We start from the raw sequence: 55,976 nt of genomic DNA on the forward strand, positions 1-55,976 counted from the left end.
TTTAGACCAAACAAAAATCGCGCCCCGTTGAAGCGTCGAATGAATACCTCATACAGCGCGATCGTGGCAATGATCGAAGCTGTGCTGATGATCAAGAACTTTGTCATCACATCTGCATTCCAGCGCACGACGTAAAATGCGATCGTCACTAAAACGGTTTGATGTAGCAAATACACCGGATAAGCTGCCTCGTTTGCATAAGAGAGCAGCTTACTGTTAACGTTCAAAAATTTTCGTCCCAATCCTAGCACCATCAATACCCAGAACCAGCTATTGCAGCCTCGAAAGCATTGATACAGGACATAGTTCACCGAGTAGGCGCGATCGGGAATGAGATCACTTTGCCATAGACCGAGAAACAATGCCATGCAGAGAATTGCTAATCCTGACGCGATTCCTAAATGTTTGTCGATCGCATCACCGAATCGAGCATCTGAGCAAATCAAATAGCCATAGATAAAGTACAGCAAATACAAACAGACATTTGCCCAGTCGTCATATAGGTTTTGAAACCCGATCCAATGCGGTCGTAAACTACCTTCGATCGCAGCTAAAGGCAATGCCATCAGCAGAATAACACCGGGTTTTTCAATCCAATTGGCGAATGTCGATCGTAGTAGTGCATCGGGTCTTCGCAAATGCAGCAATAGCGGTAGTGCAATCAATGAAAACGTCAACAGATAGACCAGAAACCAAAGATGTCCCCATTCAAAGTTGCCATAGGGACGAATTCCATTGAAGAACTCTGGATAGAATCGCCAGTACGACTGTTTGTAGGTGGACTGATCGAGCAGTCGCAAATACACTTGAGGCGGAATCAGCACCAGCGTTCCAAACACAAATGGAATGAGGAGTCGCTGACAGCGTTCTTGAACATACTGCTTCGCAGAGCGATAAGACAGTGCGAACCAAGTCCCTGCACCAGAGATCAGGAAAAATAGCGGCATGTGCCACTGATGCACAAATAGCACAAAACCATTCATCACCGGACTCGATCGAGCATTTTGAATGTAAAACTCGCCTAAGTCCCCTCGATAGAACACGGCAGCCGCATGAAAATAGATCAGTAATACAACTGCCAGCACTCTCAGCCAATCAAAGTCATAACGACGCGACTGAGTGAATTGATTATCTTCGGTTGCTTGCATAGAATTACAACGCTCTAATACCAAATCGCTCCTTGAGCATTACAGATCTTCAAGCCCCCTAAATCCCCCACGAGTGGGGGACTTTGATGGTAAAAGTTTCTCAGAGACAAGGAACTGTTTTAGGTTTCAAAGTCCCCCAGAATGGGGGATTTAGGGGGCGAAGGATTTGTAGCATTAACAAACTGATTTGGCATAACCTTCCTCAGTTTAATCAGGAACCTGAGTTTGCTCGATCGACATTTTCGTGGCGGTTGCAATCATTAATTCCCAAGCTAGACCGATCCGAAATCGAGTCGCACGTTGAATTTGAAAGCCTGTTTCATTCAGAAGATGGTGAAATTCAGCCTGGGTGTAACAGTGTTCATGAGCAGAATCGAACCGCTTCAGAACAAAATCGTAGATGCGGCAAAGCCAATCATCTTTACACCAATCAAGAATAATCAATTCACCGTCTGGTTTAAGAACTCGTTTCATTTCGAGCAGCGCAGCAGACGGATTCTCAAAGTAGTGAAAAGCACTGGCAGAGATGACCGTATCAAAAGTACGATCGCTAAAAGGTAATGCCGTAACCGAAGCAATGTGAAACGAAACATTCGGATAATCACGGCACTTCTCTTCGGCAATTTCCAGCATTTTCTCAGACAAATCAATACCTGTGATCTGTTGAGTCGGATGCTCCAGAAGTACTAAGCGCTCAAAGGTTCCAGTTCCACAAGCAACATCTAGCACCGTACGAGTTGAGTCAAGCTGCGCCCAGTCTTTGAGAAACGACAAGGATTTAGAAATATAACGACTCCAAACGCGATCGTAGATCCTCGCCATTCGGTTATATTGTTGACGCACATTCGTTTCCATAAACCCAGTTAAATTCGTGAACGATCGCCTTGTTATTTTTACTCGTTATCCAGAACCGGGCAAGGCAAAGACGCGACTGATTCCGGCTTTGGGCGATGTAGCCGCCGCAGAGTTACACCGTCAGATGACTGAGCGGACGCTGACACAAGTTCGATTGTTACAGCAAAGCTATCCGGTGAGTGTTGAAGTCTGGTTTGCGGGCGGCGATCGCGATCAGATGCAAACCTGGTTAGGAGCAGATTTATACTATCAACCTCAGCCCGAAGGCGATTTAGGCGATCGTATGTCGCAAGCGTTCCAAGTTGGATTCGATCGAGGTGTCAAAGCAACGGTGATCATTGGTACTGATTGTCCAGAGTTAGAAACTCGATTGCTTACACAGGCGTTTGAGAACTTACAGCAAACTGATCTTGTGTTAGGTCCTGCAACGGATGGTGGTTATTATCTGATTGGACTGCGAAGATTTGAGTCTGGTTTATTTCGCTCGATCGCGTGGAGTACCGATCGCGTCTTTGAGCAAACAGTAGAAATCGCGACCCAGGTGAATTTATCGATCGCTTGTTTACCGATGCTGACTGATATCGATCGACCCGAAGATTTATCGGTTTGGCATCAAGTTAAAACATCCTATTAAATTGAGGTTCATGGCTAACTAGAAACGATAAGCTAGAGCAGAAACGGTAAAGGACTTGAAGATGAATATCGAGCAGAACCGTCAACGGAATCACACCGCAACATTGTATGGACGATCGCGCTTAGCCAACCCACAACAACAGCAGGCAACTTTAGCGGCGATCGATTGGTCACAAACTCCGCAGCAAGGTGATTTCGCTCAAACTTTAGTGGCTCATCAATGGCAACGTTTTCAACCGAGCAAGCTAGAGATTTTTCAAATCAATCTTGGCAAGCTTTGCAATATGACGTGTAGCCATTGTCACGTCGATGCAGGTCCCACACGCACCACTGAGAATATGGATCGATCGACGATCGATGCCTGTTTGCAAGCATTGGATCAAACCGAAGCGCATACCGTCGATCTCACGGGTGGTGCGCCTGAACTGAACCCGAATTTTCGCTATCTCGTGGATCAATGTGTTGCACGCGGTAAGCATGTGATCGATCGCTGTAATTTGACGGTGCTATTGTTGCCCCGAATGCAGGATTTGCCGGAATGGTTGGGCGATCGCGGTGTTGAAATTGTGTGTTCACTACCGCATTATCAGCAGCAAGGCACCGATACTCAGCGTGGCGATGGGACGTTTGAGAAGTCGATCGAAGCGTTGCAGCGATTAAATGCGGTTGGCTATGGAAAGGGCGATCCACAACGCCAATTAGTACTGGTGACGAATCCCTTGGAAACTTGCCTTGCCAAAATGAATCCCTGCATCGAAAAAGAATGGAAATCAGGGCTAGAGAAAAACTATGGCATTACCTTCGATCGCTTAATTGCCCTAAACAATATGCCGATCGCTCGGTTTCTCGAATGGTTAGAAACATCGAATAGCTTACAGGCGTATATGGAACGGCTTGTGAATGCCTTTAATCCGGGGACGATTTCAGGCTTGATGTGCCGTAACACACTGTCAATCTCTTGGGATGGTCGCATTTTTGACTGTGATTTTAATCAGATGTTGGACTTAGAGGCGCAACCGTCAGACGGTCAGCGACCCCACATCCGTGATTTTAATCTGGCGCAACTGGCTCAGCGTGAGATTGTAACGGGTCATCATTGTTTTGGCTGTACGGCTGGTGCTGGAAGTTCTTGTAGTGGCGCGATCGTGTAATTCTATGACTCGCTCAATTTTCGATGAACCTGCGGTTCAACCTTTCGACGAATACAATCAGGCATTACTCGCTCAGGTGCATCCTCCCGATTGGGTCAATCCTGAACCTGCTCCGCTCTATGACCTCGTTGTCATCGGGGCAGGTACGGCTGGTTTGGTCGTAGCGGCTGGAGCGGCTGGATTAAACCTAGGATTAAAAATTGCCTTAATCGAGAAAAGCCTGATGGGGGGCGATTGTCTGACGCTCGGCTGTGTGCCTTCTAAGACGGTGATTCAATCCTCACGAGTCGCGGCGACTATCCGAGATGCTGCAAGGTTTGGCATTCGTCCACCGGAATCGGTAGAGGTTGATTTTGCCGCAGTGATGCAGCGAATGCGGCGAGTTCGTGCCGAGATTAGCCCGCATGATTCAGCCAAAGAATTCAGTCAATTGGGCATTGATGTGTTTCTGGGTCGGGCAGCGTTTCTCGATCAGCGAACCGTTGAGGTAAATGATCGTCGTTTGCGTTTTAAGAAAGCAGCGATTACGACCGGGGCGCGGGCTGCTTATCCGGACATTCCTGGGCTGGTAGAAGCTGGATTTCTCACGCATGAAACGGTGTTTTCACTTGTCGATCGACCCAATCGTTTAGCGGTGATCGGCGGGGGTCCGATCGGGTGTGAATTTGCTCAAGCCTTTGGGCGGTTGGGGAGTGAAGTGACGCTGATTCATAAAAATGCTCATTTGCTCGATCGAGAAGATGCCGATGCCGCACAAATCGTTCAAGAGCGCTTTTCACAAGAAGGAATTAACCTGGTTCTCAGTAGCGCAGTGAAACGAATCGAGCAGACAGATGCAGGTAAGGTGATTTACTACGAGCAGCAAGGCGTAATTCAAACCGTAGTAGTCGATGAGATTTTAATCGGTGCAGGACGATCGCCGAACGTGGAAGGGCTGAATTTAGAAGCAGTGGGAGTTGAGTACAATGCTTCTGGCGTAATCGTTGATGATTATCTTCAAACGACGAACTCTCGTATCTATGCGGCGGGCGATATTTGTCTCAAGTGGAAATTCACTCATGCGGCTGATGCTGCGGCTCGGATTGTGATTCGGAATGCTTTGTTTGCTCCATTTGGAATCGGGCGTAGCAAATTCAATACGCTTGTGATGCCTTGGGCGACTTATACTGATCCCGAAATTGCTCATGTGGGACTCTATGAAACGGAGGCTCAAGCGAGAGGAATCAATACAGAGACGATTCATATTCCGTTTTCGGATGTCGATCGAGCCTTAACCGATGGCGAAACAGACGGCTTTGTGAAAATTCTGCTAAAACGCGGCTCAGATCAGATCCTCGGAGCGACGATCGTTGCCAATCATGCAGGCGATTTGATCAGCGAAATTACACTCGCGATGGTGACAAAACAGGGACTAAAAGCACTATCTCAGGTGATTCATCCCTACCCGACTCAGGCAGGAGCAATTAAACAAGCAGCAGACGAGCACTATCGTAAAACCTTTCTCAATCCCACTCTGCAATTTCTGTTAAAGCTTGTAGCAAAACTTTCGTGACTCAGCGAATATCCTCATAAAATTTCTTGAGGTAGTCCGCAGAGACACCAACTCCCCATAAAACACCGATGTACAGGTAGATTGCCGTTGCTTTCCAGGCTCCCCAATGCGCCACACGACGATCGGAAGATTGCACCACTCGATTGACCTGTCGAAGTCGCCCTTTTTGCACTAGGCGCAAGCACAAATCACAGTCTTCCATGATCGGAAGTGTCTCGTCGAAGCCACCACACTCCCAAAAATCACTCCGCCGACAAAACATGACTTGATCCCCGAATAAGAGGCGTAATCCTCGAAAGAACAAATGTGGTCTAAACAGCAAAGGTGCATAGTAAGTTTTGAGGTAGTTATGCAGCGAAATTCCCCAGCGAGTGGTTTGGCTTCCAGCCATTAGGGAAACAAAGCCGCCACCCGCAACGCTTGGATCAGCTAGAACGCGATCGATAATCGCAACTAAATCATCGGGCACACTCGTATCGGCATGGAGAAAACAAACCACATCCCCGATCGCTGATTTTGCCCCGTGATTCATCTGAACTGAGCGCCCACGTCGATCGCAAATTAGCACCTGCATTCCTGCTGCTTGTGCAAGAGTGACAGTTTGATCTTGACTGCCGCCATCGACGATCAGCACTTCGACGGGTGGCGGATCAAGGAGTGCAAGTTGCCGCAGTGTGCGTTCGATGTGATTGGCTTCGTTTAAGGTGGGAATGACGATCGAGACTTGCAGCATTTTCCCTAAAATAGCAGGCTAGTTGAGCGAAAAGCGCGTTAAGCAATCAATCGCTCTAAGGTTTGAAGCAGTGCCTGTTCATTATAAGGCTTCGGGAAATAAGCTTCGGCTCCAAGCTGCGTCGCTAGTTGTCGATGTTTATCTCCGCTGCGAGAGGTTAACATGGTCACCGGAATATGATTTAACTTGCGATTGGCTTTGAGCTTGGTTAACAATCCGAATCCATCGAGTCGCGGCATTTCGATGTCACAAACGATCGCTTGTACAGCAAGTCCGGCTTCGAGTTGTTCGATCGCGTCTTGACCATCTTTGGCTTGTTCCACCTGATAGCCCGATTTCGAGAGCGTCAAGGCGAGAAAACGTCGCACATTGATCGAATCATCAACGACGAGAATACTTGGAATCGTCGGTAGTGAAACGCTCGTTGCTGCACTGAGCAATGCAGGAAGAGAAGGCTGAACTCTGGGCGGACTAGTAACCTCATGCAGAAATTCTGGCACGTTCACCAATGGAACAACTCGCCCATCTCCTAAAATTGTACACCCGTTGTAGCCCGTAGGGAGTGGGAGAAAGCTACTCATCGATCGTGCGGTCACTTCTTGATCCGTCCAACAGCGATCGACTTGTAGTGCAGTCAGTTGCAAGCCTTGTCTGATGAGGATAACGCTATCTGATTCCAACATCGGCGGCGTTTCATAGCTATGTCTTGTTCGGATGCAGTTGAAGTGCAGTTTATGTTGCAATCGAATCAGTGAAACGGGCTGACCTTGATAGTCGATCGCTTCTCCGACTCCGGTTGGAATCACGTTTTCTGGCTTGAATAGAATCACTTCTGCGATCGCTTCACTCGGAATTGCTAATAGCACTCCATTGCTTTCCGCTAACACAACTCGCACCGTTGAAAGAGTCGCAGGAACAGATAAGGTAAACGTGGTTCCAACTCCAACTTGAGTGTTGATTGTAATTTCACCCCGGATTTGCTGGAGATGGGTGCGAACCACATCCATTCCGACTCCGCGACCTGAGAGATCAGACACTCGATCGCTGGTACTAAATCCGGGTTCAAAGATCAGCGATAACAGTTCGGCTTCACTCGCAGAAGCTAACAATGCAGGATCAAGTCCAATTTCGGCAGCCCGATCGCGGATTTTGTCGATCGCGATTCCTGCTCCATCATCTTGAATGGTAATCACCGTTCGATTTCCTTGCTGCATGGCTCTTAGTTCGATCAAGCCTTCAGCAGGTTTACCTCGCTCCATGCGAGTTTGGAAATCTTCAATGCCGTGATCAAACGCATTCCGAAGCAGATGAAGTAATGGATCTTGAAGGGTTTCTAGAATATTACGATCGAGCAATACCGCTTCGCCTTCAATGTGCAATCGCACCGATTTACCGTAGTCACTGCACCATTCTTGTAAAGCACGCGGAAAGCGATCGACCAGTTCGGCAAACGGGCGCATTCTCAATCGAGTAAAGCCTGATTGCAGTTGTTTTGAGGTCTTATTAACGTTTCTTGCACTTTGATCCGTGTCGTCGAGGCTAATACCTAGATCATCAGTGACTTCTTGCAGTTGCACAATCGTTTCAATCACCTGCTGTGAAAGCGAATGTAGGTCAGTGTAGCGATCCATCTCTAGAATATCGAATTCACTCGATGAAGAGAGGACACTGGTAATCGATCGACCACTCATCGCGGGTTGTGGCGTTGCAACTCGATCGTAAATGGTTCTTAGCTTATAGTTCACTTGCTGCAAGATTTGGAGCCGCTGAGCGAGTTGGCGAGTTAGACCGCGAATTCGTCTGAGATTGAGGTCTAAACCATTGCGATCGATGGTCAATTCGCCAAACAAATCTTGAATCCGATTGAGTTGACGCACCGAAACCCGTACGGTTGTGTTTGAGTCTTCTGTAATTTCATCGGTTGCCGTGATTGTTTGTACAACCTGAGCGGAAACGGTTTGAGTCACTCCGATCGGATCAATCTCTGTCGGAACTTGGTCAAGCTGTCCTGTGAGAATCAATGCTTGAGTGCGTCGCCAAGTCTTTAGCGCAGTACGAGTGACATCAGCAATCAAATGCTGAGGTGAAGTCAGTAAAGATTGTTCGATCGAATCACAAAGCTGAGTGAAATCTTGCAGTTGCAGCATTTCGCCCAGTCCGCCTAGTTCTTGAGCAAGTAAGATCGCTTCTGCTTTTAATCCAGATTGATTGGAAGTGGCGAGTAATTCTTCAAGCCGCTGGAGGCTCTCTTCCACCTCGGTTTCAAACAATAATGGGACAAGATCTTGATGATTGTCGATCGACAATACGGATGCTGCTGTTTCTGCTTGCGGTTCACCGAGCCGCGATCGTAGTTCTGCAAAAGTTGGTTCAACTTCTTTGCTGATCCAAGTTGGATTAATCGGTTCACCGTAGCGCTCAAAGCCGATGATTTGATAGAGACAGTTTACACAAAGCAGCAAGAGGTGATTCGTTTCGGAGTCGATCGCGATCGACTCACGCATCTTTAGCACTTTCAGCGCATCTTCTAATTGATGAGCTAACTCGCTGAGGAGCTTAAAGCCCATCATTGCGGCTCCACCTTTGAGCGAGTGTGCAACTCGTAGAGCCGCATTGATCGTGGGTGAGTTGAGTCCTTGAGAAAGTTCTACGATCGCAGTTTCTAGGCTAGCGATGTATTCTTGCGCTTCGTCTAGAAATTGCCGACGAATTTCTAGTTCCTTTTCGTTTGACATAGACTGTGAGAAAAGAGTAGAGGATAGAAGAGACTGTTTAGACTAATTCAACGCACGACGAAATTTTTCGCTCCGTTTCTGGGTGTTTCGCCCCCTAAATCCCCCATTCTGGGGGACTTTGAAGTAGAAGCGTTTCTCAAATCGAATCATTTTTCCAGGCTCCAAGTCCCCCACACGTGGGGGATTTAGGGGGCAGAAGCCGCAAACAACGAAGCGAAAAGATCTATCGAATTCACCCTAATTCACCTTGAAGGTTCCAACCGATTGTTGAAGTTCTTGAGCAATATCCACGGTTTGACGCAGCGAGTTTGAAACCTCGATCGACGAATCCGAAGTTCGTTCTGCAATCTCAGCAATGTTCTGCATTAAGGTTGTAATCGTGTGCGAAGTTTCCACCTGTGACACGGTTGCGATCGAGATGGATTGCACGAGTTGATCAATTTGATGAGACACAGCAACAATCTGCTCTAAGCTTTGTTTCGCATTCTTGACAAACCTTGTCCCTTCCACGACTTGTGTGGTTCCTTCTTCCATCGCCTCAACCACATCGCTCGTTTCGCGCTGAATGTCTGCCACTAACTGTTCAATTTCGTGAGTTGCATCTGCTGCACGAGCCGCTAATGCTGCGACCTCTTCAGCGATCGCGGCAAATCCTTGACTCTCATCTCCCGCCCGCGCCGCTTCAATTCCCGCATTGATTGCAAGCAAATTCGTCTGTACGGTGATTTGATTAATCAAAGACACCGCTTTAGAAATCTGCTGCGAAGATTCTCCCAATCGTTTGACCTTCTTCGCAGTATCTCCGATCGTGTGTCGCAGTCCTAAAATCTGCTGAACGGTTAGATCCATTGCCATCCCGCCACTTTCAGCGGTCATCGAAGCACTACGGCTGACTTCTGCGGCTTTTTGAGCACTTTCGGCAACTTTCTCAATCGATTGCATCATGTGTTGCACAGAATCGAGTGTGGCAGAAGTTTCTTTAGCTTGCTTTAAAGCATCTTGAGCCAGATCCCGTACGGCGTATTCATGCTGACCCAGTGAAGAATTGACTTGTAAGGAAGCTTGCTTGACTTGACCGACTAAATGCTGGAGATTTTCCACGATCGAGTTAAAGAAATCAGCCACCGTTCCAATCTCGCCTGGAGTCACATCGGCTCGAACGGTCAAATCTCCCATTGCTGCCCGTTCAACGTGACGTAATAGTTGCAGCAGTTGAGATTGTAAGGCATCTTGAGTGCGTTGACGCTCTTCCGCTAAAGCCTGAATGCTCGTCACTTGCTGACGTTGCTCGGTGAGCTTCACTTGCTCTAGCGCATTACCGAGATGAACTGCAATCTGAGTAAATAAATTAATTTCCCAAGATTCCCAATAGTGCGAACCAGTACAATGATGACCCACCAGCAACCCAATCAGCTTGCCTTCGACGACCATCGGTGCAACAATGTTCGCCTTTACCTGAAAGGCTTCAAGTTGTCCCCGGTAGCAAGAATCAAGATCTGCATCTTCGACGTTTGAAATCGTTTGCACATGCCCATTGCGGTACTTCTCAACATAGCGCTCTGAGAAGCAAGGATCATAAATGTTGGTTCCCAGTGCGGCTTGAAACTCTAAACCAACTGACTCTGCCACAATTCGACCCTTCCAGGTTTCATCGAACAGATAGACGATCGCTCGATCGACATCAATCAGCTTCCGAACTTCATTCACACCCGACTGCATGATCAAGTTCGCATCGAGCGTTTTACGAATGTTGAATGTTGCTTCGTTCAATCGCTGTAAGTTTTGCGAGGTTTGGGTTTGCTCAGAAATTAGCTTCTGAAGCTGTCCCGCCATGTAGTTGATGTTGCTACCCAACAGTGTAATTTCATCATCTCCAACGATTCGCAGTCGGGTATCAAGCTGTCCTTGCCCGATTCGTTGAACCGCTTTTGCAACAGAGACAATTCGCCGAGTCAAGCGATTTGCTAATAATGTGGCTAACCAAGCGACTAACGCGGCTGCAATGATGGTACTCGCTCCTAATAGAAGCAACAAGGTTCTTCTAGCTCGAAAAGCGTTTTGGGTATTGTTGCCTAACATTAATTGCCAGTTGAGATCAGGCAGATTGTCTAACTTTGTCCAAGGGCTGTAAGTGAAAATAAACTGATCGCGTCCTTCATTGAGCGATCGCGTATTGACTTGTGCCGTAGACTTCATCTGAGGAAATTCAGGGAACAAGACTGGCGCTTCTTGATTCAATCGCTCTGGTCGAGAACTGAGAATTACACGATTGGTTGCTGGATCAATGATGCTATACTCACGCCCAATCAAGGTGTAGGTTACAAGCTGTTCAGAAAGCTTTTCCAGCGGCAATGTCGCTCGAATCACCGCGATCGTTCTTCCGTTTTGAGTGTCACGAACCGGAGCCGTGAGATAAATCTGAGAACTTTTGCTGTCTGCGGTGACGCTCGATTGACTGAATGCAGCTCGATTCGCTCGGATTGCTTCTTTGAAATATTCCTGACTCGATTGGTTCGGATCGGGTCGATCGCCCGATTGCAGAATTGCATTCCCTTCCAAGTCGAATACTGCAATATTACTGTATTGAGCATACGATTGAGTAATGCGATCGAGTGCTTCATTTCGCTCTGCTAAAACTCCTGGATTCCGAATCGTTGCTTCAGTCAGCATCGGAAAGTTTGCCAAGGCTTGAATATCTGCGTATCGCTGCGCCATATAGCGACTGATCAAATCACTCAAGCGGGTTGCTGCTAACTGTTGTGCGCCTGTGACTTGCTGTGTGATCGCTTGATTGGCGAAAAAGTAGCTGGTAAGTCCCATGACAGCGATCGGAACTGTACTGAGAACTATCGCAAAAATGGCTGTTTTTTGGCGTAAAGTCATGCGATCGAGCCAGTTTTGAACAGGTTTAGGAGCAGAACGAACGGGATCACTAGCACGATAGGCAGGCGGTGTGATAAACCGCTTGGAGTTGGGAGAGAGTTGGTCAATCATGAGTCAGCGAGTATCTTGGGGGAACGTGAACAATTAGAACAATTCATTGTGCTGAAAGCTTGGAGACTGCACGATCGCTTCTGCATCAAGCACAAACATTACTTCTTGTTTTTTCAGCACACAGCCGCTGAGATAGTGTGAAAATCGTCCAGTAGCATGACTCAGAGACGGCTGAATCTCTTCGGATGAAAGCCAAGTCGAGCCATGAATCTGATGCACTGCGATCGCGAAAGCAGTCGAACCGACTCGCAGAATGATGAAATCCTGTTCGGCTAAATGCGCATTGATGCTACCGACCTCTAGCAACTGTGCAAGATCGATCGACCACATCACTTGTGCCTGTCGGTGCATCAATCCCAGTACATACGGCGGCATCTCTGGCATCGGAGTGAGATGTTGCAGCGATCGAGAAATGGCTTCTCGCACATAGTTCATCGGCACCACGACCGGAATTTTTGCGCCGAGATCGAATTTGAGATACACCTGACCCAAACTTCTAGGAATCGAGGATCGCACAGCGATCGCGGAACTTTTCATGTTTAACCTCCCACAGATTGAACCGCTCGAATCAATTGGTCACGAGTAAACGGTTTTGTCATATACAAATCTGCGCCCTGTTTCATGCCCCATAGTCGATCGATGTCTTGGTTCTTCGAGGTACAAATAATGATCGGAACATCTTCTGTAATGGGATGCCGTTTAAGAGCGCGACAAAGTGCAAATCCGCTCATTCCGGGCATCACCACATCAGTCACAACCACATCGGGCTTATGTTCCGCGACTTTATCGAGTGCTTCTTTTGCACTCACTGCTTCAATCACCACATAGCCGCCTTCCTGTAGATAATGGCTAAGCAGTTCTCTTTCTGAAGCAGTATCTTCGACAATCAAAACAGTATTGATTAACATTGAGTTCAACCTAGTTCAGAGCGTTCAAATCGCATGAATGGGAATGTATTTCGCGATCGTGTCGAGCAGTTCTGTGCGCGTAAATGGCTTGGTCAAATAGCCAGATGCGCCAACCAGTTTGGCTCTTGCTCGATCGATAAATCCGGTGTGACCCGTGACCATGATCACGGGAGTTGCTCGAAATCTCGGATGCCGTCGCAACATTGCACAAAGCTCATACCCATCGAGATTCGGCATTCCAACATCGAGCAAAATCACATCGGGGTTGTGTCTCATCACTTGCATTAACGCTTTCAGTGGATCAGCAATCATCACCACATTAAATTGCTCATCTAAATGAGTTTGAATTGCTTGCAAAATCGAGGGGCTATCATCAATGCAAACAATTTTGTACGATCGTGGCTCTACTGCAATCAACGTTTCAACAGGTCGCTCGATCACGGCGGTCTGGCTGCCAAACTGCATTTGACGAGTGCTCGATCGTGCAGGCTGATGGTTCCTTGCTAGTAGTGGTAAAAGCTCCATCCGGCACAGTTCTGGATAAGGATCGAACTTAGCGCGTTCAATCACTTCCGACTGTCCTTCATAGAGCATCAGAAATCCATTCAGAACTTCCTGAGCCACTTCTTTGATCAACTGTTGTGCTTGATCGATCGTGAGATACTGCTGCTCGACTAATCGCAGAATCGCTTGGTAATCGGGGCTAATCCGGCTCTGCGGCGGTTTACGATCGAACAATGATCGAATCTGCGATCGCATCGCGCCACCCAGATTTGGAACTCGCTGGCTCAATCTGCCGAGATGTCGATCGAGTCGCTCAAAAGGAGACAGCGAACTGGTCGCAAAGGTGAGTTCTCCTTCGCTGAAGTAGATTGACCAATCTGCAAGGTTCGTTTCAACTTGAAGGCATCCCGTTAATCGTTGATGCACTAATCGAAGCAGTAAACGATGCGGATGCAGGCTCGGATAGGATTTCACCATAGCGCTCCGTAAGGGTGGATCGGTTTCGCCCAGATCCGCCAAAACTTGGGACGTGCACAAGTTTTTCAATTGATAACTGGGCAGTGAGGTAGTGCAGCCCGTTAAACTCCCTGAGATGCGGACAGCCGCTATTGATCGCACTGATTCTGAACGGTAGGACAATCGATAGATGCTGATTCACACGGTCTGAGTTATTTGTAGCTTACTGGTATTTACGGAGAAAGACAAGCTTCTTAAGAGAATCTTGAAGATAATACCGAGAGGTGAAAAATTTAGATTTTTTGAGAGTGTAACTTCTGCGACTCAGATATCATCGGAATTTCAAAGCTTTATCAGCGAAATCAGGACTGAAGAGATTAAATTTGATACTAGAATTTTAAGTTTTTCTCTCGGCAATTACGCGGAGAATACCATCCGTAGATTCACGGTACTGGATTACTAGAACTTCATGAAGCACGCAAATTTAAAAAATAAAGGGTGCGTTTTGGCAAGTAACGCACCCTCGATTGTTGTTATTGACTTCGCCCAAATAACTAAATGCCCAGCCGCTGATAAACCTGATCTAAGTTCTTGAGGTGAACTTGTGGATCAAAACATTCATCGAGTTCAGCAGGCGACATTGTTTCAGTCACACGCGGATCGTCGCTCAAAAGCTTGCGGAAGTTGCCATCATCTTTGTTCCAAGCTTGATGGGCACAAGATTGCACGATCGCATAAGCATCTTCACGGCTCAATCCTTTCTGCACTAATGCCAGCATCACTCGCTGACTGAACACGACTCCGCCGTAAACGTTCATGTTCCGCGCCATGTTTTCGGGATAAACCAGCAGATTTCTCACTAAATCTGTTGTTTCAACCAACATAAAGTGAGTGAGAATGCAGGCATCAGGCAGTGCAACTCGTTCTACAGAACTATGAGAAATATCCCGCTCATGCCAAAGTGCGACGTTTTCTAAAGCTGCAACTGCATATCCTCTCAGTAAACGTGCCATTCCGGTCAGCCGCTCCGATCGAATCGGATTTCGCTTGTGGGGCATTGCTGACGATCCTTTCTGTCCTTTTGAAAAGAACTCCTCGACTTCTAAAACATCGGTTTTTTGCAAATTGCGGATCTCAACAGCGAATCGCTCGATCGAGGCTCCCAACAGCGCCAACCCATTCATAAAATCCGCATGTCGATCGCGAGAAATCACCTGAGTCGATGCTGTATCCGGTTCCAATCCCAAATGCTGACAGGTCAATGCTTCGATGCGTGGATCAATATTCGCATAAGTTCCCACGGCTCCAGAAATTTGACCGACCGCGATCGATTTTCTCAACGCACAAAGTCGATCGCGATGTCGCAGCATTTCTGCTAACCAGCCTGCAAGCTTAAATCCGAATGTAATCGGCTCCGCATGAATGCCATGCGATCGACCAATCATTACTGTATTGCGATGTTGTTGCGCCTGATATCGAATCGCCTGGATCAACGCTTCCACCTGCGTCATGATCACGTCTAAGCTGGCGACCATTTGGAGTGCAAGCGCGGTATCTAACACATCGGAGCTGGTCATCCCTAAGTGAATGTAGCGTCCCGCATCACCCACATGTTCATTGACATTCGTTAGAAATGCAATCACATCATGACGAACTTGTGCTTCGATTTCCAGAATCCGACTGACCTCAAATTTGGCTTTCGATTTAATTTCTTCGACCGCTTCAGCCGGAATATAACCTAGCTCGGCTTGTGCTTCACACACTGCAATTTCAACATCGAGCCAGGTTTTAAATTTGTAGTGATCCGTCCACAAATCGCCCATCTCAGGCAGGGTGTAACGCTCAATCAAGGTAGGTTGCTCAAATTCAACCGTCACATTGTAGCGCCTCGTGCTGACGCTTTATCGATCGATCTTTAAGAGGATGTTTGGAAATCGATCGTTGATTGCAGCACTCGCCCCGGAATGAAATTCGGGGCGGGAGTACAACGCAGCGAAGGAACTATCATACTGTGTTCAAACCTTGCCTAAGCTCGTCCGGTACAAGAAAGCCCCTCAACGATCGCGGAAGGCGTAAAGCACGATCCATTCCACTCACCATCGCCTCCCAACTCCACCAAATTCTTCAACGCGGTATAAACGCTACCTGCAACCATCGTGTCTTTAACTCTGCCCACGATTTGACCATTCTCAACTCGATATCCCAAATCGACATTGATCGAAAACTCGCCAGAAATCCCCGCGCCCCCTCCAAGCATTTGATCCACGATTAAACCGTTGTCGATCGACGAGATTAATTCCTCTAAAGACTTCGTTCCTGGTTTCACTAAAATATTGAACAGTCCTGGTGTTGGATAGCTTCCTAAACCCGATCGAAATCCGTTCCCAGTCGTCCCACTGCCCAAGGATTTCCCGGTTGTACGATCGGCGTAAAACAGTTGCAGTTCACCTCGATCGATAAACGTAATCATCCGAGTCGGTGTCCCTTCATCGTCAAACGGACAGCTAAACGGTCCTACATTCGGCTGCTGTGAAAGGGTGATCGCTTCAGAAGTCACAAGCTTTCCTAATCGATCGCTCCAAGGGGATGCCCCTTCGATCACTTGCTTGCCATTGAGTGCCGATTGCACCGTTCCCCACAGCATGTCCATCGCTTTCGAGGTAAACAGAATCGGCACTTTTCCGACTGGGGGCGCAGTATTTTCTTTCGCCCAATCCAGTCGTTGTAAAACCTGTTGTGCGATCGCGATTGGATCAAGTCGATCGCGTTCCGTCTGTCCATCCGCCACATTGAGAAAGTCATCGCCCCGAACCCATTCGACTTCGAGAAACCCGCTCAATGTCGTATCCGTATAGCCGCAATCAAGACCATTGGAATTAATTAATCGCGTCGTTTCCGCTTCACAATCCCAACCACACGAACAAAGCACCTCCGGATAACGATCGCGCACCAGTTCGATCGCGATTTTGCCCCATTCAACCAACTGCTCAACCGCAACTGTCTTACCCACATCTGGATAAGACAGTTGTGAGGCAGGTGAAAGCTCTATGTCTTCGGGTTCATTGAGTTGACTAATCGCGATCGCTCGATCGACTAATGCTTGAGGTTCAACATCTCCATAAGCTACCGCTAATCCTGGACGACCTTGTTTCCACAACCGTAAAGCCGTTCCTTCCGCCTCAGTGCTTTCCAGTTGTTTCAAACGATTCGCTTCAAAAAAGACCGGACGAGAAAGCGATTGCGATTGAAACACTTCAGCAGACTCGGCTCCATCGCGTAAAGCCAGATCAAGCAATTGTTCGGGTAGGGGCATAGAAACTTGGGAGACAGACAGCAAGAGTTCGGGAAACTGGACGATACCCAACTCTTGATCACTGTACGCTAAATTGATTTCCTGTTCGCGATCGACTTTGAATTTCAAAGACCCAGCAAATCATCCAATTCGTCGATCGCTTCACACGGAACCGACTGACTATCTCGATCAATCACAGGTTGCGATCGCTGAATCGTTACAGAACTTCCCTGCAATCGTCCATACAGATAATCATCGGCATACTTACGAAACACAGCTTCGATCGCGGCTCTGGCATTTTTCAACCCCCATTCCGCTGCAATCAGTTCTGCCTTTTCGATTACATCTTTGCTGAGTCTCACTTTGTTGTCATACATAGCTGCCACCCCTCAGCGATCGGAAACAATCCACGCACATTCGCGAACTGCGGATCAGGCATCACCGCAAACAATTTCCGCCCGGCTAACCGTTCAGCGATCAGATGTGAACTGCCTCCAGTGACCAGAAATCGAGTCACACGCGGCATATATGGAGTGTACTGAGCTTTAATCGTTTGAAAAATCCCCTTAAACCAAGGATCGAGGTACTCTTCGAGCCACAGCGACCAGGATAATCCGGTGTCTGCATAACAATGACCGGATTTAAAGCCATCCATGACGATCGCGGGATCAACCGTCGTTCCCAAGCCATCGATCAACCGTCGATCGAAACTAATTGCTGTCGCCAACTCGTACGATCCACCGCGATCCATGACATTCTCATCAATCACATCGCCCTCAGCATCAATTAGGCGAGTCAACCACGTTCCGCCACCGATATCAACCACGATCGTATATCCACTATCGGGAATGAGTCCTAGCTGTTCAGCATAGCGATAAGATCCGATTCCTTCGCGCTCTACTTCAACATGCTCAACTGTGATTCTAAATGAAATTCCATTCCGTTTAAACTCGTGCATTCCAAGCAGTTGAGATTTGATTGCATCTGCGTTACGACTTGGATCAGGAGTCGAAGCGTAAACATGCAGCGGAAATTGACTGAGTTCTTCATCGCGCTCTGGTTCCAGACAGGCATAGAGATGCAGCCTTGACAAATCCACTTTGTTCTCGACGACGGTTTGCTGTTGGCGGCGATATTTGTACGCTTGTGTGCCAAAATGATAGCGAGTTCCATCCGGCAGCTCGATCAGCGGCGACTGGTCGGAATAACGCACCGGGTCACGTCCTTGAGGCAGTTGGAATCTGACCGATCGAATGGCTCTGGGATGTCCTGCACCGTTCCAAAACTTGAGGTCATAGTTTCCAGCATCCAGTGCGATCGTGCGGTGTGTGACGATTCCGGTGGTTTCTTTCCGAGGTCTACTGCGAGTGCCTAATCCGTTCATGGCGTTGTCCTCAACAAGATAGGGGCAATACGAATGTTTTTAGTACCTACGTACTATATTGGGTTTCTGGCTCGGTGTCAACCTGGGGACAAACAAATTTGCAAAACTTGATTTCGCTCTAGCTGGGTCAACCTGTGATATGGTGATAAAAGCTAGGGCGATTGGCACAGGGGTAGCGCACATCCTTCACACGGATGGGGTCACTGGTTCAAATCCAGTATCGCCCATAGAAATTGAGCATAAGTTTTGATAGAGCTTCCGCGTGTGCGGGGTTCGATTTGTAGTAACGATGTGAAAAGTCTAGTGATCTCGAAACTCCAATTCCAAGTCATAATGAGTTCAGCGTTAACACGACCCAACACATGATGGACGCTTTTGAACCTGTTCCGCCTGCATGGACACAAACGGCAGTCCATTCCTACTCTTTCTCTTGTCCAACCTGTCACAAGTCTTCAAAAGAAGCAGATCGCGTTTGGATCAATCGTCGATCGCCTGTTTTTACCGAGGACTACCGCAAAAAATGGCAGGAGTTCTATCACTGTCAATGCGGGCAAGTGTGGTGGGCTTGGAGTAATGAGCGCCCCCCCAGCGAACTCGGCAATCGTGAAGATGAACCCCGCCGTAGTCGCTTCGATTCGTTCAACCCTTTTGACGATTTCTAGGCATCAAGTCTCGAATTTCACGCAGTAATGGCAATGACGGAGCGGTTTTGGCTCTGGGTTGGGTGAGAATGCCGTGTCGCGGGCTGAGGAGAAACGCAAGGAAAAACAAACCCGATGCGACCATGACGATCGCGGCTCCTGATGGCAGATTGTAAAAATAGCTGAGATACATGCCGCTGATACTGGAAAGAATCCCGATCGCGGCTCCCAGAATCATGACATGGTGCAATCGTTTGACAAGTAGATAAGCGGTTGCACCTGGAGTGATCAGCAGCGATAAAACTAAAATGACTCCAACGGCTTTCATACTGGCGACGATCGTGAGTGCGATCAGTACCATTAAGCCTAAATTCAATAAATTCGTCGGTAGTCCTGTGGCTTGTGCGCCGAGTGAATCAAAGGTGTAGAAAAGTAGTTCTTTGTAAAAAAGAAAGACGACCGCTAAAATCACCGTAGCAATGATCGCTGTATCTCGAACATCGCTAACGGTAACGCCTAAAATATTGCCAAAGAGAAAATGGTTTAAATCAATCTTGTTATCTTTTTGAATCACCGTGATTAATGTGATTCCCAATGCAAAAAATGCACTAAACACAATGCCCATCGCAGCATCTTCTTTAATCGGCGATCGCGCTCGTATCCAGGCAATGATTACAGTACTTAAAACGCCTGCGATAAATGCACCAACAAAGATATTAAATCCGAATAGAAACGCGATCGCGAGTCCCGGTAGGACAGAATGACTAATCGCATCCCCTAGAAGGGCTAACCGCTGAACGATCAGATAGCTTCCTACGATCGCGCAAATCAATCCGACAAGAATCGCAATGATTAGCGATCGCTGCATGAATCCGTATTGTAAAGGCTCAATCAGGGCATTCATGGTTAAGCAGCTTCCGAGAAAAAGACGACTCTACCACCGTAAGCCTGTTCGAGATTTTCTTGGGTCATGACTTGCTGACGGGTTCCACTGGCAACCAGCGATTTGTTCAGCAAAATCAAATCATCGAAGTGCGTGATCGATTCGCCAAGATCGTGATTTACGACCAGAATCAATTTATTTTCACGAGTTAATTCTTTGAACACATCAAACATAATCGACTGTGTTTTCTGATCAATTCCGACAAACGGTTCATCAAAGCAAAACACTTCTGCTTGTTGTGCCAGTGCGCGAGCGAGAAAGACTCGTTGCTGTTGACCGCCTGAAAGATCTGAGATAGCTCGATCGCGAAATTCGATCATTCCGACGCGCTCTAGTGCCTGAGTTGCCAACCGCCGACTAATCGAAGAATACCGCTGAAACCAGCCCGTTTTCTTGGTGCGTCCCATCATCACCACATCCCAAACCGTCACCGGATAGCTCCAGTCAATTTGTGATCGCTGCGGCACATACGCGACTTGTTCCAATTGATCGACTAACGGTTTTCCTTGATAGAGCACCTTGCCGCTAATCGACGGGATCAATCCCAACATCGCCTTGATCAGCGTACTTTTCCCGGCTCCATTCGGTCCAAAGATGCCAACTAAGCGACCCGGTTTCACCGAAAAGCTGACATTGCTCAAAGCTTCGATCGAGCGATATTTCACGCTCAAGTTATCGACTACCAAATTCGATGCGGCTTGTTGTGCTTGTGTGTGCACCGTGAATCGTGGATTTGGGCTGGTGTTGTCAAAAAAGGAAGCCGACTGCATAACGAGATCTCCAGTCAAAAATGAAAGAAAAATGAAAGCCGTAAATACTAAGTTACCGCAAAAAATGAAAGGAATATGAAAGCTCGGAAAAATAATTTGATTTGTGAATCCTGACTCTGAGTTTAGGCAAGGTAGGATCAAGCGCAATCAGCTTTCAGGAAGACGATCGCATTCGCCTCTCGACACATCTATGATGGAAACTGCGTTTATTTCGGAATCTCAGCTTTGAATCAGTTTTCTTTTCAGTGCCAAGCTCGCTGCAAACACACTCACGCCCGCGCTGGAGTCTTCCACACACCGCATGGAATCGTTGAAACTCCTCGATTTATGCCTGTGGGAACCCTAGCGAATGTGAAAACGATGACACCTGCCCAACTCGAAGAGACGGGGGCACAGATGGTGTTGTCGAATACGTATCATTTGCACTTGCAGCCAGGGGAGGACATTGTAGAAAAGGCTGGAGGTGTTCATCGGTTTATGAATTGGTCGAAACCGATGCTGACTGATTCTGGTGGGTTTCAGGTGTTTAGCTTGAGCGAAATGCGATCGATTACCGATGAAGGTGTGACGTTTCGATCGCCTCGTGATGGGCAAATGATCAAAATCACGCCAGAAAAGTCGATCGAGATTCAAAATGCGCTGGGTGCAGATGTAATTATGGCGTTCGATGAGTGTCCACCACCGGGAGTGGGACGCGATGCCACCGAGAAAGCTACAAATCGAACTTATGAATGGCTGAAACGCTGTATCGAGGCGCATCAACGATCGGATCAAGCTCTGTTTGGAATTGTTCAAGGTGGAGAATTTTTGGATCTCAGAGCCGAAGCGGTTCGACAGTTGACTGACTTAGATTTGCCCGGATATGCGATCGGGGGTGTCAGCGTGGGAGAAGCTCCTGAAGTTATCGATCGCGTGGTTCAAGCGACTACACCTTTATTACCGGAACATAAACCGCGCTACTTGATGGGAGTGGGAACCTATCGGGAAATGGCAAGAGCGATCGCCGCAGGAATGGATTTATTTGATTGTGTGATTCCCACTCGATTAGCAAGGCATGGAGCGGCACTCGTGCAGGGAGAACGCTGGAATTTGAAAAATGCGAGATTTAGAGAAGATTTCGCGCCGATCGATGAAAGTTGCCCTTGCTATACCTGTCAGAATTTTAGTCGGGCTTATGTGAGTCATTTACTGCGATCGCAAGAATTGCTGGCTTATACACTAATCTCAATTCATAACATCACTGAGTTGATTCGATTCACCCAACAAATTCGAGCCGCGATTTTTAACGGCACGTTTCACACTGAATTTGCAAAGTGGATTGAACCTGCATAAGTTACTCTGCAAAAATTTCAGTTAACTTATCGAGAATGGCTTTTTGTTCTTCTGAACTCACCTGAGCGAGAAATTGAACGAGTCGAATTTTGTCTACTGCCCGAATTTGATCTAATACAATCTGCCCTTCTTTTCCTTGAAACTGACAATCTACTCGAAAGGGAAAATTTCGCTTGACCGAAGTTAAGGGCGCAACTAACACTGTTTTTAGCGATCGATTCATCTCATCAGGAGAAAGAATCACACAAGGGCGAGTTTTCTGAATTTCGGCTCCAATCGTTGGATCTAGCTGGACTAGAAAGACATCAAATCGACGAGCTACCACTGCCATTCGGTTTCGTCCCATTGCGTTGGAGTTGCATCATCTAGCAATCCCTCGTCACCGTGTTCCGCAATGACCGCCCGGATTGCATCTTCCCATCCTGCTCGTGGATGAGTTGCAGGACGGATGATCAAGCTATTTCCTTGCACTTCGATTTCTACTTCAGTTTGAATGCCGCTCTGTTCTAGAAGCTTTTTCGGAATGCGGATACCTTGAGAATTTCCGACTCTTACAATCTGCGTCTTAATTGTCCTACTCATATTGCTTCTACAAGATGCAATCACATTGTAATTACATCGGCAAAATTTGATCAACTTCAGACGACTCTCGAATCATGTTAAAATCCGTATCAATTATGAGTCCTGTGTTGGAGAGGTTATCGCGTCATGGAAGCAGTAATGCTACTTGCAAAGTTGCCCGAAGCTTATTCGATTTTTGATCCGCTGGTGGATGTCCTGCCTGTGATTCCGGTTTTCTTTTTGTTGCTGGCGTTTGTGTGGCAAGCGGCAGTGGGTTTCAAATAAATCACTGGAACAAAACGATAAAAAAAGAGGGGGCGATTTTGACCCCCTTTTTTGTTGAGTTTATTTTCGCCCACCAATCGCTTTCTGAAACGCTGGACGTTCTGCAAGTCGCTTCATGTAGTTCACCACATTCGGGTATTCGCTCAAATCGAGTCGTAACATCAGCGGAATGTAGGCGAGAAGCGAACCGACTGCGACATCAGAAACCGTGAATTGATCGCCTGCAATAAATTCACGCTTGCCAAAAATCTCGTCAAGCGGCTTCATCAAGCGGGGCATTTCTCGTTCTCGATTGGCTTCGACGAAAATTCCGGGTCCTAAAGTGGCATTCGCAAAAAGAACCCACTGAGCTGCGATGCCTCTGGCGCACGCGGACGTGTTCGCTTTTTCATTTAGATCCGCCTTGCCATATCGATCGAGCAAATACAGCAAAATTGCGCCCGACTCCCAAAGTTTGAGATCGCCGTCTACGATCGCGGGAACTTTGGCGAACGGATTGATTTCGCAAAAGTTCGGTTGTCGGTGTTCTCCAGCTTGCATATCGAGCAGGATGAATTCGTAGGGTATCTCTAATTCTTCGAGATACCATTGCACGATCGAGGCTCGACTCCGCGCACCGCCATACAGCTTCAGCATATTTACAGAACTTCGTGAGTGTACTTATGTTGTTTTACATTATCTTCGGTTTTGACAATGCGCTGTGAGTTGAGGACGCGCTTACGATCGATTGAAAAATTAAAATCGGTGCGGGTTGTGCCTGCGGGAATGTAGGATTGAGCGCTCGTTTTGGCTTTGTAAGTCCGAGCGGATGAAGTGGCGCGAAAGGCGAAATCATCGCAAAACTGCACGTCAGCGGGGAAGTTCTCCGGCAGGTGAAGTGAGTCTTCAGTAATTAAAGTGCCGATCGTGGTTGCGGTTGCGAGTTCGTAAGAGGTGGGAATGCCTTTGACGATCGCTTCGAGAGCAGCGGACGGAATGGGTTCGACGACGTGAACTTCATGAACACCGTCATCGTCTTTGATAAAACAAGTAGCTAAACCGACGACAAGGTAATCATCGCTTGCGAGGTCGGCGGTCTGTGGGTAGGAAATCGTTGCGGTCATAATTTGAGGAGAATAGTCATATTGGAACGATCGTATCAAGCGCACCTGACCCAATTTTTGGAAAGACGTAATTCTTAACTGTGGTTCTCGCAGCGTGCGAAAGTAGAGGACAATGATTTTGCCAGCAAAACTTTGACGCACAGAAGAGAGCTACTGGAATGACCTTTAACACCGTGACAACACAGCCGTTTTCTGACCAAAAGCCGGGGACTTCTGGCTTACGAAAACTCGTAACCGTCTTTCAGCAACCGCGCTATCTCGAAAATTTTGTGCAAGCGATTTTCGATAGTATTGGCGATTTTGCGGGACAGACTTTAGTACTGGGCGGCGATGGTCGCTTCTACAATCGGCAAGCCGTTCAAATCATTCTCAAAATGGCGGCAGCGAATGGATTCGGGCGGGTGAAAGTGGGTCAGGGTGGGATTCTTTCGACTCCTGCGACTTCTGCCGTGATTCGGAAGTACAACGCTTTTGGCGGCATTATTTTGTCTGCGAGTCACAATCCGGGCGGTCCTGATGGCGATTTCGGGATTAAGTACAACATTGGGAATGGTGGACCTGCGCCGGAGAAAGTCACTGAAGCGATTTACGATCGCAGTAAAACCATCACCGAGTACAAAATTTCTGATGCTTCCGATGTGAATTTAGATATTCTCGGAACGACACAGCTTGATGGAATGACCGTTGAAGTGATCGATTCGGTGATTGATTACGCGGCACTGATGGAATCGCTGTTTGATTTCGATCGTATTCGTCAATTGCTGACAGGTGGAAAGTTTCGGATGTGCATGGATTCGCTCCATGCGGTGACGGGTTCTTATGCTCACGCAATTTTTGAAGGTCGATTAGGCGCACCAAAGGGAACGGTTCAAAATGGCACTCCGCTGGAAGATTTTGGCGGCGGACATCCTGATCCGAACTTGGTTTATGCTCATGATTTGGTGGAAGTTCTTTTTGGTGAAAATGCTCCGGATTTTGGGGCGGCTTCGGATGGAGATGGCGATCGTAATATGATTCTCGGTCGTCACTTTTTTGTGACTCCAAGTGATAGTTTGGCGGTACTAGCAGCGAATGCAACTCTAGTTCCGGGCTATCGAAATGGACTGGCGGGAATTGCTCGATCGATGCCCACTTCACAAGCGCCCGATCGCGTGGCTGCAAAACTCGGAATTGATTGCTACGAAACGCCCACGGGCTGGAAGTTTTTCGGTAATCTTCTGGATGCTGGCAAGGCGACTCTCTGCGGTGAAGAAAGCTTTGGAACCGGATCAAACCACATTCGAGAGAAAGACGGTTTATGGGCGGTCTTGTTTTGGTTGAACATTTTGGCGGTCACTGGAAAGTCTGTTGAAGAGTTGATGCGAGAACATTGGCGGACGTATGGACGGAACTATTATTCTCGACATGACTATGAAGCGATCGATAGCGATCGGGCTAATACACTAATCACGCAACTGAGAGAAAAGCTCCCAACGCTGAAAGGTCAGAAGTTTGGTAACTATGAAGTCGAGTACAGTGATGATTTTAGCTACACTGACCCGATCGATGGCAGTGTCAGTCAGAAACAAGGGGTGCGAATCGGATTTACCGATGGTTCGAGAATTGTTTTCCGATTGTCGGGAACGGGAACACAGGGCGCGACTTTGCGACTGTATGTAGAACGGTATGAGGCTGATCCGTCGAAACATGAAGCTGATCCACAGGTGGCATTGGCGGAATTGATTGAAATTGCCGATTCGGTAGCGCAGATTAAATCATTGACGGAGATGGATCAACCGACCGTGATCACCTGATTTTGGATTCGATATCGATCGATTTAGGGATCACATCGAATTGCGAAATAATGGGGTAATTGTGGGGTGGGCATCTTGCCCGCCTAGGGAAACAGGCAAGATGCCTGTTCCACAATTGATTCAAATTAGGAAAACAAACCATGCAATGGCGCGTTATTGCCATCGGAATCACGATCGCGAATCTCCTGACAATTTCCCCCGCCCAATCCGCCCGAATCGCCTGCCCTACCGAGGTCGAACCCCTCGTGCAAGCCCTTCTACCAGATTTACCTGGATACGCCAATCGAATTACTGTTCGATCGCGCCTCGGTAACATTCGCCTTCCTAGAAATTCGGTTGTACTAGCAGGACGACCAGAATTTGCACCGTTGTCATTGAACAGCGATCGACCGATCGATCCCACCCTAAAACAAGCCTTCATCACCACGCTAGAACGAGAAACCGTTAGCGGAAAAGCGATCGACCTACAACAATTTCACTGGCTCTTTCTCACCCGCACCTCAGAAGGTTGGCAGCTTGTTTTAATGTTTACTCGTATTGGTACGACAACCCCCGATCAACCAATCACTCCCCCACGAAACAGCCGTGAAGGAGCGATCGGACAAGCGATTCAATTGTGGTTACGCGATTGTAATGTTCGCGGGATTCGAGTGAAACGTTAGTGAGCCATCATTGCTGCTTCTGCTATCTCTTGCCTGGTTGCCTTCGGTTCTCTGAGCAAAAATGCACACAAGAATGCAACCACGATTCCCGCCATTCCTAACACTTGGAAAAACAGTTGATTCCCCTGTACGGTTTGCGGCAACAAACTATAAGTTGTGGCATAAAGGACTGATCCAACACTGCCATAAGCGCCAACGTTTCCAGCAATCTGACCCGTCACACTGCGCTTAATTAATGGAGCAATTCCGAAAGTTGCACCTGCACCACCGAAGACAAAGAATGCACAGCCCATTGTTAGCAGAATCGCGATCGGTAATGGTAAGTCTGCATGAATCTGACTCATCACCATATAGCCAATACCAACACCCGCAATCATTGCGGTGAGCGTCCATTTCCGGCTACCAATCTTATCTGAAATCAACCCTCCCGCCGGACGAGCCACCAAATTCATCAATGGATAGGTAGCAGCAACTGGACCTGCAATGTGATGACTGAGGTTAAAAGTATGTTCAAAGAACTCTGGCAGCATCGATACCACTGCTAATTCTGATCCGAAGCTCACAGCATACGCCAGCTCTAACACAAAGACTTGCCCCATCTCATAGCGATCGTTGTTCGGATAGCTTTTCTGACCTAGGACTACTTCACGATTGACTCGAAACGCTTGATAAGCTTGTAATGCAAACAACAGCGCCAAACAAACCCAAACACTATACATCGCAGACGGTGTAAGGAATTTCACAAGCTGTAAGCGCCATGCAATCAAACCCATTGCACCAAACAATGGAATATTAGTGAGAATCAATGCACCGAAGCTCTTTCTCGAAGTCACTTCCATGCCACCATCACGGGCAGGACGCTGATACTCTTTACCGGGTGGTGTATCGCGAACATTGATGTAAAACAGAATGCCGAAAATGAGTGAAACTAAACCGGAAAGCGCGATCGCGAATCTCCAATTCTCATGTCCTGAATAGAGAAACGCTGATCCAAATGCAACGATCGGCAAAAATGCTTCCGATGCAAACGATCCAAAGTTTCCCCAACCGCCGTAGATCCCTTGTGCAAGTCCAATCTGCTTAGAAGAGAACCATTCGTTAACTAAGCGAATTCCCACCACAAAGCCTGCTCCGACAACCCCCATCGCTAAGCGGCTCCAAACCAGTTGATCAAAGGTTTGCGCGGCTGCAAATGCCCAACAGGGAAGGGCGGCATAAACGAGCAATGACGAATAAGTAATTCTCGGACCAAAGCGATCGAGCAACATTCCGATGATAATCCGAGCGGGAATGGTGAGCGCTAAGTTACAGAGTCCGATTGTTCTCGCTTGAGCCACAGTGAGATGCAGATCCTCGCGAATCACTGTCGAGAACGGAGCATAGTTAAACCAAACAACAAAGGTGAGGAAGAAAGCAAACCAAGCAAAATTTAAGATCCGATACGGACCTCGAAACGACAATAATCCGCGCAGCATCGTAGAATACCTTTAGAAAAGAAACAACTGACTAACCTTGCTGGCGACGGATGCGGAAGTAGCAAGGTTTTTTCGTGAATGTCGATCGCAAGATAGATATGCGATCGCACAATGAAGTGAAACAACGACTACATTTATAGAAGCCATCAACTCCCATAAATGTATTCATTGCAACAAAATCACGATCGAGTTGCAGGGATCAAATCGATGTCATGCGGCTTTTGCATTCTGAAAGTATTAGTGCCTTCCCGATAGAACAGGCTGCTGAATTCGCCAGTTCAGAGACTGCGATCGCTCTTTTGCTAAGGTTGGAAGATCCGCCGCTACAAACTGTTGATGTAATAGCTGCACACTCAGCAGATGATTGATCATGCCATCTAACTGAGTTCGTGTAGAAAGCGGTGTGTTCGGATCAGCATGACGTTTGAGAACTTGATTCACCGCATCTACATCGAGTAATCCTGCTTCTGCGATCGCACTTTTAGATAGATACAAATCACAGAGCGATCGTAATGCTCGCTGTTTCTCTACATCAGTGTGAGAAGGCGGAGCCATGAACGCGAATTTTTGTCGATCGTACAAAGCTTTCGGCAACAGTCCTTTCATTGCTTCTCGCAAAACATACTTATCGCGCTTACCTCGAAATCGCATCAATGGCGGTAAAGTGACTGCAAATTCCACCAAGTGATGATCGAGAAATGGCGGACGAGCTTCCATCGAATTCGCCATATCAACGCGATCGCCTGCCCAGCCGAGTACCTGAGATTCAAACTGAGTTTTGATCCAAATGTATTGAACTTTATCAAGTGGGTGTCTACCTGAGATTTGAGATGGATCGAGCGTAGCCGCGATCGCTTCTCCCGGTGAATAGTTCAAAGTTGCAGCCCGAAGATCAGGATGTAGCAATTCTGGAACCTGCGAACCCATTGATAACCAAGATTGTAAGCAACTCGGAGTAAAACCCACCAATTGAGTTAAAGCTGGATCGTCTAATGTTTTTTGAGCTAGTAAATTCCCTTGAAACAATCGATTACTTTCTTGTAACCAAGCTTCTAAATCTGCACGTTCTTCTGGAGTGGCATCATTCATTCCATGCCGAATCATATCAAGTCGCAACTGTGGATAACCTGCGAATAGTTCATCCGAACCTTCTCCGGTCAGAATTACCCGGTAGCCTGCTCGATGGACATGATCACTCAGGAGCATTTTAGCGATCGTAAATGTATTATAAATACTCCGCTCTGTATGCCAAATTGCACGAGCAAAGTGATCGTATAATTCTCCACCTCGCGTCATCACAATGTCTTGATCGGCTCCAACCGCTCTCGACATTTCTTTTGAAATCTCAGTTTCGTCGTAGTCCTGATTGTCAAATCCAACCGTAAACGCTTTAACTGGCGACTGTTGGCAAGCAGCAGCAACTCCTAAAATCGTGCAAGAATCAATTCCGCCAGATAGATAGCAAGCGACTGGAACATCCGCTTCTAACTTCAGTTGAATCGCTTCAATAAACCGTTCTCTCAAGGTTTCAATATAGTATTCGTCAGTGTGTTGAGTTGCGCAATCGCTCAGTAACGGAAAGTTCAAATCCCAATACGTTTTTGTCCGAACTCTAAGCTGATCATTTTCACGCTCAACAATTACCATCTGTCCCGGTTGTACTGCATGAACTCCCTCAAACGCAGTCGTACCGGGAACCATAAGCTGCATTAACTGATGGTAAGCTCCATGAGGTGAAATCTTGCGCTCCACGGCAGGATGAGCAAACAACACTTTAATTTCAGAACCAAACACAAAGCCTTCTGATGTCATTGCCCAGAAGAGCGGCTTGATTCCAAATCGATCGCGAACTAGCGTTAATCGATCGTATTCTTTCTCATAAACTGCAAATCCGAATTCTCCCCGCAGATGTGGCAATGCCCCTTCTAATCCAAATCGCTCGGTTAAGTGCATCAATAATTCGGTATCACTTTTCGATTTGAATCGGTAGCCGCGTGAAGTGAGATCTGCCCGAATCCGCTTGTAGTCGTAGAATTCGCCATTGTGAGCGATCATCACTTCCTGATTTTCAGACACAAACGGTTGACGAGCGCGATCGGCATTCAAATCAATAATTGCGAGGCGGGCATGAGTGAAACCCACGCCAGAATCCTCGATCGTTTTCCAACCACAGCCATCTGGACCACGATGTGACTGAATTGCCGCCATTCCGATGAGCACTGCTGGATCAATCGGTCGATGTCGATCGTGCTGGAAAATGCCACCAATGCCACACATACGCTCTTTCCTCCATCTGGGAAGCTGGATTTGTTTACTGTATGCAGCAACACATTGCAAGAAATCTATTAATCGGAATAATTTAAGCTTCCCAAGTTAGATTCTGTAATATATGAATGGTTGTTCATAGGTTAAGATAAAAGTAATTGATTTGGAGAAACTAAAATGGCAACTGTCACTCAGATGAAATGTGCTTGTGAGTCCTGTCTATGTATCGTTTCGACAGATGGCGCAGTTCAGAAAGACGAAAAGTTCTATTGCAGCGATGCCTGCGCGAATGGACATCCAGACGGACATGGCGACTGCGGACACAAAGGCTGTAACTGCTAATCGAAACTCAAAAAATTAGAGATGGGGAAATACTCCATCTCTTTTGATTTTTGGGAAGATTAGGATAGTTTCTGAACCGCACAGCCAATATGTTTAACTGGTTTGATGAATTGAAGGCGAGTATTGAATCAGGTATAAAGTCGGGCATCGAAGCTGGATTCGTCTCTATGATCGAAGCTGTCACAACAGGCGTAAAACAACTCGATCAGTTTTGGCAAGTTCCCGAACCGGCTGCACCCTACCAACAAATTCGAGCCTTTACCCTTAACGATCGACCCATCACCCAAGATTGCATTGTTGACACGGGTGAAAGCTGGCGAATTGAATCTTATCGAGAGCGGACTGTTTTACTGTTTGAAGTCGCGCCACCGGATGTTGAGGAATGTCTGCTGTCGTGTCGCGCTCAAATGCGATCGGCAAATCTCCACAAACCTGCAAAACTGCAATTGAAGGGACAAAACGTAGCAGGCTGGACATTCTCAAGACATATTGCGATCGGAGGTACAACAGGCTGGTATTCCTGTGAGGTTCCCTTTCACTTCAAAAAAGAACAATCCACGGGAAACATTCAAATTGCGGTCGAGTTTGAAGGAGGCGGCGTAGTTTGGATTAAAGATCTAGAACTGCTCCAAGCTCCGGTCAAGAAAACCGTCGAGTAGAGCAGTTCTCAATCCCGTTACGGACTGAGCAGAATTAATTGTTGGGCTTGCAGCGATCGCACTTTCTCAACCGAGATCGGAATTTCTTCAAGAATTTCTCTGGTCGATCGCGTCTGATTCCCATCGCAAGCCTTCATAAACTCAAACTCATCCTCTTGTAAGTTGATGATCTGATAGTCGAAGTTAAACAAACAGCGACTTTCCCAACCATCCATACAAGGACTACGCTCAGGAATCGCGTTCAATAACGCCTCATCCGAACTCCAATCGCAGTAGGGTAAGGGATCTCGACCCAAAAAGAATTCGTAATGTGTGACGGATTCGGGATCAAGCAATTCGATTAAACGGTATCTTTCTCGATCGCTCAAATGCTCCGCTCTTTCCAGCAAATCAGGATGATTAAACAAGCGAGAAGCTTCCCACTGACGCGGATTCGAGAAGCCTAAGAATTTCAATCCCGAAGCATCGATCAATTCAAACAAGGTATGAATGTTGTAATCGACTTCACGCGGATGCACGTACATATCAGCGAAACATTCATCGCGAGTATTTTCCATCGACCAGCGTTCTTGTTCCCGCCGCACTAACCGATTATTTGGTGGCAATGAGGCGAAAATTTGTCGCCCGATCGCGACTCCTTCCCGATAATCCGAACGATCCGACTGTAAAAGCGCGATCGCTTCCTGCATCAGTTGAATCTCGCGTCGTCCCAATTCCGAATACACGAAAATGTGAAACAATCCACCGGACGCAAGTTTTGGGGCAAGCGATCGAATTCCCCGAATCGGATCAGGTAAGTGATGCAGCACACCCACACAGTTAATCAAATCAAACTGCCCTGACACCTGATCCGCATCGTACAGACTTAAATGATGGAACTCGACGCGATCGGCTCCCGATCGTTGACATCGTTCTCGCGCCACAGACAGCGCTCCCGAACTCAAATCAATCCCCGTCACTTGAGCTTGAGGATTCAAATGCACCAAATATTCAGTTCCGACCCCAGTTCCGCAACCTGCATCGAGAATCCGGATATCCTGACGTTTTGGTTTTTGCCCAGTACAGAAGCTATAAGCAGCAAGCCAATTCCAGCGCCAGTTGTAACCGGGGGGCGGCTCATCTAAGAGAGGTTCAGGCGGAAAAGGATAAGTGTTATAAAGCGCCGCAACCGCAGCACTAATCGTTTGAGAGTCAGACATGATTCAGGAAAAATACAGCAAGCGGGTGATAGATCTAGTGTCTCATCCGACGTGCCCTTGTTGACGGGAAACCGTCATAGCGTGAATCGATCGAGATTTGCCACAATGGACGAAACTGAATCGATCGATCAAATATCATGGATAACAACAATTGGGTCACGCAACTTCTGATGCTTGGTGTGGGGACGACTTCTATCGTGGCGGAAAAGCTCAAAGAAGTTGGCGATCAGTGGGTCAAGGACGGCAAACTCAACCCCGATCAGGCAAAGGGCTTTGTCGATGATCTAATGAGCCAGATCAAAACCGAACAAGGCGGCTTTGAGGCTCAAATGCAGCGGCAACTCCGCAATATGTTGATGGATTTGGGTGTTCCCCGCCAAGCGGAAATGGACGAACTGCGCGGAAGACTCGATCGCTTAGAGCGTCAACTGCGCGATTTAGAAAATAAACTCTGGAAATAGTGCCAAAATTGAAAAGCATATTCGAGAGGACTGATCGATGAGAGAGATTTTGATCAGCTTCGGGGTAATGGTGGTCTGTGTGGTGCTGCTGATTGTGGCACAAGTAACGGGTTCCCGTGACAGCGCGATCGCGCTCAATTTACCCGAAACCGAAGCTGCTCCCATTGTACAAATCGCCCAAGCTGCTGATCTAAAACCGATGACGACTCCAAATCCTGACAACAAAGAATCAGTCACGACCGCTTCGGGGCTGAAGTATACCGATGTGGTCGAAGGGACGGGTGCAACTCCTGAACCCGGTCAAGTCGTGACGGTACATTACACGGGGACTTTGACCGATGGCACGAAATTTGATAGTTCCCGCGATCGAGGTCAGCCGTTCAAGTTCAAGATCGGTGTAGGTCAAGTGATCAAGGGCTGGGATGAAGGGGTCGGCACGATGAAGGTCGGCGGTCGGCGAATGTTAGAGATTCCCGCAGAGTTGGGATACGGCAGTCGTGGGATTGGTCCGATTCCCCCGAATTCGACGCTGTTATTCGATGTGGAATTGCTCAAGGTGGGCTAATTCTGAACTGATCGATTTTTCAAGCTCTCCAGTGTCAAAGCTGGGGAGTTTGTTTTTTAACTCGATCGCTGTCTAATCTTCAAACACAGGCGACCACAATTCCGAGATTTGCACTTCCCAACCTGGCAACAAATCTGGAATTGTCAATACATCGCCATCTTTTAGCGTCACAGGTTCGGTATTCGATCGACGAACTTCCACCCATCGCTGCTTCGGATGAATCAAGATACCTACTCTCGTTCCTTGTGCCAGAAATCGATCGATTTTCGCCCGGAGTCCTTTCAAACTATCCGTCGGAGATCTCACCTCGACCATTAAATCCGGTGCAAGTTCTGCAAAACTTTCAGGACTCCGACGCAATCGCTCAGCTTGAACAAACGAGACATCTGGAGCGCGGGTATCAGCATCGGGTAAAACAAATCCCGCACCCGCACCCGTGACTCGTCCAAGTTTACGAGGTCTTACCCAGTTGCGTAACTGTGCGCCAAACTCAGAGGCAACCTCGTCAGATTCGTATCCAGACGGACTCATTAAAACAATTTCTCCATCAATCAGTTCAATTCGGTAATCATTGGCATCTTTGAGTTGAGCCTGCACGATTTCCAGGTCTTTTACCGTGAGAGACATAACAACCTCCTGAGAACTCACATTCTATTTTCGCTTGCGATCGAACCTTTTCCCAATGCCAGTATCATAGGCGAATCAATCTATGATCGTTCTACCCCATGACTTCGATCCGCCTTCCCCGCCTTCTCAATGCCACCGAACGCCCGTCACTTTCTCGTCAAATGATGCGAATCGGGGCGGTGATAGTTGTGGTTTTTATTGCGATCGCACTTCTCGCACCAATTTTGAGCGCGATCGGGCTGATTCAAAACCCGACTGAGTTCCTCGACAATCCGCCTCATGCAGCACCCAGTCTGAAGTATTGGTTTGGCACGTCTAGCTTGGGTTACGATGTCTTTTCTCGAACGTTGTTTGGGACACAAGCCGCGATTCAAGTGGTGATTCTAGCAACGGCGTTGAGCTTGATCGTGGGGGTGCCGTTGGGAATGGTGAGCGGCTATCGGGGTGGAAGACTCGATCGAGCTTTGTTGTTCTTGATGGATACGATTTACACGCTGCCGGGATTGTTGCTTTCGGTCACGCTGGCGTTTGTGGTTGGAAGAGGTGTTTTTAATGCAGCGATCGCGTTGAGTATCGCATATGTTCCTCAATACTATCGAGTCGTTCGGAATCAAACGGTCAGTGTGAAAACTGAACTATTCATCGAAGCGGCTCAAGCGATGGGGGCTTCTACGTGGCGAGTTTTATCTAAGTATTTGTTTGCAAATGTGATTCAGAGCGTACCCGTTTTGTTTACCTTGAATGCGGCAGATGCGATTTTAACCTTAGGTGGGTTGGGATTTCTGGGTCTGGGATTGCCGGATGAAGTGCCAGAATGGGGACATGATTTGAGAGAAGCACTCGACGCGCTTTCAACCGGGGGAATTTGGTGGACGGCGCTGTTTCCAGGATTGGCGATGACGTTAATGGTGGTGGGGTTGTCTTTGTTTGGGGAAGGGCTAAACGAATTTGTCGATCGTAAAACTCGTTAAGGTGCCAAAAGAACTAGAAACCCTCATTGATTTGGCACATCACAAAAGATCGATTGAGTTTCTGTACATTTATCGATACGGTGTTAGTAATCGCTTTATCTCAGATTTGACTTCAGGGCGTTTCTCAGAATTTGATCACGTTTTGCCCCCCTCTATCTGATCAGTCTCATGCTCAATCTTTCTTCTGGTGATTTAGATACATTCGAGGATGCTCCACTCTCCGAGGTCGAACCTTCACCAAACCGCCTCAGTTTAGATCCTCCGCTTGTCAACCCCTGGCGACATGTGAAGACGGTCAATCGCCGTCCGTATCGAGAAAAACAATATGATCATGCTGCGCCAATTTCGCCGTTGCGCGATCGCGATTTAGAAATTATGTCGGGCTGGTTCGATCGCGTAGACATGAACGAGGTGGAACAAGATATCGACTATCATCTGTCGATGCTCTATCCAGAACCGCCTTGGGAAGAAAGGCTAGATTTGAATTTTCTGAAAGACCATCTTTAATCACACAACTTCGTAAAGTTTGATTGACGATCGACGTACATCTGAAATCTCGATGCGACCATTGAGGGAAGTTTGTCGCGACGCGAGTTTAGAATGCTGGATTTTAATGCTCTGTTTGAATTCTCTCGATCGAACTGTGTAGGAATTTGCGCGTTTCTCGTTCCTGCCAATTTGCTGACAACTTCGCTGACATTAACGCTCACGGGGTTAGGTCGATCGCGCCATCAGGTTTTTATCGCCGCAGGAATCGCTTCCTTGTTCTCAGGGATTATGGTGCTGCACGTTCTTACCTGGTTTTTGATCGGGGTGGTGATGCCTCCAACTTATATTTTGCTGAGCTTAGGAAGTTTGTGTTTGGTCACAAATCTCGTATCATTTTTTTGCCAAACACAAATCCGGGAACTGTTACGCGCTTTAGTCAGAATTTGCACTAGAGTAGAACAGCCCACGACAATCAAGTTCAATGACTGAAACGCCTAAAGACGATCGCCGGATCGATCCGACCGAACTCGATGAGGACTGGATTCCTGATGTTGATCCAGAGCCGGATTTAGAAGAACAGCGTCCGGTGCGTCGTCGCGTCGATCCTGATAGTCCGATCGTCATGGTGGAAACAGCCTTTCTAGCCAGTGCTGCTAGTTTAGTGTGGCTGGTGAATACTTATTTTCCGATGGGTCCGTTTCTGCAAATCTTTTTTCCGATTCCGATCGCATTGATTTATCTGCGGTGGGGTAGTCGAGCGGCGTGGATGGGATGCGCGATCGCGGGATTACTCCTCTCGGTGCTCATGGCTCCGGTTCGTAGCATCCAGTATGTGATGCCGTATGGATTCATGGGAGTGTTGCTCGGCGCGTTGTGGTATCGCCGGGTGAAATGGTTTGTTTCGATTCCACTGGGAACGTTACTTGGTGTGTTGGGTGCGTTCTTTAGAGTGTGGCTCGTTTCGATTCTGCTCGGTGATGATTTGTGGCAGTATGGCACGATTCAAGTCACGAACTTTTTAGATTGGATTTTCTCGTTATTAGGATTGCTCATTCAGCCGTCACTAGAGTTAGTTCAATTATTTGTATTTCTATCAATCATTGCGGTTAATACCGTATATCTTTTTGTGGTTCATTTAGCGGCTTGGTTCTTGTTCGATCGCTTAGATAATCCGATTCCCCGTCCGCCTCAGTGGGTGCAAGTAATCTTTGACAATGAATGACGCGATCGCAATTTACACACAGGAACAAAAAGCGCGATCGTGGCTCGATCGATATCAAGGAAAAAAGCCGCATTTCGCTTGTGTCTTAGGGTTTACAGAAACCGGATTAATTCCAGGAATTTCAGCAGCCGGAGCGACTCCAAACGATCGACAATTAACCGCGATCGCAGATGCAGAATTTTTAGTAAACGGAGTCCAGCTAAACCCGAAATTTCCACTACCGCCGCTGCATGTGGGTGCTTCTCCGGTCTATATTTCTCGTGCTGTGATTGAAGCATTAGAGATTCCGGTAACGGTTTTTAATGCGGGATTACCTCGATCGCCCTCGATTGATGCGATCGATCTACAAGGGACTCCCGCTCGATGTGTCAGTACTGGAAAAGCACTCGATTTGCAAATCGTTCATCATCTATTTGAGCAAGGTTTGAAATGGGGTGAAAAACTCGCTCAAACTGCGGATTATCTAATTCTGGGTGAATGTGTTGTCGGGGGAACGACAACGGCTTTAGCAGTTTTCACCGGATTGGGAATTGATGCGATCGGAAAAGTAAATAGCAGTCATTCAGTTTGCAATCACGCGCAGAAATGGGAACTGGTACAGCAAGGACTATCCACGAAGTTCGATGATCCGTTTTTGATCGTTGCCGCAGTCGGTGATCCGATGCAAATTGTGGTGGCAGGAATGGCGATCGCTGCGAGTCGATCGTGCGGCGTACTGCTCGCAGGCGGAACCCAAATGTTAGCCGTCTATGCGCTCATTCAAGCGATTCAACCCTCAGATCAAATCGTCGTGGGAACAACCCGCTGGGTGGCAGAAGATCCGACCGGAGACACGGTTGGACTCGCGAAATTATTAGGCGATGCGACCCTGATTGCGACTCGATTAAGTTTTGCGAATTCCCAGTGGGAGCAACTTCGAGCGTATGAGCGGGGGTTTGTTAAAGAGGGAGTTGGTGCGGGAGGATGTGCGATCGCGGCTTCGATGTTTCAGAACTGGGGACAGGCTGAATTGTTAGACGCGATCGAACAATTAATTGTCAAATCTGAGTCAATGAACTCGTTGCGCTAAAAGTTGTTCTTCGAGTGCAGCAATGCGATTGTAAGCGGCTGTTAATTGTGCGGTGAGGCGTTGAATTTGAATCTCTGGAGAAAGGGATTTTTCGCCACTGTGACTGGACGAATCAATCGTGTGAGTATCCACTAAAACGTCTTTGTGTTCCATTGACGAATCAGGACGGGAATAGTTGTATCGTCCGTTGGTTGTGCCGAACGACGATCGACTAATTCCAGTATGAGAATCAGAGTGCATATCAGTTAAGGCGTGCGTCAGATTCGCTCCTAATTGTTCAATGATCTGGTGCAGCGAATCTACCTTGCTATTGAGAGCGTTGATCTGGGTTTGGAGAGTGTCCATTAGTTCACGTTTTGCCCCTACTTTTCTACGCCTCATCGTAGGACAGGAATTTTGAATCGGGGGGTTTATTCCTGAATCATTTAACGTTCTGTGGGGATTCAAAATATAGCTAAAGAAACCAATGAGTACTCACTCAGCTTGAGTTTCAAAAGATGAACAAAGGTTAAACCTAAAGGAAATAAAATGCTGAATTCTAAAGCAAAACGAAAGAGCGATCGCGCTTCAAACTGTCTCGAAATTGTCACTGAATTATCAACAGAAACAAATTGAATTCTTCTATTAAAAATAATTGGTTTTTATCTCATGCTTAGGGATGTTTGAGAAGGTTTCGTTCATTGCAACATCCCGCCCTGAAATAAATTTCGGGCTAACCGGCGAAAGTCCATTGAAATGGACTAAGAAACTGAAACGATATCTGAGTCTACTTCAGTAGACTTTCCACCATTAGCCCGAAATTTATTTCAGGGCGGGTGCACAACGAGAGCGAAGAGACTACCAAACATCCTCTTTGCAAGTTCCGCGATTGACGTTTCAATCTAAGCTAAAATCACTTTGATCGCCTTGCCTAAACTCGTCATGCTGGATTTTCAAGAATTCTTCAACGCCTGTTCTGGATTGTGGAAGACCGAGCGCATCTATCACTACATGGAGAACGGCGAAATCGAACGCTCCTACACAGAGTTTCAGGTGAATCCGCTGACCGATGACGAGAAAGACAAGCTCCTGATGCCAAATGAAAATTTGCAAATCGATCGCACAACGAGTTTTATCTTTCCGGGATTCTCGATCGCGTTTGACACGGTTTCGGAAACGGGCGATCGCGTTTCGATGAGTCTGAAAGCCTTATTCGTTCCTGATAGTGCGGTCACTCATTCCAACGCTCCAAAATTACCGCTACCTGTCGCGGCTGAAGTGACTGAGGATGTGATTCAAGGCTTTTATCTGCGTGATGAAGGCTACTCGGAAGGAGGCGCGATCGCAGGACGATTCACGTATCAACCGACCCGCCAAACGTTAGAAATGACCACGCATTATAAGCGATCAGTTGCGGTCGATCAAATGCGATTCATTTCACCCGATACGCGCCTGAGAACGATCGTCACGTATCAACGCCCCGAAACTGGACAAGTTCCAACCGTCACCACTTTGATCGGTTTTGGGGTAGAACGGAAAAGTTAGCACGATTTACCCCCAATCAGAATGGATCGACGTAGTTTTCTCCTCGGAATTGCTGCCCTTAGCACCACGCTCACCGGATGTAATAGTCCAGACCAAAAAGCGTTCCGAGTTCGCTTGCTGAAAAATTCGATCCCGCTTCAATTCCCGAACGAATTTCGCAAACAACTGACTGAATTCAAAGAAACATCGATCGATATCAAACCCGCAGACCAGCTACAAACGCTCTTCACCGCTCTGCAAGGTTGGAAGCGGCAAGGCGGAAAACCGGAACCCGATCGCTCGTTTAATCTCCCGTTTGTGTCGCAGCCAGCAACGATTCCCGATCTGGTCACGATGGGCGATTATTGGCTGTCTGTGGCAATTCGACAACAATTAATTCAACCCCTTGATCCGAAAACTTGGCAATTGTGGAATCAACTGCCCGATCTCTGGAAAAAGCTCGTCACCCGCGAAAATCAAGTTTGGGGCGCTCCGTATCGTTGGGGTGCGACGGTGATTGTGTATCGGACGGATATTTTTCGCGATCGTAATCTCACGCCACCGAAAGACTGGGCTGATCTCTGGCGTGAAGATTTACGCGGACGAATTGGATTACTGGATCAGCCCAGAGAAATTATTGGTTTAACCCTCAAAAAACTCGGTCAATCCTACAACACCGCAAATCTCACCATTCCAACGCTCGAAGCAGAACTCACTGCATTAAATCGCCAAACAAAATTCTACAGTTCTGATTCGGTGTTGCAATCACTGTTAGTCGATGATATTTGGATGGCGGTTGCATGGTCTACCGATGTGTTGCAAGCGATGAAACGAAATCCGTCGATCGCTGCGATTTTCCCAAGCTCTGGAACCGCTTTATTTACCGATCTTTGGGTACGTCCCGCTGTTGTTCCGAATCAAGATAAGGCAGCACAGTCTTTAGTCGGGCAATGGATTAATTTCTGTTGGCAACCGTCGATCGCGCCACAATTCTCACTGCTCAGTCAAGGCGCATCCCCGATTCTTTCGACACTCGATCCAGCTACACTTCCCGATCAACTCAGAGAGAACGCGCTCTTGGTTCCACCCGCCCAATCGCTTGATCGCTCTGAATTCCTCGAACCTATTAGCGATACTACGCTCGAACAATATCGATCGCTCTGGACTAAAATCCGATCGTCGGTTTAATCGGCGACCAGAAATTCGTTTTTGCCAGCATATCGAACGAGTTACAAGTGATTGCTTTCGGTGGCGTTTGCTTGGTGGCAACATCTGAACTGAAACTGCACGTATAGGCAGCGAACATCTGCCCTTCTGGGTCAAACACCCGCAAATTGTAGCCATAGCTAGCCGTAACCCGACCAAACCGATTGAGGAACTCGTATCGATCGAAGTAATCCAACAAGCTCCAAAGCTGAGCATTCACGACCACATCCACCCGCTTCGCTTCCGCCTCGCCATTACACACGAGCCAGCCATTCACCAAACGCCGCCCAAATTTGTCTTGTGCCGCAATCTGATCACGCACTAACCATAAACTCGGCTCAGTTAACTCTGCCTGATTGATGGTGGTATTTGTAATTCCCTGAGTCGTGGGAGTGCACATTCCTTTCTGAAACATCTCAGGCTGAAACGGAGCCGCCGAAGGTTGCAATGACGATGCCAGTACATTTTGGCTCGTCACACCGACAATCAAGCTGGCGATCGCGAAATGGTGTACCACGGTAGGAATCGGATGTGTCATATTGAGTTCGAGCAGTTTGCCAAATTGACGCGAGTCAGTACGTAAAAGTGTCTGTCTCAGTTGTAGTCTAATTTTTCTTAAATTCCAATCCTATGTTCGATCCGCTCCGTCGTCTGAAATACTTACCCTGGATTGAATTGCTGCAAGTGTCACTGTTTACAATTGGTATCGCGATCGCGTTCGATTGGCTCTTTTTCCAAATCGCGACTGTCCCGGCAATTCGTCCCACGATCGCTCAATTGCTGAATTCACCCTTTGCGTTTGTGATTGTATTAGGTGCAGCCGTCGGAGTGGGAGCCTTAGGAGTCGCAGTGATGGAACGCTGGTTTCGCCAAATTGTGATTAGTAACTCTAGTCTTTGGGCGTTAGTGCCTTGTCTTGCTTTGTGGTTGTGGCTGCGATCGTTTCTCGTTGTCTTTCCGCAACTTTTACTGCCACCGCTGACATTTGAATCTTTCATTTGTGTGGTTCTGGGTGTGTTCTGGAAAGGAAAACCCTACTGGCGATGATCCAATTTGCACCCGCGATACGCTACCTTATTCTCAAACCCCTACAAACTCAAGGACAATGGTTGCTCTGTATTGTGTGTTGCTGCTGACAATGTTGATTGGAATTGTTGGCGCGGTGGTTCCGGGAATTCCGGGAACGAGTTTGATTTTGGCAGCGATCGTGATTTGGGGTGCAGTGCGAGGATTTGCGGATGTGACTGTTGCGCTGGCAGTCGGTGTTGTGGTTCTTCTGCTCAGTTTTGGAATTGATTTTCTGGCGACCTATTGGGGTGCGAAAAAAGCTGGAGCGAGTAACTGGGGGCAGATCGGCGCGTTTGTCGGATTTATTCTTGGGTTTCTGGGATTTCTGCCGACTTTACCGATCGGCGGTCCGTTAGGTCCAATTATCGGGCTGTTTTTTGGTCCGTTAGTAGGCGCGATCGTGGGTGAATTTCTCTACCGCAAAGATGCCATGATTGCGGTCAAAGCCGGAATTGGAATCGTGGTCGGTTCAGTGGTTGGTAACTTAGTTCAGGGCGTTTTAGCGATCGTCACGGTCGGAATTTTCATCCTGACGACATTTCCGCAGGTTCAAGCCGCTGTACAACAGATGATGAATTAGCTCGATCGACCGCTCAAATATTGCTTCAAACTCAACAATGTCGCAGTCTGTCCTAAATTAATCGGCAGCAACGAAACTCCTTCGATGCGCGACTGTATCCAACCATCGCCCCAAGCCCATTCGTGAAAGCCATCGATTCCTTGACTGAGCAAAAATCGAATGCGATTCGGCTCGGATAATTCGACCTCGTGCTGAATCGTGACCAGTCCAACTCTACCCGTGAGTCTGGTGCCAGGGGTTAGCGTATCTGCAATTCCGATCGAAAATCGCTCAAACCAGAGCCAGCTTTGTAATTCTTTGACCTGAGTGAGGCTTTTTGCCAACGTTTCCTCTGAAGCATTAACCTCGATTCTCAGACTGCTTTGTTGAAAGGTTCCGAACATAGGGGCAATTCAATCGGTACTGTTTTAGTATGCCAGATCCACAGAAGGAGCGAAGGGCTTTAAAATCAGAGAGCCGTTGTTTGAGAGTGTTGATATGGGTAGCGTTCTTGTGATTGGAGATGCCGAGTTTGAAACTGAGGTGATGAACGCCGCTCAGCCTGTTCTAGTGTATTTTTGGGCATCGTGGTGTGGTCCGTGTCGCTTATTGCCTCCGGTGATGGATTCGATCGCGGTTAATTATGGCGATCGCTTAAAAGTGATCAAAATGGAAGTTGATCCGAATCCAGAAAGTGTGGCGAAATGTCAAGTCGAAGGAGTTCCAGCTTTTCGTATTGTGAAAAATGGCGAGATTGTTCAGTCTGCTGAAGGGGTCATGACTAAACAGAAACTCGAAGCCTTTTTAAATGAGAACTTAGTCACCGCTTGAGGAAATACGATGCAGTTTGCCAAACGCTTAGAGCCGATTCAGGTTAATGTGTTCGCAGATATGGATCGAGCGAAAACGAAAGCGATCGCAGCCGGGCAAGACATGATTGATTTGTCGCTTGGATCGTCAGATTTGCCGACAGAACCGCATGTGATTCAAGCGATCGAACAATCCCTGCATGATCCTTCAACGCATGGCTATCTGTTGTTTCATGGTACGAAAGCGTTTCGGCAAACTGTGGCACAGTGGTATACCGATAAGTTCGGGGTGGCGGTTGATCCTGAAACGGAAGTGTTACCGCTGATCGGTTCACAGGAAGGAACGGCGCATTTACCGTTAGCGGTTTTGAATCCGGGCGATTTTGCTTTGCTGCTTGATCCGGGTTATCCGTCTCATGCGGGCGGCGTTTATCTTGCAAGCGGGCAAATTTATCCGATGCCGCTTCGGGCTGAGAATGGCTTTCTTCCAGTGTTTGAAGAGATTCCATCCGCAGTTTTGGCGCAGTCTCGAATGATGGTTCTGAGCTATCCGCACAATCCGACCACTGCGATCGCGCCGTTGTCCTTCTTCCAAAAGGCGGTCGAATTCTGCCAAGCTCACGATTTAGTATTAGTTCACGATTTTCCGTATGCTGATTTCTATCTCGGTTCAGATCCGATGCCGTCTGTGTTGCAAGCTGATCCAGAGAAAACGGTGTCGATCGAGTTTTTCACCTTCTCGAAGTCCTACAAAATGGGGGGCTTTCGAGTCGGATATGCGATCGGGAATGCTGATCTGATTCGAGCTTTGAGACAGGTTAAAGCGGCTGTGGATTTCAATCAGTATCGCGGCATTTTGAACGGTGCGATCGCGGCTTTGACCGGAGATCAATCGAGTGTGCAGCAAGCAGTCGAAATTTATCGACAGCGGCGGGATGTATTTGTCGATCGTTTGCGTCAAAATGGTTGGACGGTTCCTACTCCAGAGGCTGCAATGTATGTTTGGGCGAAGTTACCGGAACCTTGGATCAATGACTCGATCAATTTTGCGGTGAAGTTGATTGCAGCGACTGGAGTTGCGGTTTCGCCAGGTGCGGGATTTGGCAAATCGGGAGAAGGATATGTCCGATTCGCGTTAGTGCATGAGCCGGAAATTTTGATCAAAGCAGTCGATCGAATTGCAGGATTTTTGAAAGGAAAATAGTTTTATGGATCAGCTTGCACCTTCTGAACAGCAATTACTAGAGAAAATCCGTCAACTTCCGCAAGAAAAAGTCGTTGAGATTGAACACTTTATTGATGGCTTGATGAAACAAAATCAAAGTGTTCAGCAGCGGATAGCTTGGAATGAAGCGATCGCGCAAATGTCAACTGATTCAGAGATCGAAGCTGAAATTGCCTCGATTAATGCGGAATTTGCGATTACTGAACTGGACGGATTAGGGCATCCATGAGCATTCGACGTGGAGAAATTTATTTTGTCAATCTCAATCCTGTACAAGGCAGAGAACAAGCTGGGAAACGTCCGGTTTTAGTGTTGTCGATCGATGCTATCAACCAACTGCCCCTTGTTGTGACTGTAATTGTTGGGACGAAAGGCGAAAATATTACTCGTGACTATCCAACCAATATTCGGATCTCTACGGTAGAGGGTGGCTTGACGATAGAGACAGTTTTTCTCTGTTTTCAGCTTCGTTCCCTGGATGCAAGCCGATTTCCTAGAGACCCAGCCGGACAACTTTCTGCTGAAAAGATGGAAGAAGTTGAAGAAGTTGTGCGGTATTGTTTGGGATTGTAGCTCTGAGATTTTCACTTTAACGATCAAAAATTAAGACAAAACTTATGGTAGTAGCAACGCGATCGCAGTCCTGGAATCAATCTGTTTTACATACTGCAAAAGGGTTCAAACCGACTCCACTTCCGATTCTCGCGGGTGCGATTCCTGAAGGATTGCGCGGCTCTTTGTATCGCAACGGTCCTGGTCGGTTAGAACGAGGCGGAATTCGAGTCGGACACTGGTTTGATGGAGATGGGGCAGTTCTGGGAGTGCATTTTCAGGACTCAGGAGCGACAGGCGTTTATCGCTATGTTGAAACACCGGAATTTTTGGACGAAGAACGATCGGGGAAATTGTTGTACAGCGGCTATGGAATGTTGCCGCCGGGGGGATTGTTTGATCGATTCACCAAAGGCTTGAAGAATGCGGCGAATACTTCAGTTTTGGCGTTTGGCGATCGCTTACTCGCACTCTGGGAAGGCGGACATCCTTATGCTTTAGATTTAGAAACGCTCGAAACTCGAAAGGCTGATAATTTAGGCAATCTTCCTAATTCGTTACCGTTTTCTGCTCATCCGAAACGCGATCCAAACACAGGTGAAATCTACAATTTCGGTGTGAGCTTTGGGAAAGATACCGTTCTCAATTTGTACTGTGTTGATTCAGCCGGGAAACTCAAGCAGCGAAACAGTCATAAGCTCGATGGATTCCCTCTGATTCATGATTTTGTCATGGCAGGGCAGTATCTATTGTTTTTCATTTCTCCGGTGCGATTGAATCCGTTGCCGTTACTCGCAAAGCTCAAAAGTTTTAGTGAGTTGTTTGATTGGAAGCCGGAGAAAGGGACACAAGTTTTGGTGTTCGATCGACAAACTCTAAATCTCATCAGTCAAGGTGAAACTGATCCTTGGTATCAATGGCACTTTGGAAACGCTTGTGTAGACAGTGATGGAAATGCTGTTGTTGATGTGATTCGATACGCAGATTTTAATACCAACGAATACCTTAGACAGGTTTCAACTGGAACACCTACGACATCAGCAAAATCAACACTCTGGCAAATTCGAGTGAATCCGCTAACAGGAAAAGTTTTAGAACAACAGGAACTACTCGATCGACATTGTGAATTTCCGATCGTTCAACCCGATCAAGTGGGGCAATCGTGGCAGCATACTTATGTTTCGCTGCATCGTCAGGGAGCGAATCCGGTAGAAGAAATTTTTGGTGCGATCGCTCGATTTGATCAATCAACTGGTGAACTCATCGAAGCGGATTGCGGTGAGAATCGTTATCCGATGGAGCCGATTTACGCATCAGACGCGATCGATCCAACTCAAGGCTGGATTGTGACGGTCGTGTATGACGGTAATACCGATTCGAGCGAGGTTTGGATCTGGGATGAAAATCGCTTAAATGACTCGCCTGTTTGTCGATTGGGACTGCCTGAAGTGATTCCGCTCGGATTTCATGGCACTTGGAAGCCGCTTGTTTAAATTTTTGATTGGGTACTCTAGAATCGCTGTCATTCAGGGAACCCTATGTCTTCTTTTTCGGAGTCTGCTTCTAGTCTGACTACACTCGAAGCAGGACGAACCGCACTCCAGGCTGGACAAATTGATATCGCGATCGCACAATTCACTGATTTTCTCAGCACCCAAGCTGATCACTCGGACGCGCCTAAAGCCAAGATGGGATTAGTCCAGGCGTATGTCAAAGGCGGAAAGTCTGAAGCTGCGATCGCGCTTTGTCAGGAACTCCAGCAGAGCCAGCACGAAAAAGTTCGATCGTGGGCGACCCAAATGATGGCGAAACTGTCTCCGGTTGATCCTGGATTTGTCCTAATTGATCCCGGAACTCAACCGATTCGCCCTAAACCATCGCCGCAACCATTAGCCCCGAAGCCCTCGGAATCCGTTCAATCTGAATCGCCGCATGTCTGGAAAAATACCGGACGCGCTCAACGGTGGAATCCTTTACCTCGCCTGAATCCGACTCGATTGCAATGGGCGATGGTAGGAAGCACGATCGCGCTACTGTTCACTCTGTCCGCGCTCTGGGGGATGAAAAGTTCGATCGCGTGGGCACAGTTCAGTATTATGACGCGGCTCTTACGTTGGAGTGCTGCACCCCCAGATCAATCGATTCCCATACTCGAATTTAGCTTGGGATTGTTAATCCTGTTTTGTGCTGCTCCGTGGATTCTGGATGCAGTACTGAAAGGATTGTACGGATTGAAACCGCTCTCGACTGCCGCGATCGCTCGTCACAGTCCTGAAACGCATCGCTTGATTCAAAGATTCGCTCAACAGCAAAAAATACCGATTCCGAAACTTGGAGTTTTACCGACAGCAGCCCCGATCTCATTCACCTATGGAAATCTGCCAAAGTTTGCACGAATTGTGGTGAGTCAAGGACTTCTAGACAGCTTAAACGAAGAAGAAATTGCCGCAATCTACGCGGGTGAATGCGGTCATATTTTGCACTGGGATTTCGCGGCGATGTCACTTGTGACGGTCGTTTTACAGATTCCTTATTCGGTTTATAAAGTCTGTGCGATCGTCAGCGATCGACTCCGCAAAATTAAACTAAACCAAACCATTTTTACGAAAATCATTCAAACGATCGCTGATGGATTTCTTGTAATATCTGCGATCGCGTATGGATTCTTCCGGGTATTCCGCTGGTCAGGATTCTGGCTTGCACAACAACGAACAGAATACAGCGATCGTACAGCTTGTAACCTTACTGGAAATCCAAACGGGTTAGCACGAGCATTAATCAAAACAACGATCGCAACCGCTCAAACAATCAAACACGAGAGAGAAACACAGAATCTACTCGAAGGTTTTGAGCTTCTGAATCCTGTCAGCTATCGAAGCGCAATTCTGTTTGAAAATTTGTTCGATCGAGTTTCTTTATCAACACTATTTCAATCGAATTTAATTCATTTAGGAACTCGACTCGAAAAACTGATGATTTACTGTCAGCAATGGCACCTTGAACTAGAGTTAGAAATCGCAATTCCGACCCGAACTAAAGCAAAAAGTTTGATTCAATTTGCGCCGATCGTTGGAAGTGCGATCGGAATTGCGATCGCTTTAATTCTCTGGTTAATTGCTCAGGCGTTATTCGCGATCGGTAACTTCCGCCTCAACTGGTTAGCCAGCGATTACAGCCTTTTCCCCAGTTTCGCCTTGATCGGATTTGGCATCGGTTCAATTGTTCGGTTCAATCACCTTTTCCCCGAATCGCGCAATCCTAAAACTGATTTGATACTGACTCACGATCCCAAAGATAGCCCCGTCGTACGACTAGAAGGAACACTCATCGGACGATCGGGAGCCGCAAACCAACTCGCCCAAGATTTGTTTCTTCAAACCGAAACAGGTTTAATCAAACTCAATTACTGCTCCCAATTTGGCGCGATCGGTAATCTTCTTCGCCCGCTTCCGATTGGACAAACCGCGATCGTCACCGGATGGTTACGCCGGAGTGAAACGCCTTGGATTGACGTAGACACGATCCGATCGCGATTGCTGATTCGGGCAGGACAGCCGATTTGGTCTTTTACGGTTGCGATCGCAGCGATTCTACTCGGCATTGCCCAAATTTTGTAACGAATAGTTGCAGTTTTCGTCGCGATAGTGTTACATTTCTTCACAAGGAGTCCAACACGCGCTGAAGTGGCTCAGTTGATTCTATCGATCGACTTTAAGAACTTTGGTTTCAGGTTTTTCTCCTCCCAACACAGCAAGCTAAACCAGTCGAACCATCGAATCGGCTGGTTTTTTTCGTCCTCAATTCTGCGGACTCTAACGATCGAAATATCACCGTAGAGGGAAATTGTCCGGTTCGCTCTAATGTTGCAGACGAGCATGATACCTTTAAGAGTGGCGCATATCCTGGGGACGCAGTGACGAAGTTACTCAGCCTCAATCCTCTAGCCCTTGCCGAACACTAAAGGTGAGAGTCGAACTTGTGAACTGTCTCGAATTCGATTTAAGAGTTCAGAAACAGAGCATAAAGCCGACTGGAAACCCTGTGTAAGGTTGGTGAGCGAGGTGACGGAAATGTCTGTAGAGTCTACCCTGAGCCAACGAAAACAGAGTGTAACTGAGATAGACGTATGCTAAGCGTCTGCATCATGTATTAGGATCAAAGTCTGGAGGTGTCTCGATATGTCAGTACGTTTATATGTGGGCAATCTGCCCGAAGATTTGAGTCGTCAAGACCTTGAAGCAGCATTCGCGGATGCAGGCGAAGGTGTCTCGGCAAAACTGATTACCGATCGTAAAACTGGAAAGTGTCGCGGCTTTGGCTTTGTCACCGTGAAGTCTGATGAACAGGCGGATCAGTTCATCGAGAAATACAACGGAGTCAGCATCAAAGAGAACGCGATCAAGATTGAAAAAGCACTGCCTCGATCGAAAGATAAGGCAGAAGAAACCGCTGCTCCTGTGAGTGCTCCATCTGGCGCTAAGCGCAAAGGCGGCACCACCAATAACAATAAGTCGCGCAAAACATCCACTTCTTCAAACTCAGATCCGGATTCGGTGCAACCCGATCCGCGCTGGGCACAAGACCTGGAAAAACTCAAGCAAATGTTGGCAGCACAAACCACGAATTCTTAGAACTATCGGGTTTGAGTCTCTGCTTGCTCACGGGAACCCTAAAGCATATTGTGATAGGGTTTCGTGACGATGAAGCGTTTAAACGATCGAGCATTTCACATCCTCCAGACTGAGGTTCGGCGATGTCTTGATTCTGGTGCGATAGGGCAAGTTCAGCTTGAACTTGCCCTTCGTCGTTTGGAAAAATTTCGCCTTCAGTCGGGGACTCCTGTAACCGAAGCGGAATTAAAAGAAGCGATCGTGGATCTAATTCCAACGTTTAATCTAAAAGTTCTTCGCCAAGCTGCAAAGCTCAATCGTCCTCCATCAGGGTTTTGGTTCGGATTGAAGTTAGGAACGGCTGCGATCGCGCTCTCAGCAGGTGGAATTTGGCTCGTAAATCGTCCGATTCCGTGGATTCGCTATCCGGTGATGCAGGTTGCGCCTTTTTTGCTGACACCGAGCTACATGGCGATGGATCATAACTATCGTCGAGCGATCGCGCTAGTGGAACAATCCGATCAGTTAGTAAATCAAGCGACTGCATTTGAAGACCTCGATTTGGGCACACAGAAAGTAAAAGCAGCTCAAAAGCATTTAGATGAGCTACCCGCTTGGTTTCTAGGGCACTATCCAGGGGATTACTGTCGCTGGGCGGGCTGTCGCTGGCGATTCACGATCGACGAATTCGAGTCTGCTCGCAAAGAAATTGCTCGACTGGAAGTAAAACTGTTTCAGGAAAAAAATGCTCAAACCCGTTTCGAGCAGACTGAGCAAGCGTTAGGGGAAGCTGTTCGAGTCATTCGAGATGGCGCAACTGGAGAAGCTCGAATGAATGCGCTGATAGATTGGCGAGGCGCGATCGATTCCTTTAATCAACTTCCTGAGTCTACACTGGCAGGAAAACTGGCTCGAACTAAAGTAAATGCAATCGATCGAGACTTTAGAGAAGCTGTTGAATTGGGACAATAGCGATGAAACATTGGTACAACGGAAACGCGATCGACAGTGACCAAATTCAACTCTCGATCGCTGATCCAGGCTTAATTTATGGTGCAACAACTTTCACCACGCTCCGAGTTTATGGATCATTGGATCATCCGCTGACTCAGTGGAGCGAACACTGTGCACGATTGAGAAGCACGATCGCAGCATTCCACTGGCAAGACCCAAACTGGGAAAACATTCGATCTGGGGCAGAATGGATGGCAATGCACTATCCGGTGCTGAGAATGGTTGTGTTTCCCGATGGTCGAGAGTGGATCACTGGACGATCGCTTCCAACTGATTTAGAACACCGTCAGCAACAAGGAATCACCGCTTGGGTTGCCGATTCGGAACTTTGTCGATCGCTCCCTCAACACAAAACCGGAAACTATCTTGCACCTTGGCTGGCTCTTCAAGCGGCACAGCGCCACAATGCTCAAGAAGCTATCTTGATTGATCAAACTGGAAACTGGCTCGAAACCAGTACCGGAACGCTCTGGTGCTGGAAAGAGAATCGCTGGTGGACACCGCCGATCAACGATGGAATTTTGCCGGGAATATTACGATCTCTCCTCGTCTCTGAACTCAATCCGATTGAAGCGACTTGGACAGCCGTTGAATCTTTTGAAGCGATCGCTTACACCAATTGCGTGATAGAACTGATCCCGATTCACACAGTCATCGATCGAGATCAGTTCCATCACTACAATTCAACTCACCCGGAATTTCAATCGATTCGCAGCTATTTCGACAAGTTACGCTTTCAATCGATCTAAAGCGAGATTGAGCTTCAATACATTCACGCCCGGTTCACCGAAGATTCCGAGAAATCGTCCATCGGTGTTTTGCGGAATCAAGATCTCAACTTGGTTGCGTTGGAGTCCTCTCGCTCTTGCGATTCGATCGATTTGTGCTGTAGCAGCTTCGGGACTAATGTGCGGATCAAGACTCGATCCCGAAGTGTAAAGCAAATCTGCTGTTGGCTGTACACCTGCTTTTTGCAATCTCGGCAAATCGCCTTCGATCGCTTTACTCGGATCAGGATCGCTCTTACCTTTGATGCGATCGAGCAATGCGGAGTTACTTGGTGCTAAGTTACTCGCCCCCGAAACGCCCGTTTTCAAAACGCCTGCATCATCTTTTTTCGGATCAGCCGTACTGTAACTGGTCGTACTCGGACGACTGTTGAAATAGCGATCGCTAGTAAACGGTTGACCAATTAACGCTGATCCCACTTCTCGATCGCCCACTTTGATCATGCTGCCATTGGCTTGAAATGGAAAAGCAACTTGTCCGATCGCAATCATCACAAATGGATAGATGATCGCCGTTAGAATCCAGAGAACGAATGTCGATCGAACAGCTCGACTCGCTTCACGTGCAAAACTCATCGTTAAAATCGCTCCGGTGCGAACATGACAACAAATAGATAACCCGACAAAGCTACTACCCCTAATCCCAACAATCCGAGCGACCACGATTGGGTTTTCGTCATTGCATTGTCAGAAGCAGCATAGACTAAGGGTGCCAACACAAGATTGAAGCAGATTGCGAGAAAGAGGTAAGTTGGAGCTTTCTTTCTGCGCCAAGCTGACCAGAGTTCAGCGAGATCATCGGTAGTTAGTTTCATAGTTAGGAAATGGGGAGAATGACATCAATGAGCTTGATAGCAATAAACGGAGCAATCACACCACCAATACCGAAGATCAGAATGTTGCGGCGTAGGAGTTGATCAGCGGTTAAGGGTCGGAACTGCACACCTTTTAAGGCTAATGGAATCAAAGCAGGAATGATTAGCGCATTGTAGATCAGTGCCGAAATGATTGCAGATTGAGCGCTTTTGAGTCCCATGATGTTTAGTGCACCAATTCCAGCAGCAGCAAAGATTGTGGGAATGATCGCGAAATATTTAGCGATGTCGTTTGCGATCGAGAAAGTCGTTAGTGCGCCACGAGTAATCAGAAGCTGTTTCCCGATCGTCACTAAGTCAATTAGTTTGGTCGGATCAGAATCCAAATCTACCATGTTCGCTGCTTCTTTTGCAGCCTGCGTTCCAGAGTTCATCGCTACTCCCACATTTGCTTGAGCAAGAGCAGGAGCATCATTCGTTCCATCTCCGGTCATCGCCACTAACTTACCGTGAGATTGTTCTTCGCGAATCACACTGATTTTGTCTTCGGGGGTCGCTTCTGCAATAAAGTCATCGACACCCGCTTCTTGAGCAATCACCGAAGCCGTAATGCGGTTGTCTCCGGTGAGCATGATTGTTTTCACACCCATGCGGCGCAATTGATCAAACCGTTCTCGCAATCCTGGTTTTACAATGTCTTTGAGGTAAATTACCCCGTAGATTTCCGCATTTTGGCAGACAGCAAGCGGTGTTCCACCTAAACGTGAGACTCGTTCATAAGCTTCATCGAGTCCTGGTGGAATCGTGCCACCACGAGAGCGAACAAAGCCTTTGATCGCGTCAACTGCACCTTTTCGGGCTTCTTGTCCATTGGGTAAATCAGTGCCGCTCATGCGGGTTCTAGCTGAGAATTCAACACCGCTGGCTTGATCTGGGTTAAAGTCCACTCTGGCACGATTTTGCTCAGCTAACCGAACAATCGATCGACCTTCTGGAGTCTCATCAAAGATACTTGCCTCTAAAGCAACCTGGGAAACTTCTTCGATCGAATGACCATTCACCGGAATAAACTGATCCGCGAGTCGATTTCCCAGCGTGATTGTTCCAGTTTTATCGAGCACTAAGGTATTGATATCTCCGCAAGCTTCTACAGCCCGTCCAGAGGTAGCAATCACATTGAATTGAGCGACCCGATCCATTCCAGCAATCCCGATCGCGCTGAGCAACCCACCGATCGTCGTTGGAATTAATGCCACTAACAACGAAATCAGAATTGCAATACTAGCTCCGGTTCGTAAGGTGTTTGCAGTAGTGTCACCTGCGATCGTACTGACAAAACTGGCAACGTAGTTTACCGAGGTCGAAATCGTCGAAACGACAATTAGAAATACCAACGTGAGAACGGCTAACAATACGGTTAGAGCAATTTCATTGGGAGTTTTCGATCGTTCTGCACCTTCAACCAGAGCAATCATGCGATCGATAAATCCCTGTCCCGGATCAGCCGTAGTCCGAATCGTTAATTCATCAGATAACAATCTTGTTCCACCCGTAACCGAGCTTGCAATATCCGTTCCAGGCTGTTTCAAAACGGGCGCAGATTCTCCGGTAATTGCTGATTCATCGACTGATCCTAAACCTTGAAGTACTTCGCCATCAGCCGGAATCATATCGCCAGCAATCACTTTAACTTGATCACCTTTGCGAAGATCGGTTGAGCTAACCTGCTGGATAGAACCATCTGGCGCGATTTTTCTCGCGATCGTATCGGATCTCGTAGACCTCAACGCATCTGCCTGAGCTTTTCCCCGCCCTTCTGCAACCGCTTCGGCAAAATTTGCAAATAGCACTGTGAGGAACAGGATCAAAGTAATGATGCCATTGAGAATTCTTTGCTGAGTAGGATCAGCATTCACTGTTCCAAATAGGTTCGGATCAAGCGTCACTAACAAAGTCACAATTGTGCCCAGCCAAACTACGAACATGACCGGATTGCGAACCGCAATGCGCGGATCGAGTTTGACAAAGGCTTCGCGAATCGCTCGTTGATACATACCAGAGCGATCGACTTTTGGAGTGTGCCTGCGATTTTCACGCGCTCCACCGGGGACAGAATTCATTCGAGTTTCCATGATTTCAATACCTTCGATTAACCTCGACCAATCTGAAACGCTTCGGCAACGGGACCCAGTGCCAAGACCGGGAAGAACGTTAACGCGCCCAGAATCAGAATTACGCCTGCGGTGACACCCGTGAACAATCCTGTATCGGTGCGGAGCGTTCCCACGGTTTCAGGAACTTGCTGTTTGCGCGATAGGCTATCTGCTAACAGGAGTAGAGCGGCGATCGGGACATAGCGACCCATCAGCAAGCTAAAACAACAGCTTAGATTCCACCAAAGCGCGGTTGGACTGGTTGCGGTTCCTGATGCGATCGCAAACGGTGACGGCTGCGAATCGCCTAATCCTTCAAATCCCGATCCATTGTTGGCGGCGGCTGATGTGTATTCGTAAATCACCTGAGACAAGCCGTGAAAGCCAGGATTGCTGATTCCTGCGAGTTGATCGGGGAATGCAAGCGCGATCGCACCTGGAATCAAAATTGCGATCGGGTGAACTAACAGAATCAGAAAGCTTGCCAGTACGACTTCTCGCTTTTCGATTTTGCGTCCGAGAAATTCTGGAGTCCGACCGACCATCAAGCCGGTTACAAACACAGCCAAAATCAGATAGGCAAATAGATAAGCGGTTCCGGTTCCTTGACCTCCCCAAACGATTTGCAGGAACATATTGGAGAGCATCACGAAGCCCCCAGTCGGCATAAACGAATCATGAAAACTATTAACGGCTCCGGTCATTGTCCCGGTCGTGATTGCAGCAAATAGTGCCGATTGTGCCCATCCGAATCGAACTTCTTTGCCTTCTAGGTTGGGTGCTTGCGCGTTCAGTAGAGTGTTCACAGTAGGGTTGCCGTTGTATTCACCAATTGCTACCACAACCAAGAACACAAGAAAGATCACGCTCACTAATCCGTAGATTAGCCAAGCTTGCTTTTTGCTGTTGGCAAACAGTCCGTAGGTGTAGATAAACGAAGTAGGAATCGAAATCATTGCGACGATCGCCACTAGATTCGAGAATGAATTGGGATTTTCAAACGGATGAGCCGAGTTAATGGCAAAGAATCCGCCCCCGTTTTCACCTAACTGTTTGATGATTTCAAAATGCGCCACCGGACCGGGTGCGATCGCTTGCGACACATTCGGATCTTCAAGCGTTGGAACGATCGCGGGACCTGCTAACGTTTCTGGGACACCCGCTGCAAGTAGCAGAATTGCACCCGCAAAAGAGATCGGGAGCAGAATGCGAGTAATCGATCGCGTCAAATCCACATAGAAGTTACCGAGCGGTCTACCCGTCAAGCCTCGAATAAAGGCAGTTCCAACCGCCAAGCCCGTTGCGGCTGACGTAAAAAAGTGAAACCCAAGCCCCAACATTTGACTGGCATAGCTAAGATAAGTCTCACCTGAATAGTGCTGCTGATTCGTATTCGTCATAAACGAAATCGTGGTGTGCAGAATCGTGTCCCAAGTGGGTGCAGCAACTTGTGTGGGATTGAGCGGAAGAAACCCTTGAGCCGCGATGATCGAAGCTAGTAGCAACATCATCACAATGTTGCTATAGACGATCGCTCGAAAGTACTGCCATCCGGTCATGTTTTCCTTGCCGGAAACTCCGATGAGTCGGTATAGCAGTTTTTCTATTGGATTTGCGATCGGATCGAGCAGAGTTCGCTGCTCAGTATGAACGCGAAACATATACCTGCCAAAAAATGGCGTGATCGCTACAACAATCAGTAGCGTCAACGCAATCTGAATCCATCCTTGTAACATAGGGTTGAATCCAACTCTGTAGTAGAGCGAAATAAGTGTATAGCGTGAATGCAACAACTAAGAAACACGAATTCAAATAAAGTCTTGAATGCTCAAAGAAGTTACAACTGTATCGGTGAGGGCATTCAGAAGTGATTGAGTGTGTTCCTGAATCTCATT

Annotated in this window: 59 protein-coding genes and 1 tRNA gene (1 of these 60 running past the window's edge); 31 read left to right on the forward strand and 29 right to left on the reverse strand. The window is 47.5% G+C overall.

Going from position 1 to position 55,976, the window contains the following annotated elements:
• Both NIES2104_RS21705 and NIES2104_RS21710 read right to left on the reverse strand, forming a co-directional pair.
• Positions 1-1,148, reverse strand: partial view of an acyltransferase family protein gene (locus NIES2104_RS21705; RefSeq protein WP_059000307.1) — the 5' portion only. It extends 10 nt beyond the left edge of the window; 1,148 of the gene's 1,158 nt are visible here — the first part of the coding sequence; the start codon lies at positions 1,146-1,148; its stop codon lies off the left edge, out of view.
• Positions 1,149-1,355: 207 nt separating this feature from the next.
• Entirely contained in the window at positions 1,356-2,003 is a 648-nt protein-coding gene (locus tag NIES2104_RS21710; protein WP_059000308.1) for a class I SAM-dependent methyltransferase, read from the reverse strand.
• Between the two features lie 16 nt (positions 2,004-2,019).
• On the opposite strand from NIES2104_RS21710, the gene NIES2104_RS21715 reads away from it, so the two are divergent.
• From NIES2104_RS21715 to NIES2104_RS21725, 3 genes are all read left to right on the forward strand, one after another.
• Complete coding sequence (locus NIES2104_RS21715; RefSeq protein ID WP_202815102.1) at positions 2,020-2,637, forward strand: TIGR04282 family arsenosugar biosynthesis glycosyltransferase; 618 nt, start codon at positions 2,020-2,022, stop codon at positions 2,635-2,637.
• A 61-nt stretch (positions 2,638-2,698) separates the two neighbouring features.
• Positions 2,699-3,787: an arsenosugar biosynthesis radical SAM (seleno)protein ArsS gene (gene arsS / locus NIES2104_RS21720; protein ID WP_059000310.1), complete on the forward strand. Its 1,089-nt coding sequence runs from the start codon at positions 2,699-2,701 to the stop codon at positions 3,785-3,787.
• Positions 3,788-3,791: 4 nt separating this feature from the next.
• Positions 3,792-5,339 (forward strand): mercuric reductase, encoded by a 1,548-nt coding sequence (locus NIES2104_RS21725; RefSeq protein WP_059000311.1) that lies wholly within the window; start codon positions 3,792-3,794, stop codon positions 5,337-5,339.
• Position 5,340: 1 nt separating this feature from the next.
• Here the strand turns inward: NIES2104_RS21725 and NIES2104_RS21730 are convergent, their stop codons facing one another.
• The 10 genes from NIES2104_RS21730 to NIES2104_RS21775 all read right to left on the reverse strand — a co-directional run bounded on the left by NIES2104_RS21730 (position 5,341) and on the right by NIES2104_RS21775 (position 18,345).
• Entirely contained in the window at positions 5,341-6,072 is a 732-nt protein-coding gene (locus NIES2104_RS21730) for a TIGR04283 family arsenosugar biosynthesis glycosyltransferase (protein ID WP_059000312.1), read from the reverse strand.
• Positions 6,073-6,110: 38 nt separating this feature from the next.
• Positions 6,111-8,807: a hybrid sensor histidine kinase/response regulator gene (locus NIES2104_RS21735; RefSeq protein WP_059000313.1), complete on the reverse strand. Its 2,697-nt coding sequence runs from the start codon at positions 8,805-8,807 to the stop codon at positions 6,111-6,113.
• A 237-nt stretch (positions 8,808-9,044) separates the two neighbouring features.
• Complete coding sequence (locus NIES2104_RS21740; RefSeq protein WP_059000314.1) at positions 9,045-11,801, reverse strand: methyl-accepting chemotaxis protein; 2,757 nt, start codon at positions 11,799-11,801, stop codon at positions 9,045-9,047.
• Positions 11,802-11,834: 33 nt separating this feature from the next.
• On the reverse strand, positions 11,835-12,338 hold the full coding sequence (locus NIES2104_RS21745; protein WP_059000315.1) for a chemotaxis protein CheW: 504 nt from the start codon (positions 12,336-12,338) through the stop codon (positions 11,835-11,837).
• Between the two features lie 2 nt (positions 12,339-12,340).
• A complete protein-coding gene (locus NIES2104_RS21750) occupies positions 12,341-12,709 on the reverse strand; it encodes a response regulator transcription factor (protein WP_082690058.1) in 369 nt (122 codons plus the stop codon).
• Positions 12,710-12,733: 24 nt separating this feature from the next.
• A complete protein-coding gene (locus tag NIES2104_RS21755; protein ID WP_059000317.1) occupies positions 12,734-13,690 on the reverse strand; it encodes a response regulator in 957 nt (318 codons plus the stop codon).
• A gap of 533 nt (positions 13,691-14,223) precedes the next feature.
• The gene (gene purB, locus NIES2104_RS21760; protein ID WP_339375181.1) at positions 14,224-15,546 is read right to left on the reverse strand and encodes an adenylosuccinate lyase; all 1,323 of its coding nucleotides are present in this window, start codon (positions 15,544-15,546) and stop codon (positions 14,224-14,226) included.
• 149 nt (positions 15,547-15,695) lie between these two features.
• The gene (locus NIES2104_RS21765) at positions 15,696-17,090 is read right to left on the reverse strand and encodes a TldD/PmbA family protein (RefSeq protein WP_339375182.1); all 1,395 of its coding nucleotides are present in this window, start codon (positions 17,088-17,090) and stop codon (positions 15,696-15,698) included.
• Positions 17,087-17,338: a hypothetical protein gene (locus NIES2104_RS21770; RefSeq protein WP_059000318.1), complete on the reverse strand. Its 252-nt coding sequence runs from the start codon at positions 17,336-17,338 to the stop codon at positions 17,087-17,089. Before NIES2104_RS21770 ends, NIES2104_RS21765 begins: the two co-directional genes overlap by 4 nt.
• A complete protein-coding gene (locus NIES2104_RS21775) occupies positions 17,320-18,345 on the reverse strand; it encodes a ParM/StbA family protein (protein WP_059000319.1) in 1,026 nt (341 codons plus the stop codon). The genes NIES2104_RS21770 and NIES2104_RS21775 overlap by 19 nt, the downstream gene beginning before the upstream one ends.
• Before the next feature lie 155 nt (positions 18,346-18,500).
• Between NIES2104_RS21775 and NIES2104_RS21780 the strand changes: the two genes are divergently transcribed.
• Positions 18,501-18,572, forward strand: a tRNA-Val gene (locus NIES2104_RS21780).
• A 135-nt stretch (positions 18,573-18,707) separates the two neighbouring features.
• Positions 18,708-19,007, forward strand: coding sequence for a hypothetical protein (locus NIES2104_RS21785; RefSeq protein ID WP_339375183.1), 300 nt, complete (start codon positions 18,708-18,710; stop codon positions 19,005-19,007).
• On the opposite strand, the gene NIES2104_RS21790 is transcribed toward NIES2104_RS21785, so the two are convergent.
• On the reverse strand, positions 18,985-19,890 hold the full coding sequence (locus tag NIES2104_RS21790; RefSeq protein ID WP_059000321.1) for a metal ABC transporter permease: 906 nt from the start codon (positions 19,888-19,890) through the stop codon (positions 18,985-18,987). The genes NIES2104_RS21785 and NIES2104_RS21790 overlap by 23 nt on opposite strands.
• Positions 19,891-19,892: 2 nt before the next feature.
• Entirely contained in the window at positions 19,893-20,699 is an 807-nt protein-coding gene (locus NIES2104_RS21795; RefSeq protein ID WP_059000322.1) for a metal ABC transporter ATP-binding protein, read from the reverse strand.
• 225 nt (positions 20,700-20,924) lie between these two features.
• Between NIES2104_RS21795 and tgt the strand changes: the two genes are divergently transcribed.
• Positions 20,925-22,031, forward strand: a complete 1,107-nt coding sequence (tgt, locus tag NIES2104_RS21800; protein WP_263971009.1) for a tRNA guanosine(34) transglycosylase Tgt — start codon at positions 20,925-20,927, stop codon at positions 22,029-22,031.
• Between the two features lies 1 nt (position 22,032).
• Here the strand turns inward: tgt and NIES2104_RS21805 are convergent, their stop codons facing one another.
• On the reverse strand, positions 22,033-22,362 hold the full coding sequence (locus NIES2104_RS21805; protein WP_059000324.1) for a type II toxin-antitoxin system PemK/MazF family toxin: 330 nt from the start codon (positions 22,360-22,362) through the stop codon (positions 22,033-22,035).
• Positions 22,350-22,613: an AbrB/MazE/SpoVT family DNA-binding domain-containing protein gene (locus NIES2104_RS21810; RefSeq protein ID WP_059000325.1), complete on the reverse strand. Its 264-nt coding sequence runs from the start codon at positions 22,611-22,613 to the stop codon at positions 22,350-22,352. Before NIES2104_RS21810 ends, NIES2104_RS21805 begins: the two co-directional genes overlap by 13 nt.
• Positions 22,614-22,739: 126 nt before the next feature.
• On the opposite strand from NIES2104_RS21810, the gene NIES2104_RS30615 reads away from it, so the two are divergent.
• A complete protein-coding gene (locus NIES2104_RS30615) occupies positions 22,740-22,877 on the forward strand; it encodes a photosystem II reaction center protein K (RefSeq protein ID WP_063270214.1) in 138 nt (45 codons plus the stop codon).
• A 60-nt stretch (positions 22,878-22,937) separates the two neighbouring features.
• Here the strand turns inward: NIES2104_RS30615 and NIES2104_RS21815 are convergent, their stop codons facing one another.
• Entirely contained in the window at positions 22,938-23,513 is a 576-nt protein-coding gene (locus NIES2104_RS21815) for a glutathione S-transferase family protein (RefSeq protein ID WP_059000326.1), read from the reverse strand.
• 2 nt (positions 23,514-23,515) lie between these two features.
• Complete coding sequence (locus NIES2104_RS21820) at positions 23,516-23,980, reverse strand: hypothetical protein (RefSeq protein ID WP_059000327.1); 465 nt, start codon at positions 23,978-23,980, stop codon at positions 23,516-23,518.
• A gap of 158 nt (positions 23,981-24,138) precedes the next feature.
• Between NIES2104_RS21820 and NIES2104_RS21825 the strand changes: the two genes are divergently transcribed.
• Together NIES2104_RS21825 and NIES2104_RS21830 are read left to right on the forward strand one after the other, a co-directional pair.
• Positions 24,139-25,773, forward strand: a complete 1,635-nt coding sequence (locus tag NIES2104_RS21825) for an alpha-D-glucose phosphate-specific phosphoglucomutase (RefSeq protein ID WP_059000328.1) — start codon at positions 24,139-24,141, stop codon at positions 25,771-25,773.
• 140 nt (positions 25,774-25,913) lie between these two features.
• Positions 25,914-26,435, forward strand: coding sequence for a hypothetical protein (locus tag NIES2104_RS21830; RefSeq protein WP_059000329.1), 522 nt, complete (start codon positions 25,914-25,916; stop codon positions 26,433-26,435).
• Here the strand turns inward: NIES2104_RS21830 and NIES2104_RS21835 are convergent.
• Positions 26,432-27,910 (reverse strand): NarK family nitrate/nitrite MFS transporter, encoded by a 1,479-nt coding sequence (locus tag NIES2104_RS21835; protein WP_059000330.1) that lies wholly within the window; start codon positions 27,908-27,910, stop codon positions 26,432-26,434. The two genes, NIES2104_RS21830 and NIES2104_RS21835, sit on opposite strands and share 4 nt — an antisense overlap.
• A 237-nt stretch (positions 27,911-28,147) precedes the next feature.
• Positions 28,148-30,187 (reverse strand): asparagine synthase (glutamine-hydrolyzing), encoded by a 2,040-nt coding sequence (gene asnB, locus NIES2104_RS21840; protein ID WP_059000331.1) that lies wholly within the window; start codon positions 30,185-30,187, stop codon positions 28,148-28,150.
• A 165-nt stretch (positions 30,188-30,352) separates the two neighbouring features.
• Here asnB and NIES2104_RS30960 point away from each other — a divergent pair, with 165 nt between their 5' ends.
• Together NIES2104_RS30960 and NIES2104_RS21845 are read left to right on the forward strand one after the other, a co-directional pair.
• Entirely contained in the window at positions 30,353-30,517 is a 165-nt protein-coding gene (locus NIES2104_RS30960; protein ID WP_072218115.1) for a metallothionein, read from the forward strand.
• 167 nt (positions 30,518-30,684) lie between these two features.
• The gene (locus NIES2104_RS21845; RefSeq protein ID WP_156427019.1) at positions 30,685-31,176 is read left to right on the forward strand and encodes a hypothetical protein; all 492 of its coding nucleotides are present in this window, start codon (positions 30,685-30,687) and stop codon (positions 31,174-31,176) included.
• A 17-nt stretch (positions 31,177-31,193) separates the two neighbouring features.
• On the opposite strand, the gene NIES2104_RS21850 is transcribed toward NIES2104_RS21845, so the two are convergent.
• On the reverse strand, positions 31,194-32,375 hold the full coding sequence (locus NIES2104_RS21850) for a bifunctional 2-polyprenyl-6-hydroxyphenol methylase/3-demethylubiquinol 3-O-methyltransferase UbiG (RefSeq protein WP_059000333.1): 1,182 nt from the start codon (positions 32,373-32,375) through the stop codon (positions 31,194-31,196).
• Between the two features lie 137 nt (positions 32,376-32,512).
• Between NIES2104_RS21850 and NIES2104_RS21855 the strand changes: the two genes are divergently transcribed.
• Both NIES2104_RS21855 and NIES2104_RS21860 read left to right on the forward strand, forming a co-directional pair.
• A complete protein-coding gene (locus NIES2104_RS21855) occupies positions 32,513-32,836 on the forward strand; it encodes a phasin family protein (protein ID WP_059000334.1) in 324 nt (107 codons plus the stop codon).
• Between the two features lie 37 nt (positions 32,837-32,873).
• Positions 32,874-33,401 carry an FKBP-type peptidyl-prolyl cis-trans isomerase gene (locus NIES2104_RS21860; protein ID WP_059000335.1) on the forward strand — a complete coding sequence of 176 codons (528 nt, stop codon included), beginning with the start codon at positions 32,874-32,876 and terminating at the stop codon, positions 33,399-33,401.
• A gap of 72 nt (positions 33,402-33,473) precedes the next feature.
• Here NIES2104_RS21860 and NIES2104_RS21865 read toward each other — a convergent pair whose 3' ends face one another.
• Positions 33,474-34,028, reverse strand: a complete 555-nt coding sequence (locus NIES2104_RS21865) for a Uma2 family endonuclease (RefSeq protein WP_059000336.1) — start codon at positions 34,026-34,028, stop codon at positions 33,474-33,476.
• A gap of 98 nt (positions 34,029-34,126) precedes the next feature.
• Here NIES2104_RS21865 and NIES2104_RS21870 point away from each other — a divergent pair, with 98 nt between their 5' ends.
• The 5 genes from NIES2104_RS21870 (at position 34,127) to cobT (ending at position 37,779) form a co-directional block, all read left to right on the forward strand.
• Positions 34,127-34,999 carry an ABC transporter permease gene (locus tag NIES2104_RS21870; RefSeq protein ID WP_059000337.1) on the forward strand — a complete coding sequence of 291 codons (873 nt, stop codon included), beginning with the start codon at positions 34,127-34,129 and terminating at the stop codon, positions 34,997-34,999.
• 168 nt (positions 35,000-35,167) lie between these two features.
• Positions 35,168-35,506: a hypothetical protein gene (locus tag NIES2104_RS21875; RefSeq protein ID WP_059000338.1), complete on the forward strand. Its 339-nt coding sequence runs from the start codon at positions 35,168-35,170 to the stop codon at positions 35,504-35,506.
• A gap of 93 nt (positions 35,507-35,599) precedes the next feature.
• Complete coding sequence (locus NIES2104_RS21880; RefSeq protein ID WP_202815103.1) at positions 35,600-35,977, forward strand: hypothetical protein; 378 nt, start codon at positions 35,600-35,602, stop codon at positions 35,975-35,977.
• Entirely contained in the window at positions 35,970-36,710 is a 741-nt protein-coding gene (locus NIES2104_RS21885; protein ID WP_082690059.1) for a DUF2232 domain-containing protein, read from the forward strand. The genes NIES2104_RS21880 and NIES2104_RS21885 overlap by 8 nt, the downstream gene beginning before the upstream one ends.
• Positions 36,703-37,779 carry a nicotinate mononucleotide-dependent phosphoribosyltransferase CobT gene (gene cobT / locus NIES2104_RS21890; RefSeq protein ID WP_059000339.1) on the forward strand — a complete coding sequence of 359 codons (1,077 nt, stop codon included), beginning with the start codon at positions 36,703-36,705 and terminating at the stop codon, positions 37,777-37,779. The genes NIES2104_RS21885 and cobT overlap by 8 nt, the downstream gene beginning before the upstream one ends.
• Here the strand turns inward: cobT and NIES2104_RS21895 are convergent.
• Positions 37,759-38,124: a hypothetical protein gene (locus NIES2104_RS21895; RefSeq protein ID WP_059000340.1), complete on the reverse strand. Its 366-nt coding sequence runs from the start codon at positions 38,122-38,124 to the stop codon at positions 37,759-37,761. The two genes, cobT and NIES2104_RS21895, sit on opposite strands and share 21 nt — an antisense overlap.
• A gap of 576 nt (positions 38,125-38,700) precedes the next feature.
• Between NIES2104_RS21895 and NIES2104_RS21900 the strand changes: the two genes are divergently transcribed.
• Together NIES2104_RS21900 and NIES2104_RS21905 are read left to right on the forward strand one after the other, a co-directional pair.
• On the forward strand, positions 38,701-39,303 hold the full coding sequence (locus NIES2104_RS21900) for a phycobiliprotein lyase (protein ID WP_059000341.1): 603 nt from the start codon (positions 38,701-38,703) through the stop codon (positions 39,301-39,303).
• Positions 39,304-39,324: 21 nt separating this feature from the next.
• Entirely contained in the window at positions 39,325-40,470 is a 1,146-nt protein-coding gene (locus NIES2104_RS21905; RefSeq protein WP_072218116.1) for an extracellular solute-binding protein, read from the forward strand.
• Here the strand turns inward: NIES2104_RS21905 and NIES2104_RS21910 are convergent.
• Complete coding sequence (locus NIES2104_RS21910; RefSeq protein WP_059000342.1) at positions 40,448-41,026, reverse strand: hypothetical protein; 579 nt, start codon at positions 41,024-41,026, stop codon at positions 40,448-40,450. The genes NIES2104_RS21905 and NIES2104_RS21910 overlap by 23 nt on opposite strands.
• A gap of 92 nt (positions 41,027-41,118) precedes the next feature.
• On the opposite strand from NIES2104_RS21910, the gene NIES2104_RS21915 reads away from it, so the two are divergent.
• Together NIES2104_RS21915 and NIES2104_RS21920 are read left to right on the forward strand one after the other, a co-directional pair.
• Positions 41,119-41,535, forward strand: coding sequence for a hypothetical protein (locus NIES2104_RS21915; RefSeq protein WP_059000343.1), 417 nt, complete (start codon positions 41,119-41,121; stop codon positions 41,533-41,535).
• Positions 41,536-41,593: 58 nt separating this feature from the next.
• The gene (locus NIES2104_RS21920) at positions 41,594-42,136 is read left to right on the forward strand and encodes a DUF456 domain-containing protein (RefSeq protein ID WP_059000344.1); all 543 of its coding nucleotides are present in this window, start codon (positions 41,594-41,596) and stop codon (positions 42,134-42,136) included.
• On the opposite strand, the gene NIES2104_RS21925 is transcribed toward NIES2104_RS21920, so the two are convergent.
• Entirely contained in the window at positions 42,133-42,519 is a 387-nt protein-coding gene (locus NIES2104_RS21925) for a hypothetical protein (protein WP_059000345.1), read from the reverse strand. The two genes, NIES2104_RS21920 and NIES2104_RS21925, sit on opposite strands and share 4 nt — an antisense overlap.
• A 94-nt stretch (positions 42,520-42,613) precedes the next feature.
• Between NIES2104_RS21925 and NIES2104_RS21930 the strand changes: the two genes are divergently transcribed.
• The 9 genes from NIES2104_RS21930 to NIES2104_RS21970 all read left to right on the forward strand — a co-directional run bounded on the left by NIES2104_RS21930 (position 42,614) and on the right by NIES2104_RS21970 (position 51,074).
• Positions 42,614-42,946 (forward strand): co-chaperone YbbN, encoded by a 333-nt coding sequence (locus tag NIES2104_RS21930; protein WP_059000346.1) that lies wholly within the window; start codon positions 42,614-42,616, stop codon positions 42,944-42,946.
• A 9-nt stretch (positions 42,947-42,955) separates the two neighbouring features.
• On the forward strand, positions 42,956-44,128 hold the full coding sequence (locus tag NIES2104_RS21935; RefSeq protein ID WP_059000347.1) for an LL-diaminopimelate aminotransferase: 1,173 nt from the start codon (positions 42,956-42,958) through the stop codon (positions 44,126-44,128).
• A gap of 4 nt (positions 44,129-44,132) precedes the next feature.
• Positions 44,133-44,378, forward strand: a complete 246-nt coding sequence (locus NIES2104_RS21940) for a hypothetical protein (RefSeq protein ID WP_059000348.1) — start codon at positions 44,133-44,135, stop codon at positions 44,376-44,378.
• A complete protein-coding gene (locus NIES2104_RS21945) occupies positions 44,375-44,722 on the forward strand; it encodes a type II toxin-antitoxin system PemK/MazF family toxin (RefSeq protein ID WP_059000349.1) in 348 nt (115 codons plus the stop codon). The genes NIES2104_RS21940 and NIES2104_RS21945 overlap by 4 nt, the downstream gene beginning before the upstream one ends.
• Positions 44,723-44,766: 44 nt before the next feature.
• Positions 44,767-46,194 (forward strand): carotenoid oxygenase family protein, encoded by a 1,428-nt coding sequence (locus tag NIES2104_RS21950; RefSeq protein ID WP_059000350.1) that lies wholly within the window; start codon positions 44,767-44,769, stop codon positions 46,192-46,194.
• Between the two features lie 45 nt (positions 46,195-46,239).
• Positions 46,240-48,318, forward strand: coding sequence for a M48 family metalloprotease (locus tag NIES2104_RS21955; RefSeq protein ID WP_059000351.1), 2,079 nt, complete (start codon positions 46,240-46,242; stop codon positions 48,316-48,318).
• Positions 48,319-48,879: 561 nt separating this feature from the next.
• On the forward strand, positions 48,880-49,332 hold the full coding sequence (locus NIES2104_RS21960) for an RNA-binding protein (RefSeq protein ID WP_059000352.1): 453 nt from the start codon (positions 48,880-48,882) through the stop codon (positions 49,330-49,332).
• Between the two features lie 69 nt (positions 49,333-49,401).
• Positions 49,402-50,283: a hypothetical protein gene (locus NIES2104_RS21965; RefSeq protein ID WP_059000353.1), complete on the forward strand. Its 882-nt coding sequence runs from the start codon at positions 49,402-49,404 to the stop codon at positions 50,281-50,283.
• A gap of 2 nt (positions 50,284-50,285) precedes the next feature.
• Positions 50,286-51,074, forward strand: a complete 789-nt coding sequence (locus NIES2104_RS21970) for an aminotransferase class IV (RefSeq protein WP_059000354.1) — start codon at positions 50,286-50,288, stop codon at positions 51,072-51,074.
• Here the strand turns inward: NIES2104_RS21970 and kdpC are convergent.
• From kdpC to kdpA, 4 genes are read right to left on the reverse strand one after another with little or no spacing between them, the layout of a single operon-like run.
• Complete coding sequence (gene kdpC, locus NIES2104_RS21975; protein WP_059000355.1) at positions 51,054-51,689, reverse strand: K(+)-transporting ATPase subunit C; 636 nt, start codon at positions 51,687-51,689, stop codon at positions 51,054-51,056. The genes NIES2104_RS21970 and kdpC overlap by 21 nt on opposite strands.
• Positions 51,690-51,691: 2 nt before the next feature.
• A complete protein-coding gene (locus NIES2104_RS21980; RefSeq protein WP_059000356.1) occupies positions 51,692-51,928 on the reverse strand; it encodes a potassium-transporting ATPase subunit F in 237 nt (78 codons plus the stop codon).
• Between the two features lie 2 nt (positions 51,929-51,930).
• Positions 51,931-54,048, reverse strand: coding sequence for a potassium-transporting ATPase subunit KdpB (gene kdpB / locus NIES2104_RS21985; protein WP_225895271.1), 2,118 nt, complete (start codon positions 54,046-54,048; stop codon positions 51,931-51,933).
• Positions 54,049-54,077: 29 nt separating this feature from the next.
• Positions 54,078-55,817 (reverse strand): potassium-transporting ATPase subunit KdpA, encoded by a 1,740-nt coding sequence (gene kdpA, locus NIES2104_RS21990; RefSeq protein WP_059000358.1) that lies wholly within the window; start codon positions 55,815-55,817, stop codon positions 54,078-54,080.
• Between the last annotated feature and the right edge of the window lie 159 nt (positions 55,818-55,976).

The sequence above is a fragment of the Leptolyngbya sp. NIES-2104 genome (genome assembly GCF_001485215.1).
In the GTDB taxonomy this organism is placed as follows: Bacteria; Cyanobacteriota; Cyanobacteriia; order Leptolyngbyales; family Leptolyngbyaceae; genus Leptolyngbya.

Excerpts from the sequence above, each read along its gene's own strand:
- NIES2104_RS21710 (WP_059000308.1), bottom strand. The coding sequence starts at position 2,003 with ATGGAAACGAATGTGCGTCAACAATATAACCGAATGGCGAGGATCTAC.
- arsS (WP_059000310.1), top strand. The coding sequence starts at position 2,699 with ATGAATATCGAGCAGAACCGTCAACGGAATCACACCGCAACATTGTAT.
- NIES2104_RS21725 (WP_059000311.1), top strand. The coding sequence starts at position 3,792 with ATGACTCGCTCAATTTTCGATGAACCTGCGGTTCAACCTTTCGACGAA.
- NIES2104_RS21730 (WP_059000312.1), bottom strand. The coding sequence starts at position 6,072 with ATGCTGCAAGTCTCGATCGTCATTCCCACCTTAAACGAAGCCAATCAC.
- NIES2104_RS21735 (WP_059000313.1), bottom strand. The coding sequence starts at position 8,807 with ATGTCAAACGAAAAGGAACTAGAAATTCGTCGGCAATTTCTAGACGAA.
- NIES2104_RS21740 (WP_059000314.1), bottom strand. The coding sequence starts at position 11,801 with ATGATTGACCAACTCTCTCCCAACTCCAAGCGGTTTATCACACCGCCT.
- NIES2104_RS21745 (WP_059000315.1), bottom strand. The coding sequence starts at position 12,338 with ATGAAAAGTTCCGCGATCGCTGTGCGATCCTCGATTCCTAGAAGTTTG.
- NIES2104_RS21750 (WP_082690058.1), bottom strand. The coding sequence starts at position 12,709 with ATGTTAATCAATACTGTTTTGATTGTCGAAGATACTGCTTCAGAAAGA.
- NIES2104_RS21755 (WP_059000317.1), bottom strand. The coding sequence starts at position 13,690 with ATGGTGAAATCCTATCCGAGCCTGCATCCGCATCGTTTACTGCTTCGA.
- NIES2104_RS21770 (WP_059000318.1), bottom strand. The coding sequence starts at position 17,338 with ATGTATGACAACAAAGTGAGACTCAGCAAAGATGTAATCGAAAAGGCA.
- NIES2104_RS21775 (WP_059000319.1), bottom strand. The coding sequence starts at position 18,345 with ATGAACGGATTAGGCACTCGCAGTAGACCTCGGAAAGAAACCACCGGA.
- NIES2104_RS21785 (WP_339375183.1), top strand. The coding sequence starts at position 18,708 with ATGATGGACGCTTTTGAACCTGTTCCGCCTGCATGGACACAAACGGCA.
- NIES2104_RS21790 (WP_059000321.1), bottom strand. The coding sequence starts at position 19,890 with ATGAATGCCCTGATTGAGCCTTTACAATACGGATTCATGCAGCGATCG.
- NIES2104_RS21795 (WP_059000322.1), bottom strand. The coding sequence starts at position 20,699 with ATGCAGTCGGCTTCCTTTTTTGACAACACCAGCCCAAATCCACGATTC.
- NIES2104_RS21805 (WP_059000324.1), bottom strand. The coding sequence starts at position 22,362 with ATGGCAGTGGTAGCTCGTCGATTTGATGTCTTTCTAGTCCAGCTAGAT.
- NIES2104_RS21810 (WP_059000325.1), bottom strand. The coding sequence starts at position 22,613 with ATGAGTAGGACAATTAAGACGCAGATTGTAAGAGTCGGAAATTCTCAA.
- NIES2104_RS30615 (WP_063270214.1), top strand. The coding sequence starts at position 22,740 with ATGGAAGCAGTAATGCTACTTGCAAAGTTGCCCGAAGCTTATTCGATT.
- NIES2104_RS21815 (WP_059000326.1), bottom strand. The coding sequence starts at position 23,513 with ATGCTGAAGCTGTATGGCGGTGCGCGGAGTCGAGCCTCGATCGTGCAA.
- NIES2104_RS21820 (WP_059000327.1), bottom strand. The coding sequence starts at position 23,980 with ATGACCGCAACGATTTCCTACCCACAGACCGCCGACCTCGCAAGCGAT.
- NIES2104_RS21825 (WP_059000328.1), top strand. The coding sequence starts at position 24,139 with ATGACCTTTAACACCGTGACAACACAGCCGTTTTCTGACCAAAAGCCG.
- NIES2104_RS21830 (WP_059000329.1), top strand. The coding sequence starts at position 25,914 with ATGCAATGGCGCGTTATTGCCATCGGAATCACGATCGCGAATCTCCTG.
- NIES2104_RS21835 (WP_059000330.1), bottom strand. The coding sequence starts at position 27,910 with ATGCTGCGCGGATTATTGTCGTTTCGAGGTCCGTATCGGATCTTAAAT.
- asnB (WP_059000331.1), bottom strand. The coding sequence starts at position 30,187 with ATGTGTGGCATTGGTGGCATTTTCCAGCACGATCGACATCGACCGATT.
- NIES2104_RS30960 (WP_072218115.1), top strand. The coding sequence starts at position 30,353 with ATGGCAACTGTCACTCAGATGAAATGTGCTTGTGAGTCCTGTCTATGT.
- NIES2104_RS21845 (WP_156427019.1), top strand. The coding sequence starts at position 30,685 with ATGATCGAAGCTGTCACAACAGGCGTAAAACAACTCGATCAGTTTTGG.
- NIES2104_RS21850 (WP_059000333.1), bottom strand. The coding sequence starts at position 32,375 with ATGTCTGACTCTCAAACGATTAGTGCTGCGGTTGCGGCGCTTTATAAC.
- NIES2104_RS21855 (WP_059000334.1), top strand. The coding sequence starts at position 32,513 with ATGGATAACAACAATTGGGTCACGCAACTTCTGATGCTTGGTGTGGGG.
- NIES2104_RS21860 (WP_059000335.1), top strand. The coding sequence starts at position 32,874 with ATGAGAGAGATTTTGATCAGCTTCGGGGTAATGGTGGTCTGTGTGGTG.
- NIES2104_RS21865 (WP_059000336.1), bottom strand. The coding sequence starts at position 34,028 with ATGTCTCTCACGGTAAAAGACCTGGAAATCGTGCAGGCTCAACTCAAA.
- NIES2104_RS21870 (WP_059000337.1), top strand. The coding sequence starts at position 34,127 with ATGACTTCGATCCGCCTTCCCCGCCTTCTCAATGCCACCGAACGCCCG.
- NIES2104_RS21875 (WP_059000338.1), top strand. The coding sequence starts at position 35,168 with ATGCTCAATCTTTCTTCTGGTGATTTAGATACATTCGAGGATGCTCCA.
- NIES2104_RS21880 (WP_202815103.1), top strand. The coding sequence starts at position 35,600 with ATGCTGGATTTTAATGCTCTGTTTGAATTCTCTCGATCGAACTGTGTA.
- NIES2104_RS21885 (WP_082690059.1), top strand. The coding sequence starts at position 35,970 with ATGACTGAAACGCCTAAAGACGATCGCCGGATCGATCCGACCGAACTC.
- cobT (WP_059000339.1), top strand. The coding sequence starts at position 36,703 with ATGAATGACGCGATCGCAATTTACACACAGGAACAAAAAGCGCGATCG.
- NIES2104_RS21895 (WP_059000340.1), bottom strand. The coding sequence starts at position 38,124 with ATGGACACTCTCCAAACCCAGATCAACGCTCTCAATAGCAAGGTAGAT.
- NIES2104_RS21900 (WP_059000341.1), top strand. The coding sequence starts at position 38,701 with ATGCTGGATTTTCAAGAATTCTTCAACGCCTGTTCTGGATTGTGGAAG.
- NIES2104_RS21905 (WP_072218116.1), top strand. The coding sequence starts at position 39,325 with ATGGATCGACGTAGTTTTCTCCTCGGAATTGCTGCCCTTAGCACCACG.
- NIES2104_RS21910 (WP_059000342.1), bottom strand. The coding sequence starts at position 41,026 with ATGACACATCCGATTCCTACCGTGGTACACCATTTCGCGATCGCCAGC.
- NIES2104_RS21915 (WP_059000343.1), top strand. The coding sequence starts at position 41,119 with ATGTTCGATCCGCTCCGTCGTCTGAAATACTTACCCTGGATTGAATTG.
- NIES2104_RS21920 (WP_059000344.1), top strand. The coding sequence starts at position 41,594 with ATGGTTGCTCTGTATTGTGTGTTGCTGCTGACAATGTTGATTGGAATT.
- NIES2104_RS21925 (WP_059000345.1), bottom strand. The coding sequence starts at position 42,519 with ATGTTCGGAACCTTTCAACAAAGCAGTCTGAGAATCGAGGTTAATGCT.
- NIES2104_RS21930 (WP_059000346.1), top strand. The coding sequence starts at position 42,614 with ATGGGTAGCGTTCTTGTGATTGGAGATGCCGAGTTTGAAACTGAGGTG.
- NIES2104_RS21935 (WP_059000347.1), top strand. The coding sequence starts at position 42,956 with ATGCAGTTTGCCAAACGCTTAGAGCCGATTCAGGTTAATGTGTTCGCA.
- NIES2104_RS21940 (WP_059000348.1), top strand. The coding sequence starts at position 44,133 with ATGGATCAGCTTGCACCTTCTGAACAGCAATTACTAGAGAAAATCCGT.
- NIES2104_RS21945 (WP_059000349.1), top strand. The coding sequence starts at position 44,375 with ATGAGCATTCGACGTGGAGAAATTTATTTTGTCAATCTCAATCCTGTA.
- NIES2104_RS21950 (WP_059000350.1), top strand. The coding sequence starts at position 44,767 with ATGGTAGTAGCAACGCGATCGCAGTCCTGGAATCAATCTGTTTTACAT.
- NIES2104_RS21955 (WP_059000351.1), top strand. The coding sequence starts at position 46,240 with ATGTCTTCTTTTTCGGAGTCTGCTTCTAGTCTGACTACACTCGAAGCA.
- NIES2104_RS21960 (WP_059000352.1), top strand. The coding sequence starts at position 48,880 with ATGTCAGTACGTTTATATGTGGGCAATCTGCCCGAAGATTTGAGTCGT.
- NIES2104_RS21965 (WP_059000353.1), top strand. The coding sequence starts at position 49,402 with ATGAAGCGTTTAAACGATCGAGCATTTCACATCCTCCAGACTGAGGTT.
- NIES2104_RS21970 (WP_059000354.1), top strand. The coding sequence starts at position 50,286 with ATGAAACATTGGTACAACGGAAACGCGATCGACAGTGACCAAATTCAA.
- kdpC (WP_059000355.1), bottom strand. The coding sequence starts at position 51,689 with ATGAGTTTTGCACGTGAAGCGAGTCGAGCTGTTCGATCGACATTCGTT.
- NIES2104_RS21980 (WP_059000356.1), bottom strand. The coding sequence starts at position 51,928 with ATGAAACTAACTACCGATGATCTCGCTGAACTCTGGTCAGCTTGGCGC.
- kdpB (WP_225895271.1), bottom strand. The coding sequence starts at position 54,048 with ATGAATTCTGTCCCCGGTGGAGCGCGTGAAAATCGCAGGCACACTCCA.
- kdpA (WP_059000358.1), bottom strand. The coding sequence starts at position 55,817 with ATGTTACAAGGATGGATTCAGATTGCGTTGACGCTACTGATTGTTGTA.